Origin of the sequence: Bacillus zhangzhouensis, from assembly GCF_000715205.1 — a bacterium.
Lineage (GTDB): Bacteria > Bacillota > Bacilli > Bacillales > Bacillaceae > Bacillus > Bacillus zhangzhouensis.
Genome location: NZ_JOTP01000016.1, coordinates 1 through 57,113 on the forward strand (window position 1 = coordinate 1; position 57,113 = coordinate 57,113).

Annotated in this window: 61 protein-coding genes and 2 pseudogenes (1 of these 63 running past the window's edge); 21 read left to right on the forward strand and 42 right to left on the reverse strand. The window is 41.2% G+C overall.

Going from position 1 to position 57,113, the window contains the following annotated elements; translation table 11 throughout:
* Nucleotides 1-171: 171 nt before the first annotated feature.
* Nucleotides 172-1,050 carry a nucleotidyltransferase-like protein gene (locus tag BA70_RS13045; RefSeq protein WP_034323005.1) on the reverse strand — a complete coding sequence of 293 codons (879 nt, stop codon included), beginning with the start codon at nt 1,048-1,050 and terminating at the stop codon, nt 172-174.
* A gap of 189 nt (nt 1,051-1,239) precedes the next feature.
* Between BA70_RS13045 and BA70_RS13050 the strand changes: the two genes are divergently transcribed.
* Nucleotides 1,240-1,587 (forward strand): YgzB family protein, encoded by a 348-nt coding sequence (locus tag BA70_RS13050; protein ID WP_034323008.1) that lies wholly within the window; start codon nt 1,240-1,242, stop codon nt 1,585-1,587.
* A gap of 35 nt (nt 1,588-1,622) precedes the next feature.
* Here BA70_RS13050 and perR read toward each other — a convergent pair whose 3' ends face one another.
* Entirely contained in the window at nt 1,623-2,060 is a 438-nt protein-coding gene (gene perR, locus BA70_RS13055) for a peroxide-responsive transcriptional repressor PerR (protein WP_012009347.1), read from the reverse strand.
* A 157-nt stretch (nt 2,061-2,217) separates the two neighbouring features.
* Nucleotides 2,218-2,685 carry a thioredoxin-dependent thiol peroxidase gene (gene bcp, locus BA70_RS13060; RefSeq protein ID WP_034323010.1) on the reverse strand — a complete coding sequence of 156 codons (468 nt, stop codon included), beginning with the start codon at nt 2,683-2,685 and terminating at the stop codon, nt 2,218-2,220.
* A 129-nt stretch (nt 2,686-2,814) separates the two neighbouring features.
* Between bcp and BA70_RS13065 the strand changes: the two genes are divergently transcribed.
* The 3 genes and pseudogenes from BA70_RS13065 to BA70_RS19580 all read left to right on the forward strand — a co-directional run.
* Nucleotides 2,815-4,110 (forward strand): glutamate-1-semialdehyde 2,1-aminomutase, encoded by a 1,296-nt coding sequence (locus BA70_RS13065; RefSeq protein ID WP_034323013.1) that lies wholly within the window; start codon nt 2,815-2,817, stop codon nt 4,108-4,110.
* Nucleotides 4,111-4,357: 247 nt separating this feature from the next.
* A complete protein-coding gene (locus BA70_RS13070) occupies nt 4,358-5,431 on the forward strand; it encodes an FUSC family protein (RefSeq protein WP_034323015.1) in 1,074 nt (357 codons plus the stop codon).
* A 158-nt stretch (nt 5,432-5,589) separates the two neighbouring features.
* Nucleotides 5,590-5,814: pseudogene (locus BA70_RS19580) on the forward strand (aminotransferase class III-fold pyridoxal phosphate-dependent enzyme); the annotation flags it as partial.
* Between the two features lie 20 nt (nt 5,815-5,834).
* On the opposite strand, the gene BA70_RS13075 reads toward BA70_RS19580, so the two are convergent.
* The 10 genes and pseudogenes from BA70_RS13075 to fabL form a co-directional block, all read right to left on the reverse strand.
* On the reverse strand, nt 5,835-6,731 hold the full coding sequence (locus BA70_RS13075; RefSeq protein WP_034323019.1) for an ABC transporter permease: 897 nt from the start codon (nt 6,729-6,731) through the stop codon (nt 5,835-5,837).
* 18 nt (nt 6,732-6,749) lie between these two features.
* The gene (locus BA70_RS13080; RefSeq protein WP_034323021.1) at nt 6,750-7,751 is read right to left on the reverse strand and encodes an ABC transporter permease; all 1,002 of its coding nucleotides are present in this window, start codon (nt 7,749-7,751) and stop codon (nt 6,750-6,752) included.
* Between the two features lie 62 nt (nt 7,752-7,813).
* A complete protein-coding gene (locus BA70_RS13085; RefSeq protein ID WP_034323024.1) occupies nt 7,814-9,400 on the reverse strand; it encodes an ABC transporter substrate-binding protein in 1,587 nt (528 codons plus the stop codon).
* Nucleotides 9,375-10,352, reverse strand: coding sequence for an ABC transporter ATP-binding protein (locus BA70_RS13090; RefSeq protein WP_034323027.1), 978 nt, complete (start codon nt 10,350-10,352; stop codon nt 9,375-9,377). The genes BA70_RS13085 and BA70_RS13090 overlap by 26 nt, the downstream gene beginning before the upstream one ends.
* A complete protein-coding gene (locus BA70_RS13095) occupies nt 10,321-11,343 on the reverse strand; it encodes an ABC transporter ATP-binding protein (protein ID WP_034323029.1) in 1,023 nt (340 codons plus the stop codon). The genes BA70_RS13090 and BA70_RS13095 overlap by 32 nt, the downstream gene beginning before the upstream one ends.
* Nucleotides 11,344-11,455: 112 nt before the next feature.
* Nucleotides 11,456-13,198 (reverse strand): ABC transporter ATP-binding protein, encoded by a 1,743-nt coding sequence (locus tag BA70_RS13100; RefSeq protein ID WP_034323031.1) that lies wholly within the window; start codon nt 13,196-13,198, stop codon nt 11,456-11,458.
* 96 nt (nt 13,199-13,294) lie between these two features.
* Nucleotides 13,295-13,825, reverse strand: coding sequence for a nucleoside tri-diphosphate phosphatase (gene ntdP / locus BA70_RS13105; protein WP_034323033.1), 531 nt, complete (start codon nt 13,823-13,825; stop codon nt 13,295-13,297).
* Nucleotides 13,826-13,972: 147 nt separating this feature from the next.
* On the reverse strand, nt 13,973-14,233 hold the full coding sequence (locus BA70_RS13110) for a YgaB family protein (protein WP_034323036.1): 261 nt from the start codon (nt 14,231-14,233) through the stop codon (nt 13,973-13,975).
* A 174-nt stretch (nt 14,234-14,407) separates the two neighbouring features.
* Nucleotides 14,408-14,554 (reverse strand): annotated as a pseudogene (locus tag BA70_RS13115) (gamma-type small acid-soluble spore protein); the annotation flags it as partial.
* Between the two features lie 74 nt (nt 14,555-14,628).
* A complete protein-coding gene (fabL, locus tag BA70_RS13120; RefSeq protein WP_024425211.1) occupies nt 14,629-15,381 on the reverse strand; it encodes an enoyl-[acyl-carrier-protein] reductase FabL in 753 nt (250 codons plus the stop codon).
* An 81-nt stretch (nt 15,382-15,462) separates the two neighbouring features.
* On the opposite strand from fabL, the gene BA70_RS13125 reads away from it, so the two are divergent.
* A complete protein-coding gene (locus BA70_RS13125; protein ID WP_008341962.1) occupies nt 15,463-15,687 on the forward strand; it encodes a hypothetical protein in 225 nt (74 codons plus the stop codon).
* Here BA70_RS13125 and mutY read toward each other — a convergent pair.
* The gene (gene mutY, locus BA70_RS13130) at nt 15,674-16,774 is read right to left on the reverse strand and encodes an A/G-specific adenine glycosylase (RefSeq protein WP_034323040.1); all 1,101 of its coding nucleotides are present in this window, start codon (nt 16,772-16,774) and stop codon (nt 15,674-15,676) included. The genes BA70_RS13125 and mutY overlap by 14 nt on opposite strands.
* Before the next feature lie 191 nt (nt 16,775-16,965).
* Here mutY and BA70_RS13135 point away from each other — a divergent pair, with 191 nt between their 5' ends.
* Nucleotides 16,966-17,946 (forward strand): metal-dependent hydrolase, encoded by a 981-nt coding sequence (locus BA70_RS13135; protein ID WP_034323042.1) that lies wholly within the window; start codon nt 16,966-16,968, stop codon nt 17,944-17,946.
* Between the two features lie 81 nt (nt 17,947-18,027).
* Here BA70_RS13135 and rsoA read toward each other — a convergent pair whose 3' ends face one another.
* Together rsoA and BA70_RS13145 are read right to left on the reverse strand one after the other, a co-directional pair.
* The gene (gene rsoA / locus BA70_RS13140; protein ID WP_034323045.1) at nt 18,028-18,249 is read right to left on the reverse strand and encodes a sigma-O factor regulator RsoA; all 222 of its coding nucleotides are present in this window, start codon (nt 18,247-18,249) and stop codon (nt 18,028-18,030) included.
* Nucleotides 18,197-18,799 (reverse strand): sigma-70 family RNA polymerase sigma factor, encoded by a 603-nt coding sequence (locus BA70_RS13145; RefSeq protein WP_034323048.1) that lies wholly within the window; start codon nt 18,797-18,799, stop codon nt 18,197-18,199. Before BA70_RS13145 ends, rsoA begins: the two co-directional genes overlap by 53 nt.
* 166 nt (nt 18,800-18,965) lie before the next feature.
* Between BA70_RS13145 and BA70_RS19585 the strand changes: the two genes are divergently transcribed.
* The 3 genes from BA70_RS19585 to BA70_RS13155 all read left to right on the forward strand — a co-directional run bounded on the left by BA70_RS19585 (nt 18,966) and on the right by BA70_RS13155 (nt 20,878).
* Nucleotides 18,966-19,130, forward strand: coding sequence for a YvrJ family protein (locus BA70_RS19585; protein WP_078061724.1), 165 nt, complete (start codon nt 18,966-18,968; stop codon nt 19,128-19,130).
* Nucleotides 19,131-19,224: 94 nt separating this feature from the next.
* Complete coding sequence (locus tag BA70_RS13150) at nt 19,225-20,388, forward strand: oxalate decarboxylase family bicupin (RefSeq protein ID WP_034323051.1); 1,164 nt, start codon at nt 19,225-19,227, stop codon at nt 20,386-20,388.
* Nucleotides 20,389-20,455: 67 nt separating this feature from the next.
* Complete coding sequence (locus BA70_RS13155) at nt 20,456-20,878, forward strand: regulatory YrvL family protein (RefSeq protein ID WP_034323054.1); 423 nt, start codon at nt 20,456-20,458, stop codon at nt 20,876-20,878.
* A 4-nt stretch (nt 20,879-20,882) separates the two neighbouring features.
* Here BA70_RS13155 and BA70_RS13160 read toward each other — a convergent pair whose 3' ends face one another.
* Nucleotides 20,883-21,350, reverse strand: a complete 468-nt coding sequence (locus tag BA70_RS13160) for a DinB family protein (protein ID WP_034323057.1) — start codon at nt 21,348-21,350, stop codon at nt 20,883-20,885.
* A gap of 219 nt (nt 21,351-21,569) precedes the next feature.
* On the opposite strand from BA70_RS13160, the gene BA70_RS13165 reads away from it, so the two are divergent.
* Nucleotides 21,570-22,703 (forward strand): FAD-dependent oxidoreductase, encoded by a 1,134-nt coding sequence (locus tag BA70_RS13165; RefSeq protein ID WP_034323059.1) that lies wholly within the window; start codon nt 21,570-21,572, stop codon nt 22,701-22,703.
* Between the two features lie 38 nt (nt 22,704-22,741).
* On the opposite strand, the gene BA70_RS13170 is transcribed toward BA70_RS13165, so the two are convergent.
* From BA70_RS13170 to BA70_RS13180, 3 genes are all read right to left on the reverse strand, one after another.
* The gene (locus BA70_RS13170; protein ID WP_078061725.1) at nt 22,742-25,336 is read right to left on the reverse strand and encodes a YfhO family protein; all 2,595 of its coding nucleotides are present in this window, start codon (nt 25,334-25,336) and stop codon (nt 22,742-22,744) included.
* 87 nt (nt 25,337-25,423) lie between these two features.
* Entirely contained in the window at nt 25,424-26,407 is a 984-nt protein-coding gene (locus tag BA70_RS13175) for a glycosyltransferase family 2 protein (protein WP_034323061.1), read from the reverse strand.
* 301 nt (nt 26,408-26,708) lie between these two features.
* Nucleotides 26,709-26,981, reverse strand: coding sequence for a YfhJ family protein (locus BA70_RS13180; RefSeq protein ID WP_034323063.1), 273 nt, complete (start codon nt 26,979-26,981; stop codon nt 26,709-26,711).
* Nucleotides 26,982-27,097: 116 nt separating this feature from the next.
* Here BA70_RS13180 and BA70_RS13185 point away from each other — a divergent pair, with 116 nt between their 5' ends.
* Both BA70_RS13185 and BA70_RS19590 read left to right on the forward strand, forming a co-directional pair.
* Nucleotides 27,098-27,247, forward strand: a complete 150-nt coding sequence (locus BA70_RS13185) for a small, acid-soluble spore protein K (RefSeq protein WP_034323065.1) — start codon at nt 27,098-27,100, stop codon at nt 27,245-27,247.
* A gap of 25 nt (nt 27,248-27,272) precedes the next feature.
* A complete protein-coding gene (locus BA70_RS19590) occupies nt 27,273-27,446 on the forward strand; it encodes a YpzG family protein (protein ID WP_078061726.1) in 174 nt (57 codons plus the stop codon).
* Nucleotides 27,447-27,468: 22 nt separating this feature from the next.
* Here BA70_RS19590 and BA70_RS13190 read toward each other — a convergent pair whose 3' ends face one another.
* Together BA70_RS13190 and recX are read right to left on the reverse strand one after the other, a co-directional pair.
* Nucleotides 27,469-27,783: a YfhH family protein gene (locus tag BA70_RS13190; RefSeq protein WP_034323068.1), complete on the reverse strand. Its 315-nt coding sequence runs from the start codon at nt 27,781-27,783 to the stop codon at nt 27,469-27,471.
* A 3-nt stretch (nt 27,784-27,786) separates the two neighbouring features.
* Nucleotides 27,787-28,578 carry a recombination regulator RecX gene (recX, locus tag BA70_RS13195; RefSeq protein WP_034323072.1) on the reverse strand — a complete coding sequence of 264 codons (792 nt, stop codon included), beginning with the start codon at nt 28,576-28,578 and terminating at the stop codon, nt 27,787-27,789.
* A gap of 94 nt (nt 28,579-28,672) precedes the next feature.
* Here recX and BA70_RS13200 point away from each other — a divergent pair, with 94 nt between their 5' ends.
* From BA70_RS13200 to BA70_RS13205, 3 genes are all read left to right on the forward strand, one after another.
* The gene (locus tag BA70_RS13200; RefSeq protein ID WP_034323075.1) at nt 28,673-29,569 is read left to right on the forward strand and encodes a TIGR01777 family oxidoreductase; all 897 of its coding nucleotides are present in this window, start codon (nt 28,673-28,675) and stop codon (nt 29,567-29,569) included.
* 53 nt (nt 29,570-29,622) lie between these two features.
* A complete protein-coding gene (locus tag BA70_RS19595) occupies nt 29,623-29,733 on the forward strand; it encodes a YfhE family protein (RefSeq protein WP_078061727.1) in 111 nt (36 codons plus the stop codon).
* A 61-nt stretch (nt 29,734-29,794) separates the two neighbouring features.
* Nucleotides 29,795-29,950 carry a YfhD family protein gene (locus BA70_RS13205; RefSeq protein ID WP_034323077.1) on the forward strand — a complete coding sequence of 52 codons (156 nt, stop codon included), beginning with the start codon at nt 29,795-29,797 and terminating at the stop codon, nt 29,948-29,950.
* A gap of 38 nt (nt 29,951-29,988) precedes the next feature.
* Here the strand turns inward: BA70_RS13205 and BA70_RS13210 are convergent, their stop codons facing one another.
* Complete coding sequence (locus tag BA70_RS13210) at nt 29,989-30,576, reverse strand: nitroreductase family protein (RefSeq protein ID WP_034323144.1); 588 nt, start codon at nt 30,574-30,576, stop codon at nt 29,989-29,991.
* A gap of 272 nt (nt 30,577-30,848) precedes the next feature.
* Between BA70_RS13210 and BA70_RS13220 the strand changes: the two genes are divergently transcribed.
* Complete coding sequence (locus BA70_RS13220) at nt 30,849-32,105, forward strand: transcriptional regulator (protein ID WP_034323081.1); 1,257 nt, start codon at nt 30,849-30,851, stop codon at nt 32,103-32,105.
* A gap of 36 nt (nt 32,106-32,141) precedes the next feature.
* On the opposite strand, the gene BA70_RS13225 is transcribed toward BA70_RS13220, so the two are convergent.
* The 3 genes from BA70_RS13225 to mprF form a co-directional block, all read right to left on the reverse strand.
* Complete coding sequence (locus BA70_RS13225; protein WP_034323084.1) at nt 32,142-32,609, reverse strand: thiol-disulfide oxidoreductase DCC family protein; 468 nt, start codon at nt 32,607-32,609, stop codon at nt 32,142-32,144.
* Between the two features lie 337 nt (nt 32,610-32,946).
* Nucleotides 32,947-33,495 (reverse strand): thioredoxin family protein, encoded by a 549-nt coding sequence (locus tag BA70_RS13230; protein WP_034323086.1) that lies wholly within the window; start codon nt 33,493-33,495, stop codon nt 32,947-32,949.
* Nucleotides 33,496-33,587: 92 nt separating this feature from the next.
* Nucleotides 33,588-36,158 (reverse strand): bifunctional lysylphosphatidylglycerol flippase/synthetase MprF, encoded by a 2,571-nt coding sequence (gene mprF, locus BA70_RS13235; RefSeq protein WP_034323089.1) that lies wholly within the window; start codon nt 36,156-36,158, stop codon nt 33,588-33,590.
* Nucleotides 36,159-36,325: 167 nt separating this feature from the next.
* On the opposite strand from mprF, the gene BA70_RS13240 reads away from it, so the two are divergent.
* The gene (locus BA70_RS13240; RefSeq protein ID WP_008341672.1) at nt 36,326-36,805 is read left to right on the forward strand and encodes a MarR family transcriptional regulator; all 480 of its coding nucleotides are present in this window, start codon (nt 36,326-36,328) and stop codon (nt 36,803-36,805) included.
* A 22-nt stretch (nt 36,806-36,827) separates the two neighbouring features.
* Here BA70_RS13240 and BA70_RS13245 read toward each other — a convergent pair whose 3' ends face one another.
* The 6 genes from BA70_RS13245 to BA70_RS13270 all read right to left on the reverse strand — a co-directional run bounded on the left by BA70_RS13245 (nt 36,828) and on the right by BA70_RS13270 (nt 40,880).
* On the reverse strand, nt 36,828-37,112 hold the full coding sequence (locus BA70_RS13245; protein ID WP_034323093.1) for a hypothetical protein: 285 nt from the start codon (nt 37,110-37,112) through the stop codon (nt 36,828-36,830).
* A gap of 12 nt (nt 37,113-37,124) precedes the next feature.
* Entirely contained in the window at nt 37,125-37,652 is a 528-nt protein-coding gene (locus tag BA70_RS13250; RefSeq protein WP_034323095.1) for a YfiT family bacillithiol transferase, read from the reverse strand.
* Nucleotides 37,653-37,662: 10 nt separating this feature from the next.
* On the reverse strand, nt 37,663-38,670 hold the full coding sequence (locus BA70_RS13255; protein WP_034323098.1) for a zinc-binding alcohol dehydrogenase family protein: 1,008 nt from the start codon (nt 38,668-38,670) through the stop codon (nt 37,663-37,665).
* A gap of 90 nt (nt 38,671-38,760) precedes the next feature.
* Nucleotides 38,761-39,264 (reverse strand): hypothetical protein, encoded by a 504-nt coding sequence (locus BA70_RS13260; RefSeq protein ID WP_034323100.1) that lies wholly within the window; start codon nt 39,262-39,264, stop codon nt 38,761-38,763.
* A 297-nt stretch (nt 39,265-39,561) separates the two neighbouring features.
* Nucleotides 39,562-40,317: an anti-sigma factor gene (locus tag BA70_RS13265; RefSeq protein WP_034323103.1), complete on the reverse strand. Its 756-nt coding sequence runs from the start codon at nt 40,315-40,317 to the stop codon at nt 39,562-39,564.
* Entirely contained in the window at nt 40,314-40,880 is a 567-nt protein-coding gene (locus BA70_RS13270) for an RNA polymerase sigma factor (RefSeq protein WP_034323105.1), read from the reverse strand. The genes BA70_RS13265 and BA70_RS13270 overlap by 4 nt, the downstream gene beginning before the upstream one ends.
* 357 nt (nt 40,881-41,237) lie before the next feature.
* Between BA70_RS13270 and BA70_RS13275 the strand changes: the two genes are divergently transcribed.
* Nucleotides 41,238-41,564 (forward strand): YnfA family protein, encoded by a 327-nt coding sequence (locus BA70_RS13275; protein ID WP_034323106.1) that lies wholly within the window; start codon nt 41,238-41,240, stop codon nt 41,562-41,564.
* Between the two features lie 78 nt (nt 41,565-41,642).
* Here the strand turns inward: BA70_RS13275 and BA70_RS13280 are convergent, their stop codons facing one another.
* From BA70_RS13280 to BA70_RS13310, 7 genes are all read right to left on the reverse strand, one after another.
* Complete coding sequence (locus BA70_RS13280; protein ID WP_034323109.1) at nt 41,643-43,358, reverse strand: ABC transporter ATP-binding protein; 1,716 nt, start codon at nt 43,356-43,358, stop codon at nt 41,643-41,645.
* A 12-nt stretch (nt 43,359-43,370) separates the two neighbouring features.
* Nucleotides 43,371-44,300, reverse strand: a complete 930-nt coding sequence (locus BA70_RS13285; protein WP_034323111.1) for an ABC transporter substrate-binding protein — start codon at nt 44,298-44,300, stop codon at nt 43,371-43,373.
* 138 nt (nt 44,301-44,438) lie between these two features.
* Entirely contained in the window at nt 44,439-46,022 is a 1,584-nt protein-coding gene (locus BA70_RS13290) for a helix-turn-helix domain-containing protein (RefSeq protein WP_034323113.1), read from the reverse strand.
* Nucleotides 46,023-46,093: 71 nt separating this feature from the next.
* Nucleotides 46,094-47,137, reverse strand: a complete 1,044-nt coding sequence (locus BA70_RS13295; protein WP_034323116.1) for an NAD(P)/FAD-dependent oxidoreductase — start codon at nt 47,135-47,137, stop codon at nt 46,094-46,096.
* Between the two features lie 152 nt (nt 47,138-47,289).
* Nucleotides 47,290-47,919, reverse strand: a complete 630-nt coding sequence (locus BA70_RS13300) for a rhamnogalacturonan acetylesterase (protein WP_034323118.1) — start codon at nt 47,917-47,919, stop codon at nt 47,290-47,292.
* Between the two features lie 147 nt (nt 47,920-48,066).
* Nucleotides 48,067-48,531, reverse strand: coding sequence for a DUF6884 domain-containing protein (locus BA70_RS13305; RefSeq protein ID WP_034323121.1), 465 nt, complete (start codon nt 48,529-48,531; stop codon nt 48,067-48,069).
* On the reverse strand, nt 48,528-49,076 hold the full coding sequence (locus BA70_RS13310) for a VanZ family protein (protein WP_051691153.1): 549 nt from the start codon (nt 49,074-49,076) through the stop codon (nt 48,528-48,530). Before BA70_RS13310 ends, BA70_RS13305 begins: the two co-directional genes overlap by 4 nt.
* A 199-nt stretch (nt 49,077-49,275) precedes the next feature.
* Here BA70_RS13310 and BA70_RS13315 point away from each other — a divergent pair, with 199 nt between their 5' ends.
* From BA70_RS13315 to BA70_RS13325, 3 genes are all read left to right on the forward strand, one after another.
* Nucleotides 49,276-49,854, forward strand: a complete 579-nt coding sequence (locus tag BA70_RS13315; protein WP_034323149.1) for a TetR/AcrR family transcriptional regulator — start codon at nt 49,276-49,278, stop codon at nt 49,852-49,854.
* A 71-nt stretch (nt 49,855-49,925) separates the two neighbouring features.
* Nucleotides 49,926-50,270, forward strand: coding sequence for a DMT family transporter (locus tag BA70_RS13320; protein WP_034323123.1), 345 nt, complete (start codon nt 49,926-49,928; stop codon nt 50,268-50,270).
* 1 nt (nt 50,271) lies between these two features.
* Nucleotides 50,272-50,586, forward strand: coding sequence for a DMT family transporter (locus tag BA70_RS13325; RefSeq protein ID WP_034323125.1), 315 nt, complete (start codon nt 50,272-50,274; stop codon nt 50,584-50,586).
* 56 nt (nt 50,587-50,642) lie between these two features.
* Here BA70_RS13325 and BA70_RS13330 read toward each other — a convergent pair whose 3' ends face one another.
* From BA70_RS13330 to BA70_RS13340, 3 genes are all read right to left on the reverse strand, one after another.
* Nucleotides 50,643-50,978 (reverse strand): hypothetical protein, encoded by a 336-nt coding sequence (locus tag BA70_RS13330; RefSeq protein ID WP_034323128.1) that lies wholly within the window; start codon nt 50,976-50,978, stop codon nt 50,643-50,645.
* A complete protein-coding gene (locus tag BA70_RS13335) occupies nt 50,971-51,525 on the reverse strand; it encodes a class D sortase (protein ID WP_051691154.1) in 555 nt (184 codons plus the stop codon). The genes BA70_RS13330 and BA70_RS13335 overlap by 8 nt, the downstream gene beginning before the upstream one ends.
* 69 nt (nt 51,526-51,594) lie before the next feature.
* On the reverse strand, nt 51,595-57,113 hold the 3' portion of the coding sequence (locus tag BA70_RS13340) for a SpaA isopeptide-forming pilin-related protein (protein WP_034323133.1). Its footprint extends 634 nt past the window's final position; the window shows 5,519 of its 6,153 coding nt (coding positions 635-6,153); its start codon lies beyond the right edge, outside the window — the gene reads right to left on this strand; its stop codon occupies nt 51,595-51,597.

Sequence of the window (57,113 nt, forward strand, 5' to 3'; positions counted from 1 at the left end):
CTTGTTTAGTTTTCAAAGATCATGTTCGTTATCGCTCAGAGGCGACTTTCTTAATATAACATTTGAGCACCTTGTGCGTCAAGTGTTTTTTAGAATTTCTTTTTGTCAGCTTTTCTTTCAAAGCAACTCGGTTGCTCATTAGCGACGTTTAATAATATACCATCATAATATTCATGCGTCAATATCTTTTTTCACAAAATATCCTCGATGATAGATTTTTTGTCCCTTTGTCTCAATTGGCTCCACTTGAACAATTCCTTTTTCCACAAAGAAATCAATCATGACGCTAAGGTCAGGCGTGAAATGCTTAAGGTCAGGATGTGCAAGAAGCTCGCCAAAAAGCCAAATATCCTGCTGCTCCATGACATGACGTAAATGAGCGGCACCAATTTCTGCTTTTGAATGGATCAAAAAATCATTCGCTAAAAATAACAGTTCTAAACGTTTATGCAGACTTTCGTGGCTTTCAATCAGTTCTGAATAAAGTTTATACACTTCAGGCTCCATATGACGCACTTGGTTCCAAACCGTCACTTCTGGGTGGAAGCCTTTATCAATCACTTCAATACGTGCCAGATGATGCAGGGCATGCACAATGGAATTATATGCATCAAGGAATTGATTTGATTCAAAAAATGCTTTTCCTTCTATATATCTACGAATGAGCTTACCATATTCTAAACCGATTTTGAGCTTACGGTGTGAGAACGGGAATGTACTCAGTTCATCAATCAAGTTGAAAATATATTCATTACGATCAAATAGGACTTTTCCATTCAAAATCCAATCAATGATTCGGCGGTTAGTGCCGAGGGTAATCCATTCCTTCAACTGATCATCTGTGACAACATTTAAAGAAGCTGTTTGGTGATCGGATTCATAGTGTTTGATAAATAATGGCTCTTCCGCTTCTTTTACAATGACAAGAAGTGCTGCATCAAAGTTATCCGTCTCAGAAGATACTTTATGTCTTCTTTCTACTATAATCACAGCTAATGTATCTGGATGGCTTGCTCTCTCTTGATAAATAGGACGGAGAAGATTTTCCATAGTGATTCCTCCAATACTCGGGTGTAGGGTTCTTCTCTAATGCTATGTATTTCTCCTCATAGAATCAAAATTCCTTCAATACATGAAAAAAGATCATTGAATCATTATAAGCAATTTATTCACAAAACTCTATAACTAATTCAAACGGAAAGGTAAAATGTGCTATATTGGAGATAAGGGGGGCTAGGGATGGCGAAATACTCCAGTAAGATTAATAAAATCAGAACATTTGCACTTAGCTTGGTTTTTGTCGGCTTTCTGATCATGTATATCGGTGTGTTCTTTAAGGAATCGATCTGGCTGTCGACTTTTTTTATGCTGCTTGGCGTCTTATCAATCGGATTAAGTACAGCCGTTTACTTTTGGATTGGCATGCTTTCTACGAAGGCGGTACGAGTTGTTTGTCCAAGCTGTGAGAAGGAAACAAAGGTGCTCGGACGAGTGGATATGTGCATGCATTGCAGAGAGCCGCTTACTCTCGATCCAGCATTAGAGGGTAAAGAGTTTGATGAATCCTACAATCGAAAAAAGTCATAAAAATAAGCTGACCATTCAAATGGTCAGCTTTTTCATTAATGATTTTCTTTTTTCGCACATTCTTGACAAGTTCCATAGATCTCCAAGCGATGATGACTGACTTTAAAGCCCGTCACATGGGATGCAAGCTGTTCAACTTCATCAAGGCCAGGATAGTGAAAGTCAACGATTTTTCCGCAATTTTCACAAATCGCATGGTAATGGTCAGATGTCGCAAAATCAAATCGGCTTGAGGAATCACCATACGTTAATTCCTTTACTAATCCAGATTCCCTGAAGACTCGTAAATTGTTGTAAACCGTTGCTACACTCATATTTGGAAATTTCCCTTCAAGTGCTTTATATATATCGTCCGCGGTTGGGTGAGTCATAGAATTTACGAGAAACTCCAAGATGGCATGGCGCTGCGGAGTAATTCGAACACCGGTTTCTTTTAGAGCATCTAAAGCGTCTTTTAGTTCGTGAGCAGCCATTTCATCATGCACCTCTCTTCAAAAATATTCTTATATTATAATCTTTATAAATAGTGTACCCCCAGAGCCGAAACTTTGTCAATTACAATCCTCTTTTTTACCTATTCTTCTTTATAAAAAAGATCGGCATGTCTGCCGATCTCATCCTGTGATGTGATTAAGCGTGAGCTTTCAATTCCTCTAACGCTTCTTCTACGTGGTCTTTCACCTTTACTTTTCGCCATTCTTTCACAAGCGTTCCTTCTTTATTAATAAGAAACGTTGATCGTTCGATTCCCATGTATTCTTTGCCAAAGTTCTTTTTCAACTTCCATACCCCGAAGGCTTCAGACAATTTCTGTTCATTGTCTACAAGAAGCAGGAAAGGTAAATCATGTTTTTCTTTAAACTTTTGGTGCTTGTCCTGACTGTCTGGGCTTACGCCAATTATGACGGCATCTAATTCTGCAAAGCTTTGATGACGGTCGCGGAAATCGCATGCTTCTGTTGTACAGCCTGGTGTCATATCTTTTGGATAGAAATAAAGGACAATATGTTTTCCTTTAAAATCAGAAAGCTTTATTTTCTCCCCATTGTCACCGGTTAATTCAATATCAGGTACTTGCTGCCCCACTTCGATTGTCATGACACAATCCCTCCTACCTATTTTTTAATTAGCCTATCCAATTTCGATAAGATATTCAACTAAGGACGCTTGCATCGGCATGTTAAAATAATGATAGACGACGTGATACGTTGAGATAGGAGGCTATTTATGAAATTCACAGAATCAGAAAAATTACATCAAGAGGCGCTGGAACATATTGTAGGAGGGGTTAACAGCCCATCTCGTTCATATAAGGCAGTAGGCGGCGGATCACCCGTTGCAATGGAAAGAGGAGAAGGCGCATATTTTTGGGATGTTGACGGAAATCGATATATCGACTATCTGGCAGCATACGGACCAATTATTACAGGCCATGCTCATCCTCATATTACAAAAGCCATCACGAAAGCGGCTGAAAGTGGTGTCCTTTATGGAACCCCAACGAAGCATGAAGTCACATTTGCGAAAATGCTAAAGGAAGCTATGCCTGCTTTGGATAAAGTTCGTTTTGTCAATTCAGGTACGGAAGCTGTGATGACCACGATTCGTGTAGCTCGCGCTTATACAGGCAGAACAAAGATCATTAAATTTGCCGGGTGCTACCACGGTCACTCTGATCTTGTGCTAGTGGCAGCTGGCTCTGGTCCTTCCACTTTAGGAACGCCTGATTCAGCGGGCGTACCTAAGAGCATCGCCAACGAAGTCATTACCGTTCCATTTAATGATATTGACAGCTACAAAGAAGCATTAGATCGCTGGGGCGATGAAGTAGCGGCTGTCCTTGTTGAGCCGATTGTCGGCAACTTTGGGATTGTGGAGCCTAAGGATGGTTTCTTGCAGCAGGTCAATGACCTCACTCATGAAAAAGGCGCACTGGTGATCTATGATGAAGTGATTACAGCTTTCCGCTTTATGTATGGCGGTGCACAGGACTTGCTTCAAGTAAAACCTGACCTCACTGCATTAGGTAAAATTATTGGCGGCGGTCTTCCCATCGGCGCTTACGGCGGAAAAAAAGAAATTATGGAGCAAGTCGCCCCGCTTGGACCAGCCTATCAAGCTGGCACGATGGCAGGAAATCCTGCGTCCATTCTTTCTGGTATTGCATGCTTGGAATTGTTAAAAGAAGACGGAGTCTACGAGCGTCTTGATCAGCTTGGCGCTATGTTAGAAGAAGGAATTTTAGCCCATGCCAAAAAACATCAAGTAGATATTACAGTGAATCGTTTAAAGGGTGCGCTCACGATTTATTTTACAAAAGAAACAATTGTGAACTACGAGCAGGCTGAAAATACGGATGGCGAGATGTTCGCGCGCTTCTTCAAATTGATGCTCACGCAAGGTATTAACCTCGCCCCTTCTAAATATGAAGCTTGGTTCTTAACCATCTCACATACTGAAAAAGATATTTCTGAGACATTACAAGCGGTAGATCATGCGTTTGAACAGCTGAAAAAATCATAATCGAGTCAAAAACAGACGTAAATCCATGCGTCTGTTTTTTTATTGATCAGCTCTTGATTGTCAAAAGCGAGTGAATCTGTTACATTTTTTCTCAATACCTTCTTTTGATGTTTTCATGAACTTTCAAAAATCACTTGAATATTTCGGAAGACCGCTGTATATTACTTAGTTGTTTCATCAAAATATTTATAATAAATGACAAGTGATCATCTATTATCAAAAAGAAAGGAATGCAGGGACAAAACCAATGAAACTTGGAGCCCGTATTTTAAAAACCGGTATTGCCATTGTACTCGCGCTTTACCTGGCAACATGGCTTGGGTTGCCAACGCCCGTCTTCGCGGGAATTGCAGCTGTATTTGCTATCCAGCCATCTATTTATCGATCATTTTTAACGATTGTTGATCAAGTGCAAGCGAATATTATTGGAGCAGCACTTGCCATTACGTTCGGTCTGCTTTTCGGCACAGGACCCGTCATTATCGGTTTAACCGCCGTCATGGTCATCGCCATTAATTTAAAGCTGAAGATTGAACACACGATTCCGATTGCACTTGTAACCGTCATCGCGATTTTAGAAAGTGCGGGGGATCATTTCCTTTCCTTTGCCTTAATTCGAACAGCTACTGTGGTGCTAGGGGTTCTTTCTTCATTTTTAGTGAATTTAATCTTCCTGCCGCCAAAGTATGAAACAAAGCTGGTTCATCACATTATGGAGAATACGGAGGAGATTTTAAAATGGATCCGTCTGAGCTCCAGACAGTCTACTGATCATTCCACTTTAAAGGATGACATCGATCAAATAAAAGAACGTATGATCAAATTAGATCACATTTACTTGTTATACAAAGAGGAACGAAGCTATTTAAAGAAAACCACGTATGTAAAATCAAGAAAGCTGGTTTTGTTCAGACAGGCGATTATGACGTCGAATCGAGCTCTGTACTTACTGAAAAAGCTTCATAAATTAGAAAATGAAATTCATTTGATGCCAGAGCATTTCAGGGAAAGCTTAACTGATGAAATTGATTATTTACTCTATTGGCACGAGCGCACCTTGATGAAGTTTGTCGGAAAAATGAAGCCGCAGGACGATGACTTTCAAAATGAATGCTCGCTTCGCCTTGAAACATTAACGAAATCATTTATTCAGCATCAGCAAAACCAAGAAAACGACTTGCTCGATTACAATATGCTGAATGTGATGTCCAGCATCATCGAATACCGTGATGAATTGCAGCATTTAGATACATTGATTACAAGCTTCCAAACGTATCACCCAAAGGATAGTGAAATTGAGACGGAAGAAAAAGAAGCATAAACAGAAAAGACCGATTCTTGGAATCGGTCTCAGATTGACAAAGAGCTAAAATGATCTTCATTTTAGCTCTTTGTCTTCTTTTCAGCGTGATATGAAAACCCTTGAAGTCTAGGTAAGACAGCTACTTTTGCGGAGCGAATTTGACATTCGTGAGCACCCTCACTGCATTAGGTAAAATTATTGGCGGCGGTCTTCCCATCGGCGCTTACGGCGGAAAAAAAGAAATTATGGAGCAAGTCGCCCCGCTTGGACCAGCCTATCAAGCTGGCACGATGGCAGGAAATCCTGCGTCCATTCTTTCTGGTATTGCATGCTTGGAATTGTTAAAAGAAGACGGAGTCTACGAGCGTCTTGATCAGCTTGGCGCTATGTTAGAAGAAGGACCGATTCCCGAGAATCGGTCTTATTTTATTTTCTTCATTTTAGGATCAAGTGTGTCTCTTAATCCATCTCCCATCAAATTAAAGCCAAGAACCGTCAGCATGATGGCGATGCCTGGGAAGAATAAAGTCCATGGGGCTTGAACGAGATAAGGCCTTGCATCGGCGAGCATTTTCCCCCACTCGGGACTTGGCGCCTGTGCACCCAATCCTAAAAAGCCTAAAGCTGCCGCTTCGATAATCGCCGTTCCGATCGCAAGCGTCGCCTGTACGATGACCGGCACCATACTATTTGGCAGGATGTGACGCAGCACGATGCGGCGGTGGGACATCCCAACTGCCTTGGCTGCTAGCACATATTCTTCTTGTTTAATGCTTAGCACCTTTGAACGAACCAGCCGCCCAAAGGTCGGGACGTTAATAATCGCTATGGCAATAAGGGCATTTTGTAAGGAAGGGCCTAAGATGGAGACGATAGCAATGGCTAATAGAATGCTAGGAAAGGCGAGTAAAATATCAAATAGTCTCGAGATCACAGCATCCAGAACTCTTCCCCCATAACCTGCCATCAATCCAAGCAATGTGCCTAAAATGACTGATCCGAGCACCGAGAAGAAACCAACCCATAATGAAATCCGTGCTCCATGCACAACTCTTGAAAATATATCTCTGCCGAAATCATCCGTACCAAACCAGTGCGCGGCTGAAGGTGCACTAAACCGCTCACCCAGTGATTGTTCGTTGATTCCATAAGGAGCAATGAGCGGTGCGAAGATCGCTAGGATGAGAAATAAAAAGACAATCACACTGCCAATGACCGCCAGTTTGTGCTGAAAGAACTGCTTCGTCGATTCAAGAATCAGTGATTGAGAGCGTTCTTTTTTTAGCTGAGGTGCATGAAACTCTTTTTGCGCTTCCATGTTGTCACTCTCCCTTCTCTAGTATTTAATTCTTGGATCAATGACCGCATACAATATGTCCACAATGAAATTGATGAGCACAAATATGAGCGCAACAACAAGAATGCCAGTTTGAATGACAGGGTAATCACGATAGCTGATCGCATCGTATATATACCGCCCAATTCCCGGCCAAGCAAAAATGGTTTCGGTTAAAATCGCTCCGCCAAGCAAAAGACCTGTCTGAAGACCAATAATCGTCAAAATTGGAATGAGCGCATTTTTCAGCCCATGCTGATAAATGATGAAAAACGAACGGACACCTTTTGCTTTTGCCGTTCGAATAAAATCGGAATGAAGCACTTCCAGCATACTTGCCCTCGTAATCCTAGCAATGATCGCAGCAGGAATGGTTGCAAGAGCTGTACTTGGTAAAATCAAATGTTTGATGCTGTCAATGAATTGATCAAACCGGCCTTGCAAAAGCGTATCTAGCGTATGAATATACGTAATCGACTCCACTGGATTCCTGACGTTTTCTCGGCCTGTTGTCGGCAAAATACCTAATTCGATCGAGAACAGCCACTGCCCCATTAAACCTAACCAGAAGATAGGCATGGACACCCCAATGAGAGCAATTAACATCGCGATATAATCAAAGAAAGAATGTTTAAACCAAGCACTAATGATTCCAGCATTCACTCCCACGAAAATCGCCAGCACCATTGCAAAAAATGTCAGTTCTAACGTCGCAAATAAGTAAGGCTTCATTTCCTGGGCAATAGCCGCTCCTGTTCGAATGGAAGTCCCTAAATCACCTTTTAAAAGGCCCAGCATGTAATGACCGTATTGAACGTGCCACGGCTGATTCAAACCAAGCTGGATCGTTAATTGCTCTACTGCTTCTTTTGTTGCCCGCTGCCCTAAGATGACCTGCGCTGGATTCCCCGGTATAAACCGAATAATCGAAAACACGACCAATGTCATTCCGATCAGTACTGGGATGAGCATCCCTGCTCGTTTCATACAATAAGCAAACAAACAGCTTTCACCGCCTTTTGATTTGTTTGAATAAGGGGGATAAAATTCTCCCCCTTATTTGCTTATTCGAAATACACGTCAGTCAAAGCTTCTGAACCAGTTGGGTGCGGCTGGTATCCTTTTAAATCACTAGTTGCTGCGAGCATTGGAATTGAATGCACCAATGGAATCCAAGGCGCTTCGTCATGAATGATCTCTTGAGCTTTTTTATACAGTTCATTTCGTTTCTTTTGATCTATGTCTGTTTGCGCTTCAATTAAAATGTCATGCATTTTATCATTTTGAAAGAATGTATAGTTGTTGCCGCCGATGCTGTCTTCGTCCAGTAGTGTGTAGATGAAGTTATCAGGATCGCCATTGTCTCCTGTCCAGCCTAACAAGAACACATCCGCTTCCCCTTTACTTGCTTTATCTAAATAAGTCGCCCAGTCATATGTCACAATTTCTGCTTTGACGCCAACCTTTTCAAAGTTTGACTGAATGACTTCTGCTACCTTCATCCCATCAGGCATATATGGACGCGGCACAGGCATTGCCCAAAGCTTGATGCGAAAGCCGTCAGGGAAGCCTGCTTCTTTCAATAGCTCTTTCGCCTTTTCTGGATCATATGGATATGGCTCTATGTCGTCATTGTAGCCTTCTAAAGAGGGTGGAAGCGGGTTTTTCGCTGATTCAGCTAGTCCGCCATAAAATGACTCAATGATGGATTCTTTATCGACCGCATAATTGAGCGCCTGACGAACCAGCTTGTTATCAAGCGGCTTTCTCGTCACTGTCAGTCCGATATAGCCTACGTTCATCGATGGTCTTTCAATGAGCTGGAGCGCTTTGTCGGTTTTAATGCCATCTAAATCTGACGGATTCACGCCATCCATTAAATCGATTTCTCCTGTTTTCAGCGCATTTAAACGGGCTGAGTTTTCAGGAATGGAGCGGAAGATGATTTGATTAAGTTTTGGTTTATCCTTTTGCCAGTAATTTTCGTTCTTTTCTAAGACAATGCGGTCGTTTTGCTTCCACTCTTTAAACTTGAATGGTCCTGTACCAACTGGATTTTCTCTAAATGAATCGCCACTTTTTTCAACAGCCGCAGGACTTGCGATCCCGAATGGAGACATGGCAATGTTTTTCAGAAACGTTGCCTGCGGGCGCTTTAGTTGAAATTCAATCTCATGCTCACCTTTGACGATGATGTCTTTAATGACATGTCCCTTATCTTTTTTATAGCCGCCAAACATGCCGTAGTAAGGAAATTTCTCTGCATCGCCATTCATCCAGCGGTCAAAGTTGAATTTGACTGCTTCTGCGTTAAAGTTTGTGCCATCGTGAAATTTCACACCTTCTCTTAAGTAGAACGTGTACGATTTTCCGTCCTTTGCAACATCCCATTCTGTAGCTAGGCCAGGATGGATGGTCGTGTCTTTCTCACCGTAATTCAGCAGCTTTTCAAACATATTCTCGGTGACCTTGAAGGTTTCACCTTCTGTCGTTGTAATCGGATCAAGTGAAGTGGAGTCTCCTCCTCTGCCAAATACGAGGGTGTCTTTTGTTGCCTTTTCTTCTGATGTTGGTGCGGACGAACATCCTCCTAAAAATAACGCAAGTGCCAGCACAAAAATGAAACTACTGAATAACCTTGTCTTCTTCATTGTGTTCCTCCTTTTGATATAAATAGCAGGCAGCTGCGTGTCCAGTTTCCTCCTCATACAAAGAAGGAACAGCTTGCAGGCATTGCGCCCATCTTTTCGGACACCTTTTGTAGAAAGGACAGCCGCCTTCTACCGCCATAGTGGACTCTTCAGCTGCCACATCTTGCGACTCTAGCACGTGATCCATATGTGGAATGGATTTCAGAAGCAGCGAGGTATAGGGATGGAGCGGCTTGTGAAACACGTCTTCGGCAGGACCCATCTCGACAATTCGGCCAGCATACATCACGGCAATTCGGTCACTCATATACCTGACAACACCAAGATCGTGAGAAATAAACAAATACGTCAGAGAAAGCGTCTTTTGCAATTCGAGCATCAAATTCAAAATTTGCGCTTGAACGGATACATCTAAAGCCGAGACTGGTTCATCGGCAATCACAAGGCTTGGATGAGTGATGAGTGCTCTGGCAATGCCGATACGCTGCCTTTGGCCGCCGCTGAATTGGTGTGCATAACGGTCTCCATAGGATGGATCAAACCCAACAATGTGCAGCATCTCTTTTACCCGCTTCTGCCTTTCTGCTTTCGTCCCGTGTTTATGAACAAGAAGCGGTTCCTCTAAAATATCTTTGATTTTCATACGTGGATTTAAGGAAGCGTATGGATCTTGAAAGATCATTTGAATGTCTTTTCTTAAGGAACGCATGTCTCGTTCTTTCAGAAGTGTCACTTCTTGCCCTTTCAGTTGAATAGAGCCTGAAGTCGGTTCAGTCAATCTCATTAAGCTTTTGCCAAGCGTTGATTTTCCGCAGCCAGATTCGCCAACAATGCCAAGCGTTTCCCCTTCCTTCAAATGAAAGGACACTTGATTTAACGCCAAGGTCGTGTGTTTATTTTTAGAAAAAAAAGCTGATGTCTCATAACGTTTTGTCAGCTGATTCACTTGCAAGAGTGGGTGACTCAGTGTCTTCTCCTCCTTCCATTAGAAAACATGACACGCGATGATTCTGTTCAATGGATTGTAAGGCTGGGTCTTTTTCTAGACATTGCGGCATTTGATACGGACAGCGTGGTGCAAATTGACAGCCGGACTGGATGGCCCCGGGCTTAGGTACGTGACCCGCTATAGAGATGAGCTTTTCTTTTTTCTCTTTAAATGATGGAACAGAGGCGAAAAGGCCTTTTGTGTAGGGATGCAGTGGTTTTTGAAAAATACGGTCAACGGTTCCTTCTTCTACGATTCGACCGGCATACATAATCATGACACGCTGGCATATTTGCCGTACGACACCTAGATCGTGGGTAATAAATAAAATAGCGGTGTCCATCTCTTCGTTTAACTTTTTGAGCAAACGAAGAATTTGTGCTTGGATGGTGACATCAAGTGCAGTCGTCGGTTCATCTGCAATCATGAGCTTTGGGTGACACAGCATGGCCATTGCAATCATCACACGCTGGCGCATGCCGCCTGATAATTCATGTGGATATTTTTTGAGTAACGATTCTGCTTGTTTCAATCCAACCGTTTGAAGTAGATTGACCGTCTTGACCTTTGCTTCTTTTTGGCCGATTGCTTGATGTGTGAAAAGAGCTTCGGTCATTTGCTTGCCAATGGTCATTAATGGATTCAAAGAGGTCATTGGCTCCTGGAAAATCATCGAAATGTCATTTCCCCTCACCTCTCGCCACTGTTTCTCCGAAAGTGAAAGCAGGTTTTGACCTTCGAATTGAATCTCACCCGTTGTTTCTGTTTGCTGATTCAATCCCATTAATGACATCGACGTGATACTTTTCCCGCAACCAGATTCGCCAACAATGCCTAAGGTTTCTCCTTTTTGAATCGAGAACGATATGTGATGGACGATCGGGACTCTCTGCTTTTTTTGCTGAAACGCAATGGATAGCTGTTTGACATCTAGTAATACGTCTTGTTCTTTCACATATTCACCACCCCGTCATACTTTTTAAAATTGTATTGAGACAAGCTGGGAAATATGTCATGTTTTTGACAAGCATAAAAAAGCCTATCCGCTAGAATCGGATAGGCTTCTACTAATTTAATGTTTGAATGGTAAATAGATGGCGATAGTGACTGTCTCGGTTCATTAATTCTTCGTGTGTTCCTTTTTCCACAATTTCACCTTGTTCCATGACGACAATTTGGTCGGCATGGGTAATGGTCGTTAAGCGGTGCGCGACAATAAAGGTTGTCCGGTCCTTAGCTAGCTTTTGCATCGCTTCTTGAATATAATGCTCACTTTCTAAATCAAGTGCAGACGTCGCTTCGTCTAAAATGAGGAGCGGTGGATTTTTGAGAAAAACCCTTGCAATCGAAATCCTTTGTTTTTGACCGCCTGACAGCTTCACGCCCCGTTCTCCTACCTTTGTGTCATACCCTTCAGGAAGAGACATGATAAATTCATGGGCATTTGCCGCTTTGGCAGCCGATACGATTTTTTCAAAAGACGCTTCCGGGTCTCCAACAGCAATATTTTCTTTAATCGTGTCGCTGAATAAGAACGTATCTTGCAGCACCATTCCGACTTGATTTCGGAGGCTTCTTGCTTTGTATTCTTTAATATCAATGCCGTCAATTTCAAGTGACCCGTTTGTGACATCATAAAATCTTGGAATTAAGCTGACGAGCGTTGACTTCCCTCCACCGCTCATTCCTACAAGCGCAATCGTTTGTCCTTTTTCTACTTTTAAGGAGATATTATGTAAAATCTCTTCCTGTGTATGTTCATAGCGAAACGACACATTTTTAAATTCTACCTCTCCTTTTAAATCGTTGGCTTCTTTTGCATTTGGCCGATCTGTTACCTCATAAGGCTCATCGATAAACTCAAAAATACGATCCATTGACGCAACCGACTGGGTTAAAGTCGTCGATGAGTTAATGAGACGGCGAATCGGATTATACATCCGGTCAATGTAGCCGACAAAGGCAATCATTGTCCCAATCGAAAGCGATCCATTAATTACCGTATAACCTGCAAAAGCAATGATGAGCAGCGGTGCAATGTCTGTGATGGTATTGACGACTGCAAATGTTTTGGCATTCCAATTCGTGTGATTGATTGCTTTGTTTAAAAAATTCTTGTTTTCACCGTGAAAATTCTCTTGTTCATACTCTTCAATCGCAAAGCTGCGAATAACAGGCATTCCTTGTACTCGTTCATGGAGATGTCCTTGCACTTCAGCCAGTGCCTGTGACCGCTCTTTTGTCAGCTTGCGAAGCCGTCCATAAAAATACTTCACAGCTATCGCATAAAGCGGAAAAATAATGACAGATACGATGGTGAGCTTGATATCCAGTGTACACATAATGGCAATGACAATAAGGACTGTCATCAAATCAAGCCAAATGTTCATCAATCCTGTAATGACAAATTCCTTCGTCTGCTCAACATCGTTGATCACTCTTGAAATAATTTCGCCTGTTCTCGTGTTGGCATAATAACGAAGGCTTAGCTTTTGAATATGCGAGAACAGCTTTTCACGAATATCAAACAATACCTTACTGCCAGTCCACTGTGCATAATATTGTCTATAGTATTCGACAGGCGGCCTCATGACTAAAAATATAACGAGCATGATGCCCATAATCATGAGTAGAGATGATGTCTTTTCTTCAGGCGACCCCGAGCCTTGGATGACATCATCAATGACATACTTTAAAAGCAGAGGCAAGGTTAAGGGAATCGAGAACTTGATCATTCCGATGACCATTGTCAATGCAATCTGTTTTTTATACGGTGTAACAAAAGCCATGTAGCGTTTAATGACCCCCATGTAAATCTCCTTCCCAATCTATCAGCGCCTCTTATCCGTACGCAGTCAAAAACCTGTTAGCTTATGTAAAGCCAAACAGGTTTTTGCTGCTCTTGCTTATTTTGTATAATGTAAAAAACGTTCATACCACATATCCACAAATTCAGGAGCAAACGGACCTTTCCGCTGGTGAATCCAATGCAGTAATGTATTCAAATGCTCTCTTAAGATACTATCGATTTCTTTTGGATAATTCATTTGCCTCTTATGGTCTGCATATTCATCCTCATCCAAAATATTGTACGTCATGTCTGGAAAGACTTTGACATCTAAATCGTAATCAATATACTTAATTGCCTCTTCGTCTGTCGCAAAAGGAGAGCTAATGTTGCAGTAATAATATACCCCATCATCTCTAAGCATCCCAATTACATTAAACCAATGTTTTGCATGAAAATAGCAAATAGCCGGTTCTCTCGTCATCCATGTCCGGCCATCGGATTCAGTCACCATTGTACGATCGTTTGCACCAATGATACACAATTCCGTTGCTTTCAGAATGGTGGTTTCATTCCAAATCCTGTGGATCAAGCCATTATGTTTATAGCTTTGAATTTGGATGGTTTCTCCTTCCTTGGGATAGCCCATATTTTCTCCCCTACTTTCTATAACAAACAAACCTAACAGTCCAAAGACCTAATTTCCCAACTAAACATGTCTCTATTATATTATACCGTTACATAGTTAAAAAATGAAATGAAAAAGCCATTCAACCCAATTGAACGGCACACTTCATTACATCAAGGTTGAACTCTGCTCAATCTGTTTATATGACTTAATCACCTGTTCTGTCTGTTTTGTAAATAATGTTTGGACTCTTTTTAGTTCTTCCCGTTTCTGTTTGATTTGATGATGAAGCCTATGCCACTCTTCCTTTTTTTCATCCTGCAGCAATCGTTTCTCTGTCTCTAAGCACATATCGAGCTCCCCTTGGACATCAAGCAGCTGATCCATGAGCTGCATTTGTTCTCTCACAAGCTGATCAAAATCAGACATCTAACTCCTCCCTTTCAATCGAATCCACTTTTTGTATCTATACCATTTCTTGAAAGAATGAAGAAGTCCTTTGACTGTTTATGTAGAGGTTTTACAGGTTTTGTCGGATGGTGGTGACAGGCAAAAAGAAAAGCACTTCATTCGTAGATGAAGTGCCTTCCTCTGTTTCAGTGATTAGCTGTTTTGTTGTTTGTTTTGCTCAGCTTTTTGGTTGTATTTTTTTACTTGCTGTGCGTCAGTCTCGCTAGCAAATTCAGTACCATATTGACCTTGAGCAGAAGCTTGGTTTTGTTTTTTCACTTGTTGTGCGTTTGTTTTGTTTTGTTGTTTATCCATCATTATCACCTCCACGCACATTAATTTGTGCAGAAGGTGTACTTCCTATTCATGATTTTTTAAACAAGCAAAGAACGTCCGCCATCTACAATGATGGTTTGTCCTCTAATCATGTCTGCCTTGCCTGATACAAGGAATTCCACGCTGTCGACCATGTCTTTAATTTCTACCATTCGGCCAGCAGGAGTGTTTTTCTTCGCATCTTCTAAAAGCTCTTCTCGGTTCGGGAAGTGCTTGAGTGCATCGGTATCGATCGCGCCGCCTGATACAGCATTGACGACGATATTTTTTTGTGACAGCTCAACAGAAAGGTAACGCGTTAAAGCTTCTAGTGCCGCTTTTGATACGCCGACCACCGTGTAATTTTCAAGGTAGCGGATAGAGCCTAGTGAGCTAATGCTGACGATATGTCCGCCCCCGTTTTTCTCCATTAGTTTCGCCGCTTCTTGTCCGCAGAATAATAACGCTTTCGCATTGATATTCATGGTCCAGTCCCAATGATTTTCTTCAAGATCCATGATTGGACGCTGAACGCCAGATGCCGCATTGTTCACAAATACGTCTAAACGGCCAAAGGTTTCGTCGATTTGCTGAAACATATCTTTTATTTTCTCTGGCTGACCTACGTTGGCTTTGACGACCAATGTTTTAACACCCATCGCTTCAATTTCTTCCGCTGTTTCAAGTGCGGCTTTTTTGCTTCTCGCATAGTTAATGACAATGTCATATCCTTTTTCAGCTAGACGAAGGGCCACTTCTTTCCCTACACCTCTGCTGCTGCCTGTAATTAATGCACATTTACGTTGACTCATTATGGTTCATCTCCTGATTTGAATAGTTTTCGTCCATTCGCTTCACACTAATAGGAAAATTCCTATTAGGAGGTTACATTCATGTATGTCGGACGCGATTTAAGCCAGCTTGGCATGATGTCCAAGGATCAATGGAAAGATACTGAGCTTGCTTTTTTTCATCATGCTTTCCAACAAATTTTACCTTATTTAAACGAAGAAGGGCAATCTAAGTATCGAGAAATCATTTCTGAAATTGAAAACCGCGGGGGTCTGCACCGAAATGAAGCCGATTATACCCACGGTACAACGGTTAAATACGACTAGGCTCTTCAAGTGTCATCTTCCAAATTTTTTGGTGTGAGACGGGCAAAGCATATGCCTCAAATTCTTCTGTTGTGACTTTCTTCAGCATCGTGTCATCAGATATAGAGGTAACTCGTCCAAAGAAAACAGAAATATTCCAGATGAGGTGGGTAAATACATGCTGAATGGTGCCTTCTAAATCACCAAGCTCGGCTTGTACACCCGCCTCCTCTTTTAAGAAATCCATTAGCTGCTCTTTTTCCGTTTTTCTTCCCTTCATCGTTTCCAAGTTAGGGAATTCCCATAAATTCGCAAGAAGGCCTGTACTTGGCCGCTTATGAATATAGAGGTTGCCTGCGTCATCAAATAACACCGCTGCTGCCATTGATTTGGCAGTCGGCTTTTTCTTTTTGCTTTTCACTGGGAGCTCATGCTGAACCCCTTCCTCGAGTGCCGAGCAATGCATGTTTACAGGGCAAATGAGGCAGGCAGGCGATGTTGGGGTGCAAATGAGCGCACCAAGCTCCATCAGCCCTTGATTGAATTCTGACGGCTTTTCCCGGGAAATGAGCTGATCGACCGCAAATTCGAAAATGTTTCTCGTTTTTGGTTTTGCAATATCGTCCCATATGGACAAGATACGGGAAATGACCCTCATGACGTTGCCGTCTACCGCAGGATAAGGCTTGTTATAGGCGATACTCAGCACTGCGCCGCTCGTATACGGGCCTACACCTTTCAGTTTTGAAAATTGTTCTTTCGTATCAGGGACAACGCCCCCGTAGGATTCATAGACTTCTTTCACAGCTGCCTGTAAATTACGCACTCGTGAGTAGTAGCCAAGACCTTCCCATGCTTTCATGACCTTTTCTTCATCAGCTAAAGCAAGATCTTTCACCGTCGGGAATTGCTCCATAAACCGGTTGAAGTACGGAATCACCGTATCCACTCTCGTTTGCTGAAGCATCACTTCTGATACCCAGACGCGGTATGGATCTTGATTTTCACGCCATGGCAGTGTCCGTTGTTCCTTTTCATACCAATCAATTAAATCATGCTGAAAACCCGCAATATCTTTGCGGTCCAGCTTTTCTTGAATGTCTTTCATCTTTATACTCCTTCTCATTGAACCAAGGGCTAACGTTCTGAAAAGAACCTTATTTGTTGTATACTGTTTGTAGATACGTTAACATGTTACATTAAATCAAGACAAAGCAAAAGTGATTTTGCACATAGTCTTGATTGGAGACGTATACTTTGTATGATTGTTCCTAAGCATGACAACTAGGAGGTAATCAATTGGATACTGGGACTCATGTAGTAATGGGCATTTCTCTTGGGGGACTTGCACTTTTAGATCCAGCCGTCAGCGCAGATCCACACATGGCACATGCCGTGATGATCGCGACCATCGCCGGCTCCCAAGCACCAGACATTGATACTGTGCTAAAACTAAAAAATAATGCGGTTTATATAAGAAATCACCGAGGATTTACTCATTCCATTCCGGCTGTACTGTTCTGGTCATTGCTGATTCCGGCTGTGCTTTTCCCGTTTGTACCGGGGGCGAATTTACTTCATCTTTGGTTATGGACACTGTTAGCCGTCGTGCTTCATGTATTTGTCGATATTTTCAATGCATACGGTACGCAGGCCATTCGTCCATTTTCGAAGAAATGGGTAGCGCTTGGGATCATTAACACCTTTGATCCGTTTATCTTTTTTACACATCTTGTCGCCATTGTCATCTGGGCCATAGGCGGACATCCCGGCTTTACGTTCATTACGCTGTATGCCGTGATTTTCTGTTATTATATCGTCAGGGTCATCATGCAGCTTCAAATTAAACGTGAGCTGCGTGCACGATTTGATGAGATTGAAGACATTATCATCTCGCCTACAATGAAATTTAGACAATGGCGCATTGCGGTCAAATGCAAATCCTCTTTCCATGTAGGACGCAGTATGAATGGAGAGATCGTTATTTTAGACACGTTTAACCGTGTGCCGGTCCCTGATACTGAAATTATGAAAATTGCCAAGCAAGATGAAAACATTTCAGCCTTTCTCTCCTTCTCCCCTGTCTACCGGTGGGAAGTAGATAAATACAAGGATCATTATGAGGTGCGGTTCATTGATTTGCGCTACCGCAGCAAAGGTCACTATCCCTTTGTCGCGATCTGCCATATCGACATGGACCACCAAATCAAAAATTCCTATACCGGCTGGATTTTCAGTGAAGAAAAACTGCAAAAAAAATTAAGACTCGGCTCTGTGTGAGCGAGTCTTTTTTTGCGCGTAAACACTCATCGTGAAATGCACGGCGGCTTCATACCCCTTATTCGCACCTCCAATCTCTCCTTACAACTTCGTCATATATTCCACAATAAACTCCCAAAAGCCAGGTCCCTCTTGGTAAATCAGCCAGTCTACTTTTTCGATGAGTTTGATATAGAGTTCTTGTTCGAGGTCTTCTCTTTCTTGATATGCCGTGTTTTGTAGTTTCTTTTTGATCATGGGTGTGAAGGTTTCAATGAGTTCTTCCATTTCTCCATTGGGCATTTTTTCTTCGTTCACGGACATCTCCCCCTGTTTCTTCTTTTAGTTTGTTGAGTGCTTTTTTGTGAATGTTTGAGATGTTTTGTCTTGTTTCGCCTAACTGATCGGCTATTTCTTTCATCGTTTGGCCATCGACATAGATTTGAGTTAAGACCATTTTTTGTTTGTCTGTGAGCTGCTGGTAGGCCTTGTACAACATTTGATCTTGTAGGTGCTCTCCTAAGTCTTGCTGGTTGAAGAGCACGGCTTCATACGTATCTGTTTGAACAGGGTCTTTCACTTCTTGATGATCAGGATGATCGAGTATGAGCGGAAAACGCTGCTGCTTTTTTTTGACTCGTTTGTCAAAGTCGACTGAAAAGATGCGGATCATTGTGGAAATATACTTGATGATGCGGATTTTTTGATAAAACTGCTTGAACTCGGAATCTAGTTTTTTCGCATTTTCTTCGTTTGGCTCTTCCATGACTTGCCTTAGCAGCTGCTCGTTTTTCGGGTTGCTTAAAAACTGCTGAATGAGCGGGTGATCAATGATTTCCTTCCATTTTGCTTTCAATAACAGCCGATAATCCATGTGCATCCTCCCCTTTGTTCTCTCTACTTGCATTAAGTGGACAAAAGTTAAAAAAAGTAAACTTCGTGAAACGGGTCTAATGGTTCATTTTCTCTCCCTTTGATTTCCTATTTCTTCTTTCATACCACTTATAAAGAAGACGAGCATCCGCTGGGAGGTGAGACACATGGAGAGCTTTTTTTCAGAGGAATGGCTGAAGCAGCTTGGTCAGGCGGGCTTCCCTGCCATTTTAACGGTTTACTTGCTGACACGCTTTGAACGAAAGTTTGATGAATTAAGCAAGCTCATCCAACGATTAGTCGCTGCTCAAAAAAATGATGAATCAGATTGACATCTGCTTGATTCGTTTCACCTTATGAAAACGAGGGCGAAATGAAAGGCCTTTTGTCACCTCACACAATACGATGTTGAAAGGGGATTTTATCATGAGTGAAAAGCAGAATGGGGTACCACAGCCGATCCGAGGAGAAAAAGGAGCAACAGTCAAAATTCCACGTAATCTCGAGCGAGACAGACAAAACCCAGATATGCTCACGCCGCCGGAAACCGATCATGGAACGGTCTCCAACATGAAATATTCTTTCTCTGATACGCACAACCGTTTAGAAAAAGGCGGCTATGCCCGTGAAGTAACGGTTCGCGAATTGCCGATCTCTAAAAGTCTTGCCTCTGTGAACATGCGGCTAAAGCCTGGTGCGATTCGCGAGCTGCACTGGCATAAGGAAGCGGAATGGGCGTACATGATTTATGGGGAAGCACGAATTACATCAGTTGATGCAGAGGGACGTAATTTTACAGAGGATGTGACCGAGGGTGATTTGTGGTACTTCCCTTCTGGCCTGCCGCACTCTATCCAAGCACTCGAACCGGGAGCTGAATTCTTGCTTGTGTTTGATGATGGGTCTTTCTCAGAAAATAGCACCTTCCAAGTAACCGATTGGCTTGCCCATACGCCAGAGGAAGTTGTGCTCCAAAACTTTGGAATGACAAAGGAGCAATTTAACAAGCTGCCAGAGAAAGAGAAGTATATTTTCCAAAAAGGAATTCCTGATTCCCTTGAATGTGACAAGGTGAAAACAGAGCAAGGAGAGGTCCCTAATTCCTTTAAATATGAGCTGTTAAAACAAGAACCGATTACGTCAAGCGGCGGACAAGTGTGGATTGCGGACTCTACCAATTTCAAAGCGTCTAAAACAATTGCCTCTGCTCTAGTGAAAGTCGATCCTGGCGCCATTCGCGAGCTGCACTGGCATCCAAATACGGATGAATGGCAATATTTCATTTCTGGAAAGGCACGAATGACGGTCTTTGCTTCTGATGGACATGCAAGAACCTTCAATTATCAAGCGGGAGACGTTGGATATGTGCCATTTGCGATGGGGCATTATGTAGAAAATACAGGCGACGAACCGCTTTATTTCTTAGAAATCTTTAAGAGTGATCATTATGCAGATATCTCACTCAATCAGTGGCTTGCGGTCACACCGAAACAGCTTGTTCTTGATCATTTAGATCAAGGCGAAGACTTCTTGAAACTGCTTGACACTGAAAAACATCCTGTGATCGCTGCACCTAAAAAAGAGGATTAATTCCACCTTCCTGCAAAAAGGCTGTCCTTTTTGCAGGTATCTTCATGAAAAGGAGTGTTGTTTACCCATGCAGCAATCTGTTCACGCTTTTTGGCAAGGGTTGAAATGGCTGATGGCGCTATCAGCTATCTGTTACATATTTTTGTTGTTTTGTGTGCTGTTCTTTCATTTGACGGGTGCTTTTTATCAATCGATTTTATCGCTGCTACTGTTTATGGGCATCTACGTTGTACTCGGGATCTCTTTTGAACATCTGGAACACGTGCTCATGCGGTTTGTTCGAAAATGCCGGTCCAAAAAACGATCCATCGTTTTCTATGCCATCTTATTTCACCTTTTGTTTATTTGGGGTGCTGTATATGTATCTGACGAATTGGTTGACGGCATTTTGCTGACTACTTCTGAGGAAATTCTCTTTGCGCTTAGTCTTTGGCTATTTCATTTTTTGTTTGATTATGCGACGTTTCCATTTGATAAGGAAGCTTCGTGAGGCGCTATCGTCTTTCTGTAGAGAGCGCTTGTTTGACCTGCTCCATATGATGAAGATCATGCTTAATTAAACCTTGAAAATAACTTGATAACGTCAGCTCGGTTTGACCGATCAAAAAGGATGTATTCCAGCGAGATGCTTCGATTTTCTTCATTTCTTGAAGCAATTCTGTTCTGACAGCAATAAATCGCCCGATCGTCTCGCTTCTCTCTTCGTGTCTTGCCCTTTCGGCTGACTGTCGATTCATTTCATGCACATCAGGTGCCTTACATAACGCCCGATCGTTCCAAAATTCCTTTAGGCGATCATGTAAAATAAATTCATCCCACGGAACAAAATGTGCGATGATCTCAGCAATGCTCCACTTTCCATCAGCAATGGCGTGGCGCCATTCTTTGTCTGTTAATTCCGTTAGCGATTGTACCCATTCAAGGGTGTGTTCATAGTGTTTTATCACGGTGTCTTTGCTCATGTTTTGTTATCCCCTTCATGTTGGTTTTAACTTTATTTAAAAGAAGTTGATCAGAAATTGGTTAGTTTCATTCTTGCGAAATCATTTATAACATATTATCATATACTTTAATTACCAAATGAAAAGGGGGAATTGTGATGCGCTGTCCTATATGAAAAAGCTTATTTTTTTGCACTAAAATAAACCGACCGGTCTGTTTATAAAAGAGGAGGGAAAATGATGAAATCTCAAAATGTGATCATTATCGGCAGTGGTGTAGCAGGATTGGCTACTTCTTTATTTTTAAAAAAGGCTGGAATGGAAAGTACGATTTATGAAAGCAGGTCAGATGAAGAATTAGAAACAGGAGCAGGTTTTTTACTGTCTCCGAATGGGGTAAAGATTTTGGATGAAATTGGGTGTAAAAATGAAGTGATAGCAAATGCAGCAGTAATAAAGAGGATCCATCAAATAAACAGTGAAAATAAACTAGAAGCTATTTTCAACAATTATAGCGAAACATATTATCATGCCCCTTTACTGAATGTCATGAGAGACCAAATCATCAAATCACTTTTAAAGGAAGTTCACCGTCAAGGAATAAAAGTGGAATACAACAAAAAGTTAACTTCGGTCAAACAGACGTCTCATTCCGTTGAAATTCTTTTTGAAGATGAAACTGTGATAACAGGTGATATTTTAATAGGAGCAGATGGGACTTTTTCGAAAACGAGAGAAGCTGTGGCATTTAACGCCAAATTAGACTATAGCGGTTTTTGGGGACTTCAAGGGGTAGCCTATGCGAAGGATTTTGTATTGGATGAGGCAACGAGTTATTTTTACAATGACGGAAACTTTCAATTCATTTTTGGAAAAGCGCACCCGACAAATAAAATGAATATTTTATGGCAAGCTTTCTCTCAGTGTCCTGAGAAGTTACCTACAAAACATTTTGAAAAAGCCAATAAAGAAACCATTCGAACGTTATTATATAAACAAATGGAACATTGGAACATTCCTAAACACCTTTCTGACATCATCGATCATACAGACATGTTCTTTCCAAGAAGTATCTATGAAATAAAGGATCTTCCTGTGTGGTCAAAAGGACGAGTTGTTCTTATAGGTGATGCTGTACATACAGCAAATCCTTTTGTTGGTCAAGGAGCATCGTATAGTCTAGAAGATGCCATGGTCATATCAAAGATGCTGAGAGATCATGATTATCGGGATGCGTTCTATTATTATGAAAAGGATCGAAGAAAGAGGACAGAAGAATTGAATGCGTTATTTCAGCATATGAGTATTCAATACGATATTGATAAAAAGATGAACGAATACACGATTGAATGGGAGGAAGAAACATACGTATGACAATGCTAAGGACATAATGAAAGATAAAAAAACACCACTTATGATGAAAAGTGGTGTTTCTTGTGTTTTCTCCGTGCATATAAAATCGCAGCGATCAAACTGATCAGTGAGATGAACGCTAGTATTCTGATATAAGGCGGATAGTAGGTTAAGACGATCTCATTTTTGCCTTTTTCTATTGAAAAACCGATGAATGCGTAGTTGGCTTGTTCAATATCGGTTTGCTGTCCGTTCACCGTGAGCTCCCAGCCTTTTTCATATGGAACAGGCAGAATCATGTAATCATCGCCGCGCTTGTTATCATATGAAATCGTAAAGCGGTTATTTTTAAGCTTTACTTGCTGGCTGCCATCATCCTGTTTTTCTTTTTCATATGCTTTCTCTAGAACGTGGTAAGGTTCATGATACAGCTTCAGTTGATTGAGCTCATATGTCCCTTTTGGTACTCGAATGGAGAGGATCTTTTCCGCAGGGACCCGAATCGTCACTTCATTTACGCCAGTTTTGTAGATGGATGTATTGCTTTTTCGTGATGTGACATAGTCGTCAACGGATAACTGAAATCCTTCGTTACGGTCGGTCCGCTTCACATAAAAGCTCACATACACATCGCCGGCACGGGCCATATCATCTGGAAGGGTGATATTCAGCCCACCCGTTTCTCCATATACATCAAGCACGCCATTTTCGTATACTGCTTGTTCGGTATGAATGTTTGTATCCTTTACTCGATCTGGCGAGTGCTCGATTTCAGCGTTTTCTTTTTTGTCTAAAATCACGCCTTGCAGCATCGCATGCTCTCTATCAAGTGCTGACGCATGCTCTAGGGACGCTTCTGAATAGACGGTACTCGTTGTTCTTGCAAATGGGAGCGGACGTGTATTTTCATACACCGCATAATGCTCACTTTCCAATATTGGCTTGAAATAGGCTGGCGGTGAGTAAGACATCAATTTGTCTCTCATATAATACTTCCCGTAGGTCAGGCTGTATAAATTCGCCCTGTCCCCCATTGTCGCATAACGGCTGACACTTTCTCGTCCCATATCAATTTGCAGGTCATTCCAGTAGAAATTTAGCAAATGCTGATTCAATATACTCGAATACACACTCATCCCTTGAAAGCCTTCAAATAACGGGGTGTTGTTACGCACACCATTCATCCAATCAATACGAGCAAGGGGGTCTTCTTTTGAGCGGCTTTGAATCTGCTGAATGAGCTTCATTTGCTCATGTCCAGCATATGCCTCACTATTCAGATACGTATCTGATACGCTCTTAATATTGCTTCTTTCAGATAAGTATCCCTGCTGATACACGCCTGCTGTCAGTAGGCTAATGGCAATAAGCACAGCTGAAAAGAGACGAAGGTGCTGGCGTTTTTCGGCATGCATCCATAGGAAGAACAAGCTGATCACAACCAGTCCTATGCCTGTAAACACAACGATATCCATATTTCCCTTTGCTCGTTCTGATAAGATGACTGCGAGAAGGAATACAATCCAAGCACCTAAGACCGCACGCTTTTTCCACTTCCACTCGATTTGTGAGAAATGCTTGATCGTGATGGCAACGACCGCTCCAACTGTAAAGGCAAGAATGTATTCAAATCTGTACTGCGGTGCTGAAAAACCATTAAACACACTCGCCATCTTTGGGCTAAAGTGAAAAACAATGAGCAACATACTGATGGAGGTGAACATGAAAAACCATCTGTTCCGATAAAGTGGAACGAGGAACAAACAAATGAGAAAGATCACCGGTAATAAATACACCCTGCTTGTAAACAGCAGATGATCATGCAATTCAAACCAAGGAATCGACTGTTCATAAGGCGGTCTTATATTATTGAGAAAGCCGTAAACAGATGGGATAAAAAAGGCGGCACTGATCCCAAAGGATAACAGCGTAGAGATCGCAAGCGTCCAGAAAACCTTCCAGCCGCGCTCCTCGCTCCGAAGCTTGATCATATATCTGAAGACGAGATAAATCGCCAAAAAGATAAAGTGAATGTAGGCGAAATAAAAGTTGTTGATCAGCATCAAACTACAACCCGCAATAAACCAAGCCGGTTTGCCTGTTTTGAAAATACGTTCAACCCCAAGCACAAGCAGCGGGAGCCACATCATGCTGTCGGTAAAAAACTCCCAAAACGTTTCGTGTCGAAAATACACAATAGACAGCCCATAGATCCCGGCACCAGTCAGTGCGCCAAGTCTATTTTGAACCAGCGAAAAAAGAACGCGATAGGCAATAAAAAGAATCAACGTCAGCTTGATCACACTAATCCAAATCACGGCATTTGCCCAGAAATGAATGTCTGTTGACTGTATGAGATGAAGCGCATTCAACAGCCAGACGACAGCGACTGTGACCATAAAGACAGTCGACGTTGTAAAATAATAACCTAATTGCGTATATGTACCGCCGCCTAGACCAAATTGGTAGGAATAAAAGAAGTTCCCTTTGACATATTCGTCGTAAAGCAGCTTTTTAAATGGGAGCATTTGTGAGATGCCGTCCCCATCTCCTGTCATGTACCGGCCTTGCGTATATTCATATAAGAAAAAGGAGTGTCCTAATAAAGCGAGAATGAGGCACATTCCTATGATTATCCATCTACGTTTCATCATCTAAATCCTTTCCACAAAAGATCCACTGTTCTTTGAAACAAAACAACCCAGCAAGCGATTCTTGCTTGCCGGTTATTTGACTCCACGTTATTTAAATAACTGCGTTAACACTCGGTTTTGTTCTTTTGAGCTTGTCTCTTGTTGCATGACATTTGATTCTTGGATCAAATAATGCGGCCTCTTTTTCGTTTCATAATAAATGCGGCCAATATATTCTCCAATCACACCTAGACTCAAAAGCTGGACACCTCCGAGGAAAAGCACAGCCGATATTAAAGTGAAATAACCAGGTACCATCACGCCCGTTCTGACGATTTGAATAAAGGTGGCCACGATGTAAATCAAAGAGAGGAATAAGATCAGTATGCCAGTATAAAAACAAATACGCAGCGGGCGGTTGTTAAAGGAAATGACACCATCAATGCCATAGTTAAATAATTTCTTCAGAGACCACTTTGTATCACCATGCTGTCTTTCTACATTTTCATAATAGATGACCTTTTCTTCAAACCCAATCCAGCAAAAAAGTCCTTTCGAAAAACGATTGCCCTCTTTCAGCTCTAGCAATGCGTCGATCGCTTGGCGTGAAATTAAACGGAAGTCTCCTACGCCATCACGCAAGTCCACTTCAACCACCTTATTCATGATTTTATAGTACATCGATGATAGGTAAGAGCGAAGCTTGCTGTCTCCCTTACGGTTCCGTTTGGCAATGACTTGATGATAGCCTTCTTCATACCCTCTGACAAAATCCTGAATCAAATGGGTCGGATGCTGCAGATCGGCGTCCATAATGATCGCAGCTGCTCCCTTTGCATGTTCAAGACCTGCCAAAATAGCGGCTTCCTTTCCGAAGTTACGCGAAAAGGAAATGTATTTGACCTTGGCACTTTTGTGAGAGAGCTCTCTCATGTATTGAAGCGTATTGTCTTTGCTTCCATCATTAATAAAGATGATTTCAAAGTCATAATGAAAATCGCGAAACTCTTCCTCGAGTGCCTCAAAGATTCGTCTGATGTTTTCACCTTCATTGTAAGAAGGAATTATAACAGAGAGCAATTCTCGTTCCATATCGCACCTTCTCTTCACTTTTTTCACATAGTCTGTTATGTTCATTATTCCTTTTTTGTTAGAAAACGAAACCCTTTTTTATTATCCATAAATTACATGCTTCTTTAATCGTTTCATTATATCAAAGTTTTATTTCCAGTGATTTTCAGCAAGATGAATTTAATGTAACTTTAAGTTTATCCATTGTAAAAAGCCTGTAATTTTGATCACAGACTGGGTATTGTTTCATAAAATTGTTTGAACACTTATATATTTTCCTATTTTTTCAAAAAGATGATTAAGAATGAAAAGGGCAATCCCTTTAGTGGAGCAGCCCTTTGTTGTTATTTTGCAGATGCTCGTTTGCCTTTGATTGTTTATTTTGAAATAAATGCAGCTGAGCGCCGTAGCTCTCAATCCATTCTTGGACAATCCGTTCGGTTGTTTCCTGTCCTTTATATTTGCGGCCAGCCTTTGCATAGGTCGTTTCAAAATCACTCCAAAGCAGCTCTACCCATGTACGTGCTTCTTCATAGGTCAGCATATTGTTTTTTTCCATGAGTTGTTCTGTTAATCGCTCAAAGTATTGTTCCATGTCCGTTCCTCCTTCATCTAGCAGAAAGTGCCTTTTTAAAAAAACCTCTTTTTTCATATACTACCCTTACGTCTTCAAAAGACGCAAATGATTTGTATTGTTTGGAGGGAATCGATATGCGCAATAAAGCAAAGGGCTTTCCAAATCAAGTGAATCACAAGTTTGAAGGCGAACCAGGCGCCACAGACGCTTATGCATCTAAATGGCCAAATGGTGAGACGAATACACGTCCACAGGAACGTATGAGGGCATCAGGGAAACGCTAATTTTTCCAAAGGGAGTGCTTGAGATATGAGTTCAAATGGGAAATCGTATATGGATGATTTTGTTCAATTAAGGACAACCGCTTACCCTCAACCATGGGCGAATGCAAAGCATTCTGCCTCTCAGGTCAACGGAGAAACGCAGCAAACGCAGCACGACATCGTACTTCAGAACAACGTCCGTAAACAGCGTTCGAAGTAAAGAAAAGGACTGATCTCTAGGATCAGTCCTTTTGCGTAAGCATTGAAATCGGCAGGGCATCTTCCTTATTTGGAGCCGACACTCTGTACCCCCAAGCAAACACCCCATTTAAATATTCCACGTAAAATTGCTCTTCTGTGTCTTTGATTTGATAGGTCGTCTTGGTCTGAATCAAAGCTGGATCTAATAAATAGGCTTTGGCCATATCAATTTTTCGCTCTAAGACGGCATATTCATTCACAATGCCTAGCTGTTCAGCCTTTCTAGCTTTTTCAGAAAGGGCGGCAATCTCCTGCTTTAATTCGTATTCTGTCATCTCACTATAGCGTTTTTCCATCTGTTATTCCCCTTTGTTTAAAACGTGATCAATTGTATCGAGATCAAAGCCTTTTCGGTATAGAAATTGCTTCACTTTCATCTTCTTTTCAAATGATCCGTCATATCCTACCTTGCGCTTTGCCTTCTCTAGCATATACAGGAGGGCTTCTTCTTCCTTTTCCTCTTCTTGTCCATCATAGGCTTCTTGAAGGGCTTTATCAATGATCGCAAATGAAAATCCCTTTCGCTGAAGCTGAAGCTTGATGCGCTGCTTGATCTCTTTTGCAGAACGATTCTTTTCTTTTCTCACCAGCTTGAGAACCTGATTGACGGCTTCCTCCAGCTGTAAGTCATCAGGATATTGCGATAGCGCTTGTTCAATGGTGTCATCGTCTATGCCTTTTAGCTTTAACTCTTTTTTCAGGACGGAAGGCCCTTTGCTGTTCGTTTTTCGGTGGGTGCTCACATATGCTTCTGCAAATTCAAGATCATTTACATACTTATAATGCTTTAATTTGTGTATAATTTCACTAATAGCAGGTGCTGGTATTTCTTTTTTCGTCAAATAATCGGTGACTTCTTTTACTGATCTCATGCGATAAGATAAATAATCGACAGCCTGCTGAAATCCTTTTTTGACGGAATCGCCGAATTGAATCTCAATGATCTCTGCTTCGTCCAGCTCTTTCCCCTTTTTCAAATCGTGCTGAACGAGCACATCTAGATCAACGCTAAAGGCGTATTTTTCATCAAGGAAGATGTTGACGCGCTCTGTATTGTTTTTCTGAGCAGAAATTTTTGTAATATAAGGCATCCTGTAATCACTCCTTTTCTAAAACAGTCAGGATGTTTCTTCTGATTCAAAATTGTGAAAGATATAGGTATGTATATGAGAGGAGAGATGTCAATTGAATATCGCCATTACCGGAGGAACCGGTTTTATCGGCCAGCATGTCACAAAAGTGCTCGCAGCTGAAGGACATCATCTATATATTTTAACAAGAAACCCAAAGGAATCCGAACAAAATCATTTACATTATGTGCAGTGGCTGACAGAAGGTGCCGCACCGGAGCATGAATTGCCTGCCATCGATGTATGGATTAACCTAGCTGGAAAATCTATTTTCACACGCTGGACAGACAAGGCAAAAGAAGGCATCCTCTCTAGCCGTCTACAATCAACGCAAGAAGTGAGACGCATCATCGAAGCGCAGGAATCGAAACCGTCTGTGCTTATTCAAGCCAGTGCTGTCGGTATTTATGGCACTTCTAAGACCGAGGATTTTACGGAGGAAGCCCCTCCAGCCGATACAGATTTCTTAAGTCATACGTCAAAGCTTTGGGAAGCTGAAGGTCAAAAAATTGAGGCTCTCGGCATTCGAACTGTTTATACACGCTTTGGGGTTGTGTTAGGAGAAAAGGGAACACTGCCTCTCATGACCTTGCCATACAAGCTGTTTGCCGGTGGAACCATTGGCCCCGGGTCACAATGGGTATCATGGGTTCATGTGGAGGATGTGGCACATCTCATTGCCTTTGCCATCCGTCATGACGAGGTATCGGGTCCACTTAATGTCACGTCTCCGAATCCTGTTCAAATGAAGCAGCTCGGACAAGCCATCGCCTCTGCCCTTCACCGCCCCCACTGGTTGAAGGTGCCAGCCTTTGTTATCAAAACGGCACTTGGCGAAATGTCATTACTTGTTTTAGAAGGCCAGCGTGCCCTACCGAAAAAGGCCCTGCTTTCTTCTTATGAATTTTTGCACCCTGAACTAAAAGAAGCCATTTTACATTCAAAGGAATAAAGTTTGTCAAAAACACCCATCCTATGTAGAAACGATATGAGGGGGCCATTTGGATGAAGAAAAAAGAACACCAGCCAACTTCGAAGCTCAAGAAAACCCAGGAAGTTCTGTATCAGCAGGAATTCAAAAAAGCGGAAAGAGCAGCAGAAAAAAGAAGCAAATAAGACGGATATTCCACTCCAACAAGCACATAACTATAGTGATCTTGTAAAGGAGGAGAAGGCTTTGAATAAAGACCAACACAAGAAATCTGTCAAACAAATTGCGGCTCAAGAGACGGATGGCGAATATGTTGAATTTTCCAAAGAACTTGCAGATCCAAATGACGTAAAAGCAATGGCACGTATGAAAGCAGCTGATCAGCGCGCCAAAAAACAATAAGTAAAAAAGCAGACCCTTTTAAACGGTCTGCTTTTCTTTTATTTGATTTCAGTAAGCAGGCTTGATGCCATTTGACGTGATTTTTCCTCAGGTACCTCTTCTGGATATCCGATATGAAGGATGGCAGCAAAACGCTCGTTTTCCTTTAATCCCATGTCCTGTTGAAAGCCCTTGTCGTATAAAATGCGGCCGCTCTTCCATACCATACCGATCCCTTGATCCCAAGCGAGCAGCTGGAAATTTTGAATCAAAGCACTCACCGCGGCAAAATCATCATTTCTCACCACTGGGTTCTCGTCTTCCTTTAATACGACAAATAAAAGCGCTGGAACTTTTGAAAAGTAGTCTCTGTATTGATTGATTTTCTCTTCTTTTGCATCTGGGTTGTTGCGTTTAAAGAAAGCAATGAATCGCTTAACAAATGTCGCTTTTGCTGCATCAGTCGTCGCATATAGAAAGCGCCACGGCTCAGTGATTTTATGATTCGGTGCATAGACCGCATCCTCTAATAATGGCTGAAGCTGCTCAATGGTCACTGCCGTTTCTTTGAATTTTCGAATCGATCGTCTATATCTGACAGCGTCTCGAACCGTTAACGCTTCTGTTTGTTGTTTCATTTCTGGCATATATGTCATCCTTTCAATCAATTTTAATTGAAATTGATTCTCATTCACATTATAAACATCATTTCGTGTTGTTGCAAATAGAGTATCCCTCCCCATCTGCTAAAAAGTTGTTTGACTTTTTCAAGTAATGTTACAATCATATTACGCTTTAAACAAATTTTGAGAAATACGCCAAGATGATGAAATAATATCAGGTATTCCCATTTCATCTGATTCGGCCATTTTTTAAAACAGCTTTCAACCCATGATTGGAAGGGAGGCTTCTGGATGGAATGAAAATCAATATTGGGCAAATCATTAAGCTCTATCGTTATAAACAAAATATGACCCAATCTGAATTGGCAGAAGGGATTTGTTCTGTCTCTCATTTAAGTAAAATTGAAAATGGCTCAAAGGAGGCCAATCAAGATACGATCAATCTGCTGCTTGAAAAGCTTGGCATCAGTCAAGAATCGCTGTCGCAAAAGGCGCGTCACCTGCTGTCATTGCTAGATGAATTTCAAATGAACATGTATTTCTATGCACTCGATCAGGCTGAACAAAATGCAGAAATGATCATTCATCACGAAGAGCAGTTCTTTTCGCTAGATTTAGGGATTCAGTATCATTTGTCCTTATTTCAATTTTATTTATTAACGAAAAAACAGCCGCTTGCCTTAAAGACACACCGCGTGCTCAAAAAGTTTGAAAAAACCTTTATTAAAAGGGAAAAAGAAATTTTCGAATATCTAGATGGCATTCATCAGATTAAAAATGGTCAGCTCGAAGAAGGACTGAAAAAGCTTGAAAGCTGCTTTTCTTATGCTTCTGTTGAACAGAGCGACCTGTATTATCACTATGCAAAAGCGCTTGGCAACATGGGACATCTTGGTGATGCGCTTGAAGCCACACATCAAGCAATGGATTTATATAGACAAAAGAACAATTTCAAGCGGATTATTCATTGTACACTCATTCATGGCGTGATCTCACTGGAACTAAAAGCCTTTCAAACCGCTAAAAAATATTTAAAAGAAGTGATTTTGCACACTTCTCTTCACCCTGATGCCTATATTAAAATGACGGCTTATTTTTATTACGGGGTGCTCTTAAAACGTGAAGGTGATTTCTCTTCTGCTGTGCCTTATTTACTAGATTCACTCAATTACTTTAATCAAGAACAGATAGAAGATCGTTACTGTGAAACGCTATATGAAATTGCAACATTATATGCTGAATATGACCGCAAAAAGGCCCTTCCCTACATACACGAGCTGTTAAAACAGCCTCGTATTCAGCCAAACTGTTTATATATGATCAAAATCTATAAATTGATGATTGAGGAGAATCCTCATGATTTGAAAACCTATTTAGTCGAAGCAGCCATTCCCTACTTTGAACAAAATCAGCTGCACAGTGAGTACTTGTTTGCTCTTAGAACCTTGCTTTCCTATGCAGCTTCTCAGCTTGACGAACGTGCGTATATGTCCTACACGGGGAAGCTGCTTGATCACCTAGCGTCATATATTCCCTATTACAAAAAAGCATGACCTTCTGCCGATCAAAGGTCATGCTTTTTCTTTTCATTAAATGGTTTTTTGTTGATCTGTATCTGGACGGGTGACTTGTTCGACAGAATGAATATACCGTTTTCTCGCAAAATAATCATACGCATGCTGTCCAAATCCTAGCCAAATGCTGAGCACAATGAATGGGACCGTTCCCCATAATGCTGGGATGTTATAAGCAATACGTAGCAAAGTATAGATCCCTGAATTTTTCTGATTTTTGGCTAAGGAAATAGACACGATTCGTTTTTCTGCCTTCTCTTCACTTATTTTATTGAGCCTAAGCAGCTGTGAATGTCTAAATGATTCAAAGTGAATACGGTTCTTCCAATCGAGTGATTTTAGCAGGTCAATCGCTTTTGCACATGTAGGACTTTGTCCATCATAAAACACAAGCAGCCTGAGTGATTTGATGGAACGCTGTTCTCTTTTTTTTGATTCAGCAAGCTTCTTCTTTTCTTGGTCGAGATAAATGATTTTTTTCATAGATTGATCGCCAGCCCTTTTCCGTCATTTGTTTTTTTAGTTCGTTCAAAGGAGATTACAATTAGATTACTATAGTTGCTGGGCCTCTTGTATTGGGAAAAAGCAAACCAACGTGCGTTATATGAGCCTTTAGATAAGGGCAAAATTGATGATTTTATGGCATATATGAGGTTATTCAACTAAAAGTGGTTGGGAAAATCGTGGTGCTTTGCGGTTTTCTGCGGTATTTGATAGAAATCTGCGGTTTTTCTACAACTTTATGCGGTGTTTTGTAGGTAAAACGCAAAAACAAGATAAAAAAAGACTACTTCCCATTGCGGTGAAGTAGTCTTTTGGTTTATATTTTTTCCAGAACTTCTACTATTTCTTTCTCAATATCTTTCCATAAGAAACGATCTGTCGTATAGTGATGTGCGGCTTCTTTCGCAAATACCTTAAAAGCTTCTTCAAAATCAGGTGCATCTTTGTCTGGTTTTTTCTCGTCGACAAAGCGCTGTGCTTCTGCTGAGCGAGGTCCCCATTTCCCCACTTCATTCCCGTCCTGATCAATGATGACGATAATCGGAATCGATCTTGCGGTCCCGTTCGTTAAATACTGATCCATCAGGTCTAGATGCTCGTCCCGAATGAAATAGCGCGCATCAATGAGTGCTTCACTCGCAATACGCATGAAAATCGGTACATTGACCATCGCATCCCCGCACCAATCCGCTGTGATGACAAGCGCTCTGAGCTTTTTCTTTTGCAGCCGTTGAAACAGCTCTTTTTCTTTTTGATGAATTGCGTACTGATTGTACACCGTAAGTAGATTTTCACGGTTTTTCTCCATGTTGTGTACATATGTACGTTCAGCTAATCCCTTTGTAAACCATTCATTCAATGTCATTTTAACATCCCCTTTACCCTTCAACTTTACCACTTTTTCTGTTCTTTTGTCTAAAAAAACCTTCACCTAGTGAAAGGTAAAGGCTTTATGACTTATTGACGCCGTTTCCGATTTGGATCCATTCCGATCAGCTTGGTGACAAGCACCATGGTAACAGCTAGTGACGTATTCTTTTTATACGCTAAATATTTTCCGTGCCATTCGGGTTTATATTTCTGTTTAAACGAACGTAATCCGCTGAAACTATACATATATCTGACGTTATTGAAGATGACACTCGCCAAACGTTCTGTGAGGAACGACTGATGGAATGTGCCTACATTTGATAAAGGTGCCATTCCCATGTTAAAGGATTTGTATCCTTTTTCTTTCCCCCATTGAAAAAGGTGGATAAACAGCGCATCCATCATTCCATTCGGAGCATCATGCATATGGCGCATCAAGTCGATGGATATCTCTCCTTTTTGGTACATCGGCATTAATGACACAAAGGAAATGATCTGTCCTTGTTCATCTTTTAAGAGCGCAATCGGTGCTTTTTGAAGGTAGTCTTCATGAAAGTAGCCGAGAGAAAATCCTTTTTCTTTTTTCTTTCCAAGCCAGCTGTCAGAGATCTGTTTTAAGGTAGAGATCAATTCATCTGAAAAGGGTGGTTCCACCATCTCAAAGGTATAGCCTTCTCGTTCAAACTTATTAGCGACAGCTCGTAAATTCGATTTTTTCTTACCTGATAGAGAAAACGTTTCTAAGTCGACCATGGCTTCTTCCCCAAGCTTAAAAAAGTGAAAGCCTAAGTCATGATAGAGAGCCATCCCTTCTCGTTCTACTTGGTAAAAAGCGACTCGATAGCCTGCTTTTTCGGTCTGCTGCAAAAACTCTTCAAGTACAAGCGGATAAGACGCTTTACGTCCAGAAGGATCTCCGAGCACAATGACGCAGCGGCCAATTCGGCCAAACTGTAGCATCGCCTCTCCATCACTTGAGAAAAACAGCTTTTTGTCTCCTAAAAAGCCAAGATGACTGAGGGCATTTCCTCCCTTTTCTTCTAAAAACGCTTTTAATTTTTCTTCATCTGCTTCTTCCCCAATTGGAAATGCTTTTTTATTAAAAATCAGTTTGCTAATGAAGAAGAAAAGCGGTACACCAATTAAAGCAATCATACTTGTCATCGTGATGTGCCGTTCATTATGCACCAAGTAGTCCTTACTCAGAAAATGCCCGATTTTCGTCCAAATAAAGTTGCCAATGACATTATAGTTAAACAAAACGAGTAAATATCCCGCGGCAGCCGCCACAAACTGATATAAGGAATACGGCGCCTGCTGCTTCACAAATTGATTTCGAAGAGAGAAAAACACCGCCATGATGACTGGCAAAATAAAGATTAGACTCAGGTTAAACCCTTTTAACAAAGTAAACACAAAACCGCCAGCCAAGGCAATCATCGTCAGCACGTAAGATCTTTTTGTTCTTTTATACACTTCAATGGACAAAATCATTAAAATGATTCCGAACATTAAAGAAAGACCATTAAACCCCGATAACAGAAAGCGTGGAATGCTGGTAATTACGCCTAAACGATCAACAGGAAGCACAACAGAAGCCATAATGAGCAGGCCACTTCCAAACGTTAAAATGGATATAGACCCGTACAATAAACGGATTAATAGGGCGCGGTGTAAGATAATTAAGACGTTCGTTGTTTCAATGGCAGGTGCCATCCTTGGGTTGCCTTCAAGACGTCTAAGCGTCGTTCCGGTTAAATCATATGCAGCAAGACAAAGTCCAAGAATAAACGGGAAGATCGAGTATACGAAGCGGTACAATACTAGCGCCGTCAGCACCATCTCTTTGTCAAAACCAATGTATTGCATGCTGAGTAAAAAGATCAAATCAAATGAACCAAACCCGCCTGGAACCATACTGATTAAACCGCCGATTGATGCAATGGCAAACACACCTAATACAATACGGACATCGACGTTCATCCCCATTGAGACGACAGCCATGTACATGACAAGACCTGCTGCCAGCCATTCTAAAAACGATGCGCCAATATAAGCGTAGATCGGGTGCTTCAGTCCATTTTCGCCGCTCTCAATCGAACTTTTTCGAACCGAGGCCATGATGATGTAAATTGGTACAATACAGGCAAAGATAATGACAAATGCCCATAGCCACGGCTCCTGACTAATAATACTTTCAACAGGCAGAACCCTGACCAAGATCAAATCACTGAAAATAGATAGACCCAAAAGGACAGAGGATGTCAAAAGGGCAATGCCTTTCAGCAGTTTTTTCGTATCTGTTATGTACTCCTTGTATAGAAGTGTTCTGAGCCCTGCTCCCGATAAGCCGCCGAAACCAAGTACACTATTAAAGGAGTTCGCAATCCAAGAAATACGAATCGTTTTCCAGCCGCTGATTGGCATATTAAGGCTTTTTCTTAAAATAAAATCATATAAGGACATCGATAAAACCGCGACAAGTCCAAGAAAGACAAGAATAAACAAGTCCATTCGATTCAAGCTGTCAATAATATAAAAAGTCTTTTTAATGGAAAGGCCGCTGAGCTCCTGCTTGGCGACAAAAATTAAGACAAGGATAATCACGATCGGAAAAAGCATTTTCAAGACCGTCATACCCGTTTTTTTGTTCCACATGTTTTCCCAACTTTCTAGGTTGCTTCATTTATTTCAACTGATGATTATTATACAACAAATACCACTTGATTCATGCAGTTTAACATTCAAAAGCTTGATGATACTTTCAATTAGAAGTAAAAATCAGTAATATAAAGAAAAGAGCCGCTTAAAGGAAGTGAACAAGCGTGGAATATAATATTCATGACACCACCGTATTAAAAGAAGAAATTCTATCTCCAGAGGAAAAAAAGACATGGGTGCTTTATATGAAAGTGCTCACTGCTGCAGGTCTTGGAGATGTTTCTGAATGGATGAAGCTTGATATGAGTATGCCTCAAATGAAGGTACTCATGCTGCTCAATAACCATGGCTCTCTTAAGGTATCCGAAATTGCTGAAAAAATGGGGGCTTCTTTGTCCAATATGACAGGCTTGCTTGACCGTTTAGAACAGTCTAACTTTGTCGAGCGAAAGCATTCTGAGCGTGACCGGCGAATCATTGTCGTAGAACTGACAGAGGAAGCCAAAAATATTTTCAGAAGTATTTATCAAAAAGGACACGAAAAAATTAAAAATTCCCTGCAACGGCTCAATGATGAGGAAAAAGAAAAAGTCAATGAAGGGCTAGCCATCTTAGAAAAAGCACTGCGCCCTGAACGTGGCTAAAAATGAAAAGGGAAAAAGACGGTCACTTGAGGTCCGTCTTTTTTATTTCTTCTTGTACTTGTCGATCTGGAGTGAAGAGAAATTTACGAATGACTTCCCTGTCATCCCATAAGAGATAACCTACACCGATGATGAGAAAAATGATGCTGATCCACGTCCCGCCAGGCAGCAGATGTTCAAGTTCCTCAATCGTTCTTTCTGAGCCTAAGCTGTTACTATAGCGTATCTCAAACAGAACGTATTTTGCTATATAAAACAAGGCCGCCATACAGATAAACATGGCGCCGACAATTTTTCTACCAGACATGTGTCTACTCCTTTAATTCCACTGATTTCTTTTGATTAATTCCGTCACATGGGCAAGGTGGTGCTGTGAATGCCAGACATACTTGCCTGTTGCATCATATAAGGACACCGTTTGTTGATCGGCTGAGTGATAATATGCAGCGCTAAAGTCTTCCTCTGACATCCCGCGAAGCAAGGTGCACCACCTGCGATGCAGATTGTTGATCAAGGGCAGTGATAGACTGATGGGTGCCTTGCTATCTGGAAGGGAGGCAAATGCCTCCTGATCATATGGACGTATGTGTGGTGTATCTTCTGTGAGAGCGAGTTTGAATCGCAAGTAAGCATTCAGGTGGCTGTCCGCTACGTGATGAATGAGCTGACGGACAGTCCACCCTCCCGGCCGATACGGTGTATCCAGCTGAGCATCTGTCAACTGTGCAGTCACTTCTTCATACCGTTGAGGGATCGCTGCTAACTGATCAATCCATGCCTCAAGCTGTTCTTTCGTTTGTGTTTCAACTGGTTTATATAAGCCAATCGGATATTGTAATGACGTCATATACTTCCCCCTAAAACCCTTCTAGCACAAATTTACCAATCATCTTCCCTTGCTCAAGCGTTTGATGTGCCTGCTTCAAATGGACAGCATTGATCGGGCTGAGAACCCTTGTTAAGGTATGTGTTAATTTTCCCTGTTCAAATAACTCACTCGCTTCAGTTAAAAGCTCGTGCTGCTTGATCATATCTGCTGTTTCGTACATAGGCCTTGTGAACATGAATTCCCATACAAATGCAGCACTTTTATTTTTGAGCAATTGAATGTCTAAATGATGTTGATTTTCAACAATCGTACAGATCGTACCTTGGGGTTTAATCGCTTCTGCCATTCCTTTAAAATGCCCATCTGTATCATTTAAGCATAAAATGAAATCCACTTCGCCAATCCCTTTTTCCTGAAGCTGCGTGAAGAGCGGCTGATGATGGTCAATGATATGATCGGCACCTAATGACAGACACCACTTTTTTGTTTCTGGTCTTGATGCGGTGGCAATCACAGTTGCCTTCGCTAATTTGGCCAGTTGAATGGCAATCGAACCCACCCCGCCTGCACCACCGATGATCAGCAGTGTCGAGCCTTCTGCATTCTGCTTCATATGCATCCGGTCAAATAACGCTTCATATGCCGTAATGGTCGTAAGAGGCATCGCAGCTGCTTCTGCAAAAGAAAGATTTGCAGGCTTTTTCGCGACAATTCTCTCATCCACAAGCTGGTATTCACTATTTGAGCCCTGACGCGTAATATCTCCTGCATAGTACACGTGGTCTCCAGGCTGAAACAACGTACAATCTTCGCCTACTTCAACAACCGTGCCGCTTGCATCGTAGCCAAGAATTTTCAATTCTTCCTCCTTCTGATCCTTCGGTGACCTCACCTTTGTATCCACTGGATTCACCGACACAGCCTCTACCTTCACCAGTATATCTCTGCCAGCTGCTTTAGGCTTTTTTACCTCTTGATCCATCAGGCTTTGCTCATTATCAATCGGCAAGTACTCAAATAGTCCAACTGCCTTCACTCGCTCGCACTCCCTTTCTCCATGCTTCTTTTCCACATTTTATCATAATTTTCTGATGTTGATAGGTGGATCAACGGAGCGATGTCACATTTATGACCGCTTCAAAGCCTTTCGCTCCCTCGCAATGTAAGAAGGACGAGCCTTTTTCAAAGAAGGAACATAAGTGAACCAGCTCTTTGATTTAAAGAATAGCTGAACGTAATAAAACTGAACGTGCTGCAGGAAAACGATGATCAATAGAAAAATAGTGAATGAGAGGGTAAAGTTATCTGCCCCTCCCTGTATCCATTCGCTGATAAAGAAAGCCACAAAAACGATCATGATGAGCTGTTCGAGCCTTTGCACAAGCTGAACAAAGACATACCCCCGTTTGGATATGTCGCCGGACTGGCGCTTCCTGATCTTTCTCGATTTGTAAAACCAAATGATACTTTCTGCTAAGTTATGAGTCATAAAAAGAGCGATGATGGCTATCAATAAAGGAGATGGGGTGTAAAGGACTTGGATGACAAACGGAAACACTAAAAAATATAATGCGGTAAATGCGTGTCTAACAAATAAGAGAAATAGTTCTTTTTCTATGTATGTTTTCATGTGTTTCACCTCCCTAAGTACTACGTCTCATTTTTTTAAAAGTTTCCTCTACCTATCAAAAAAGGATGCCTTGAAAAAGGCATCCTCAGCGTGTAGACAAACCCTCGCATTCGTTGTCAGTCCTGCGTGCCGGTGCTCACGAATATTTCATTCGCTCCGCTCCGGTACTCGTCCTTCCTAGACTTCAAGGGCTTTCTATCACGCTGAAAAGAAACAAAGTGCTAAAATAAAGATCATTTTAGCGCTTTGTCAACAATCTGAGGATGCCTTGAAAAAGGCATCCTTCATGAATAAAACTTAAAATGCAGCACTTAGTACGACAGGACCTTGCGGAAGCTGGTTATCCTTTTTTGGTTCAAGGGTGACAGCCACGGTATCCCATGATTCGCTTGCTTCTTTTTCAGATAACGCATAGGTGACGGTGCCTTCCCCTTTGCTATCTGTTTTAAAGGCACCGGCTGGAATCGGCTGATCTCCTTTAATGAGCCATACTTGATAAACAGCAGATGAATCAAGCTGATCCTTTAACCCGTCTGCACTCACAACAAGCTCTTTTTTGCCGTTATGCTCGATCACTGAAAAAGCACCCGTTGTTTTAGGTGATGCGGCAGATGCCAGTGACTTTGTCGCAACAACTCTTACAGGTTCTTCCGCCTGTTCTTTTCCATTCGTCAGGAAATACACGTTTCCAGCTGCAGATATGAGAAACAGTGCCGCAACGAGTGGCAATAGCCACTCGTTTCGCTTCTTTTGTGGCAGTTTGATCTCGTTTCGTTCAGGTACGACCTTGATCTCTTTTTTCTGGTTGGTCTTTTCTGTGACTGTCTCTGACGTCTCATCTTCAAACACTTGGGATAAAATGCGATCTTTCATCCCCGCCGGAGGTGTTTGGTCACCTGCTAAAAACGGAATGTCAGACATGAGTGATGTCAATTCTTCAAGCTCTTCTTTGCAAGCCGAGCAGTGCTTGATGTGCTCTTCAAATTGCGCCTTTTCTTCTCCTTGTAAATGCCCGTTGAAATAATCAATCACTTGATGTTTACACTGAGTCATGCCTCTTCCTCCTTTCCTCCGCGAGACAGTCTCGTTCGTAAATGCTTCAATGACAATCGAACCCTTCCCTTCACCGTTCCAATGGGGATGCCTAGCTTTTCTGCAATGCTCTTTTGTGTCATTCCATTAAAATAGACATCTTCTATAATGGTTTGCTGTTCTTTTGACAATGTAGATACTGCTTCACGTATGATTTGTTTTTCCTCGTTCCATTCCACTTCTTTTGACACATCTTCTTGATGATCTGCCAAGTATTCAATATGCTCATCTTCTAGTGCTGTTTCGTTCCGGTGTTTTCTTAGGAGATCAATGGCTGTGTTGCGTGAGATCATGAATAACCACGAGGAGAATTTCCCTTTATCCGTATTGTATTCTCCTATGCCGCGCCAAAGCTTGATAAAGACTTCTTGAAGCACTTCCTCCGCGAGCTCACGGTTTCCAGTCATTTTATAAATAAACGAATATAACACCCGTTCATAGCGATCGTACAACATTTCAAGCGAAGGCTTGTGACGATCATATTTGATCTTGTGATACAGCTCAAAATCCTTCAGTGTGTCCATAGTCATCTCCTTCCTTTTTCATGAGAAAGAGCATGCTGCATTCATCATGAAATCCTTCACGTATTGCTTATATTACGAGATTACAGTGATAAGCCTACTTTGTACTTTACTCTTTTTTTAAGGAGAAAAAAAGAGCGCTGAAAAAGGAAGTGTGCTCCTCATGAGAATGTACTTACTTTACGAATTGACAGACCGTTTGGATCACTTATGCTAACAAAGTCAAGAATCCATGTGTTACCATTCACTATTCAGTTGATTTTAGCAAACTCACGAGAGTCTCTCGATTCAAATCGGGTGGAACGCATTCTTTCATGGTGTCATAATAGAACGTAAATAGGAGAACTGGAGTGTACGTCAATGATTGGAACGATTGTCCTTTTTTTATTAGCTGGTTTAGCTGAGATTGGCGGCGGCTATCTTGTCTGGCTTTGGCTGCGTGAAGCAAAACCCGTCAGCTACGGGATCGCCGGAAGCCTCATTTTGGTCGCTTATGGCGTCATCCCCACCTTCCAACAGTTCCCAACCTTTGGACGGGTTTATGCTGCCTATGGCGGGGTTTTTGTCATTCTCGCTGTGTTTTGGGGATGGTGGGTGGATCGAAAAACACCTGATTTGTACGATTGGGTAGGCGCTCTTATTTGTTTAATAGGTGTGAGTATAATGCTCTTTGCCCCTAGAAACTAGGGCAAAAGATTGCGATACTTGTCATGAGAAAAAAGCCGGCGCTCTTTTGCCGGCTTTCACATTTCTCCTAATGGATTTTTATGCCCCGAATTGTGTTTCATAAAGGCGCTTATATAAGCCATTTTGCGTTAGTAATGTTTTGTGATTTCCTTGCTCTGCAATGCCACCTTTTGTCACAACAACAATTCGATCTGCATGTTGAATAGTTGCAAGGCGATGCGCAATGACTAGCGTCGTTCTACCTTCTGAAAGCTCTTCTAGTGATCGCTGGATCGAAGCCTCTGTTTCAGTATCTAGTGATGAGGTCGCTTCATCCAGTATTAAAATAGGTGGATTTTTCAGGAAAATACGTGCGATTGATACACGCTGCTTTTGTCCACCTGACAGCTTGACGCCTCTTTCACCAATCATTGTATCAAGACCTTCGGGCAGAGATTCGACGAGTTCTTTTAGCTCTGCTTTTGACACCGCCTGCCATATTTCATCCTCAGTTGCATCAAGCTTGCCATAAAGAATGTTCTCTCGAATGCTCCCATTAAATAAATAGACGTCTTGTTGGACTATTCCAATTTGTTGACGCAGTGAAGACAGCTTCATCTGTCTACTATCAATGCCGTCTATCGTAATGGTTCCAGATTGCCATTCATAAAACCTTGGTAATAAACTGCATAGCGTTGATTTACCAGCACCGGAAGGACCTACAATGGCAACCGTTTCCCCTTGTTTGATCTCCAGATTAATATGCTCAAGGATCAAACTGTCCTTCTCATAACCAAAGCTGACATCATGAAATGTAATTTCACCTTTTAGCCCATCGACATGAATCGCATCAGGGACGTCCTTTTCGTCTGGGGCTTGATCTAAGAGCGAAACAAATCTCTTAAAGCCTGCGACTCCCTTTGGATACGTCTCAATCACTGAATTAATTTGTTGAATGGGTCCTAAAAAGATTCCAGATAGCAGGACGAATGAAATGAATTCACCATAGGTCATATTCTTTTGCATCACAAACCATGTCCCGCATACAAGTCCAAAGATGGTGACGCCCTTCATAAGCAGGTGACTAATTGAAGCGTGTAATGCCATCATTTTGTATGTGGTTAATTTCGTTTGTTTAAACTGTTCATTGTGTTCAATAAAGCGATCAATTTCATGCGTTTCATTCCCAAATGCCTTCACTACTCGAATTCCGCTCACATTATTCTCAACCCTAGCATTGAATCGACCAATGCTTGAAAACATGTGATCAAAGGCAATCGACATTTTCTTCGTAAAATAAACCGAGAGCCATATTAAGAATGGAACAATGAGAAACGTGAGGACGGCAAGCTGCCAATTAATTGATAGCATCAGGGCAAATGCACCTGTAAGAGTCATCATTGCAATAAATAAATCTTCAGGCCCGTGGTGAGCAATTTCACCAATATCCATTAAATCGTTTGTCATGCGTGAAACAAGCTTTCCTGTTTTCTTTTGATCAAAGAATCGAAAGGACATTTTTTGTACATGGGTGAATAGCTGACTTCTCATATCTGTTTCAATATTGATACCTAGCTTATGTCCGAAATATGTCACCACATAATTCATCGCTGAGCTGACGACATAGACTGCCAGTAAAATTCCACTCCAGATGAGAATCATTTCCCAGTTTCTGTTTGGGAGAAGGTCATCTACAACCATACTGATCGCGAGTGGAAATGATAATTCAAGTAGTGCCGCTATAACGGCACAGGAAAAATCTAATATAAACAGCCCCATATATGGCTTATAATAGGAGAAAAATCGTTTTAACAAAAAGCAGCCCCCTTACTTCTGAGATAAGTCAGTCAATATCTCAACGTATTTTTCTGCTTGATTGGCGATAGCTATTGGATCAAATGGCCAGAAATACGCAATATCCAAGTCATGTACTTGATTCTTTTTCACTGCTTTTAAGCTTTTCCATATTGAATTGCTCTTATCGAACGTACCTCCGTTGGCTTCATCAACAAATATATAATCACCTGCATATTTTGGTAGCACTTCATATGAAATATGTTCAAATCCTGACTTTCCATTTAAAACAGTGTCTGCAACATCTTTTGGCGGCTGAAGCTGCAATTGTTCGTAAAGTGCTTGTCCACCTCGATAGATACCATTCCCATACACATAGACATCATTTTTAAATGCACCCAAGATTGATACTGTTTCGCCATCTTTGATGACTGTTTTCACTTTCTTTCTAGCAGCTTCTATACGTTGATCAAATTTTTTCAAAAACGCTTTTCCTTCTTCTTCTTTATTCAAGATGCTGGCTAATGTAGTGATCTCTTCTTGTGAATTTTTAAATACACCGAACGGATAAACAATCGTTGGGGCAATCTTTTTGTAGACGTCAAGTACCTTTTCATCGTCTACAGCTGAAATGATGAGGTCTGGTTTTAAGCTTGCCACCTTTTCGGCGGAGCGTTCATCACTAATGTCTGCCACACCATCCACTTTGCCTTTAAGATGTATGTTTTTTAAATCTTGTGTTGTGGCACCAACCGGTTTTACCCCTAGTGCAACAGCACTACCCAAATAGCCATCTACGAGAATACGCTTTGGATTTGCTGGAATCTCGACCTTGCCTTTCACTGTGTCGACCGTTTTTGTTTTTTCTTCGGCTTTTTTACTTTCTTCCTTTTGACCGCAGGCTGCTAGTGCGAATAACAATACTAAAGCCATTAAACTAAGAAATATGCCTTGTTTTTTCATAACTGCTTTTCTCCTCCATATCATGATGAATCACTGAGAATCATTATCATTTATTTGTCTCTCGTATTCTATCAACCGCTTGTCTATCGGTCTATGGATAATCGTCATAACTTGTTTATGGACAATTGTTAGATACTCTTATTCTTTTATTAAAAATTGAGAGAATCGTTTCATGATTTCTATCGCCCGTTCCCCTTCACCAAATCTAAATTCTTCTAGTTTTAACAGGTAGAATGTATTATTTTGCACTGCGGGTAAATTACGCAGGACATCACTTTCCTTCATACGTTTGTCCATATGTCTGTACCATCCATTCCGAACAGCCACAATAAAAAACATATGATCTGCTGCATAATCTGCTAAACGCTCAAGCGGAATCACAACATGTTTATCAGGTTTCAGCACCTCCTCTTGAATGGCTTCAGGGGGCATCACCCCCAACGTTTTATATAGGTTGATTGCTCCTCTCGCATGAAAAGACCACATATACACCTTGTCATGTCCCCTTATCTCATATAAAGCAACCGTTTCCTTTTTTTTCAAAAACGGCGTCAAGCGAGCTCTTTCTTTCTGCGCTTGCTTCTCATAACGCTCCACCCATTGCTTAGCTTCTTCGCTCCTTCCGATGAGGCTACCTAAACAAAGTACCTCCTCTACAGGACTCAGGCGACTATATGGAAAAACAAGCACAGGAGCGATTTTCTCCATGCGTTTCATCCATTCTCTATTTGTATAGAAATAATCAGGCATTAAAATGAGGTCTAAGTTCATGTCCTTCAAAACGTCGTCAGGTGTATGCTCATGAATGACGAAGACATCACTGAGTTGACCTTGAAGCACATCTGAATAAAGAGCAATATCTTCTTCCATGCAAATTGGTTTCACTCCAAGCGCAAGCAAAGAGCCTACAAACTGAAAAGCAGCAATTCGTTTTGGTTGGCGACTCAGTCGATACTGACTAGGCGATCTGCCCGTTTTTTGACGAAATTTTCTGCTGAAATAGAGGCTATCAGTATAGCCTACTCTTTGTGCAATCGCCTGAACCTGTTCATCGGTTTTGAACAATAGCTTTTTTGCTTCATCTATTCGAATTTGTGCAATATAATCTGTGACACTCATTCCAACGCTTTTCTTAAAAAAAGTAGAGAAATAGCTTTCATTAAAGCCCATTTTATGTGCTAAGTCCTTACGGGTCAGTTCTTGTTGGTAATGCTCTGCAATGTATTGAAGAATCATTTGAATTGAATAATGATCCGCATCAGTTGTTTTTTCATTTTGTTGCTGGAATATTTGCAGTACTAGCTTTAGTAGCTTCACTTGGCTACTTTCTGAATAAGAGAGGTCACTTAAACGTTTAATATGATGAAATAATACCGGTGAGCCCATCACCACTTGCCCGTTATCAGGCAGGGTATCATAATTGATTTTATAAATTAATTCATCATCAGCATCATTTGTGAGCATGTAATGTTCAAATGAAACAGCAAAGACTGTGACTTGCTGATGAGATAAAGAACGGATGACAACGGGGATGTGAGATCGTATAAACAGGCTATCCCCACCGTCAAGCTCGTACTCCATTCCTTCTAGCTGAATGACAACGGTACCATCAGCTGTTAAAACGCTTGGTGATTTTGTCTGCCATCTGTTCGTTTGTTTTGCTTTCAGACACATCTGAATTTTCTTTTTCACATGTAGCATCGTTTCCATTTGTGCGTTCATCCTCAGATACCTCCTTTCAGCCATAAAAAAGGTGATGCCGTTGCGGCACCACCCTTCTTGTTTTGTTTTTTTTAGCGATCTGCACCGGCTGCCAGCAATTCTTTGTTTTTTTCCTTAAAACGTTCATTATGAGAAGATACATACGCCACTTTCTCCGCATCTGGTTCGATATATAATTTCGCACTATTTAGTGCGTTCACACCATCTACAAACGTTCCTGCAATCAAGCGGACCTTGCTTTTATGTGTACATAAATCACCTACTGCATACACACCTGGTAAATTGGTCTCCATCTGCTCATTCACTTCAATGAGTCCCCATTCACCTTGCTTTAATCCCCATTCTGCAAGAACACTTAAATCGCCTTTCATGCCGTGGTTGACAATGACTGCGTCTGTTTCAATACGTTCTTTTTCACCTGTTTCTAAATGCTGAACAGTGACAGCTTCGATTTCTTTTCCGTTTCCATGTAGGTCCGTTAATTCATGTGGGGTTAAAATACGTGCACTTGATGCTTTCATATTCGCCACGTTTTTTTCATGTCCACCAAACATATCTCTGCGGTGTATAACAGTGACACTTTTCGCAATTGGCACAAGGGCATTTGCCCAATCCACCGCAGAATCGCCGCCCCCAGAGATAACGACTCTTTTTCCAGCGAAGGTTTTGAGCTCCTGAACCGTATAATAAAGGTTTGTTACTTCGTAGCGATCTGCATTTTCAACCTCCAGCTTTCTTTGAACTGGAATACCATGCCCCATTGCCAAAATCAAGGTTTTGGTTAAATGACGATCACCATTTTCGGACGTAATCAATATATTTCCATCTTCTAAGCGATGAAAGTCTGTTATTTTTTGATTTAATGCAATGACAGGTTCAAATGTTTTGGCTTGCTGTTCAAGCTGTTTAATTAATTGCTCTCCTCTTGTCGGCACTAATCCGCCTACATCCCAAATGACTTTTTCTGGGTAAAGGAGCACTTTTCCTCCAAGGGTTTCATTGTATTCAAGGACCTTCGTTTTTAAATCACGCATTCCGCTATAAAAGGCGGTATACATGCCAGCAGGCCCACCACCGATAATTGTCACGTCAAACAATTCAAGTTGCTCTGTCATTCGTGTCCCTCCTGTTTTGTAGCTATCTATGCCAAATAAGTGATATTGATTCTCATTATCATACATATTCATTGTAGTCTACAGGAGTAAGTGGTGGCAATAACTTTCTACAAAATAAAAAGACGAGTCCTAAAACTCGTCCTAAACGTAGCTTAAACAAATGACAATCCAAGATCTTTTAGTTCAAGTGAAACGAGTCTTGCGATGGCATCTGCACCTGTTTTTGTAAAATGTGTACGATCATCAATACCAGTTGAAAGCATAAAATATGATGCTGTCTTTTCATGACCTGATGCCTGATAAAAGTCAAGACTTGCTTTCATTAAATCAACGATCAGCACTTGTTCTTCATCAGCCAGCTCCTTCATCGCCTCACAATATGCAGGAAAATCATTGACATATACCCCATTCTCTTCATGAAAGCGGCCGACAGGTGTCAGGAGTAAAGGGTTTGCCCCTTTTTCTCTAGCCCCTTGAATGTATTGTGATAAGTAGGCCTTATACGTAGTAAAAGGGTCAGTATGTCGCTCCGGTTTTTTGGTGGATGCATCGTTATGCCCCATTTGGATAAAAAGCCAGTCGCCTGGTTGAATCTTGGCTAATATGTCGTCGAGCCGCCCTTCTTCAATAAACGTCTTTGAGCTTCTGCCTCCAATTGCCTTATTGATCACCGACACATCATTTGCAGTATAGAGGTGGAGAAATTCCCCCCAACCTCCTTGAACAGGACGATCTGGGTAAGAACAAACGGTCGAGTCACCAGCTAAATAGATGGTTGTCATGAGTACTGCCCCCTTTTAATATAGGATCCATTTTCATTCATTCGTCGATAGAAAAGGTGAGCTGATCTTTTTAGTATTGCTTACAAATAATTCGCTTTTCATTCTTTAAAACCCTGCATAGAGAGACATTAAGGAATCATTTTTCCTTCAATCATGTGCTGTTAGTTCTGTGCCTGATTCTGTTGCTTCTTTTATTGCTTTTAACATATATCCAATTCCTTTATATGGTGCGAGTGGGTAATTCGCATGCTGATGGTCTAGCAGAAGTGGATCAATGACTTTTCTAAATTTTTTCCCGCCAAGCACCACCAACTCATCAAAGGCTGTTAGCTGTTTTTCATAAAATTGCCGTCGGAGCTGTTCTTCTGTAATGAGCTCTATATGATTTGTACCGAACGTCACATCATAATTTGCAGGAATAATGTCGTCTTTATGTAAGAATCCGTACTTTCCTGATAGAATCACCCAATCATCAAAAAACGTTTGTGCATAGGTTTTTGTTCGTTGATGTAGTGGGCTTAAATACACAAGATGTGCTGGCTGGCTACCGGCCTCTTTTGACACATCCCATATTTTCTTTGCTCCACACGGAATGATACAAATTCGTTTCACCTTAACACCCCCTTTTTGCTTCGATATAAGATGTAGACCATGCAACCAATCGCTGTACCAAGCGTGTTTAAGATCAAATCATCAACATCACTACTTCTTGTAATGATGCCATATGTAGAAAACAACCATTGCAACATTTCAATACTTGTTGATAAAAGAAAACCTGTCAAGATCGCTTTCTGCCATGTCATTTTTTTAAAACCGCAAAAAAGCAAAAAGCCAATCGGTACAAATAGCAAAATGTTCCCTATGATATTTAAGTAAACGAGTGCAGGGTAACCATGATGCAGTGCATGAAAATTTTGATAGATCGAATGAAGTGGAATGAAATTGACACTCACTTGATCTTTTGCTGCGGAAAATTGATTGGGTAATACCGTTAAATATAGCAATGTGCTCGTATAAAAAAACAGAAATGCAAGGGCAGTTTCTGTGAACAAATACATGGATTGATTGCGCTTCTTTGTATACCTGAATCGCATGTAAACAAACAATATAACAAGTAGCAATAAGGAGCCGATTGGAAGTGATGATAATAATTTCATAGATGTGTAGCTCCTTTCTATTTGTTTATTAGATTGCTTGGACATATTACAGCCTATTCATACAGTCCATCATCTATTCATAGGTTATCCCTGATTGTACTACAGTCTATATGAGGTTAGCACTTCAAAAGGGCTATTGACAAATCGTCAGTTTCCCGCTAAACTGACTGACATTCAGTCATTTAAGGTCGGTGATGATATGTCAAAACGAGAAAAGATTATGCTTGCTGCCATTGACGCGTTTAAAGAAAAAGGAATTGAAAAGACAACCATTTCGGATATTGTGAAAGCAGCAGGGGTAGCGCAAGGAACGTATTATTTATATTTTCCTTCAAAGCTGTCTGTCATGCCTGCTATCGCAGAGCATCTGATCTCGGAGATGGTGCCTGCAATTGAAAAGGAATTAACTCAGCATGCAGATGTCCTCGATCAAGCAGATGCGCTTGTTGAATTCATATTCTCTTTTACAAGAAAATACCATGATGTCCTTGCCCTGACCTATTCAGGTTTAGCTGCCACCGAGCATTTAAAGGAATGGGAAGATATTTATGAGCCGATTTACAAATGGATCGCCACTTTTCTAGAAAAAGCAAAGCAGGACAAAAGAGTCCGCGCGAACTTGAATTGTCATTACGCGGCGAAATTCATTATCGGTTTACTTGAATCGTCAGCTGAGCAAATGTATTTATTTACAGAAACAGATACAGAAGAGGTCCTTATTCAAAAACGAGAGGTCAAGCAATTTCTCGTTTACGCACTTGGCATAGAGACACCTTAAAAAGTACAGCACATGCTGTACGTTCTTTTTTGGTCTCGAAATGACGAATCGTCAGTTTTAGGAGGAATAACATGAGGAAAAGCTGGATGTATGTCGCACTCACTTGTTTATTCGAGTTACTTTGGGTGTTTGGTTTAAATAAAGCAGATGCTGTGTGGGAGTGGGCGATCATTATCTGCCTCATCCCGATTGATTTTTATTTTTTAATGAAAGCTTGTGAGAAGCTGCCGACAGGAACGGTATACGCCGTATTTGCCGGAGTTGGAACAATCGGTACGTCTATGATGGATTATGCGCTGTTCGGCGGTTCGTTTTCATTCAAAAAGCTCTTATTTATGGGGATATTGGTCCTCGGCATTATTGGATTAAAAGTGTCTGATGGAGATGCACATGAGCAGAAAGGAGAAGCGGTATAATATGGGCTGGTTTTTTGTGTTGTTAGCCTCTGTCTGCGAAATCGGCGGAACCATTGGCTTGAGTATGTTTAGTAAGAAAAAGCAAATCACTACAGGCCTACTATTTGTCGGCGGTTTTGCCTTATCCTTTTTGTTTTTATACGCTTCGTTCTCTTCCGTTCAAGTATCCGTCGCTTATACGGTCTGGATTGGACTTGGAACTGCGGGCTCTGTCTTGTTCAATATGATTCTCTTTAAAGAACCGAAAAACATGATTCGGATGCTCAGCCTGCTACTGATTGTCATTGGTGTGGTTGGACTGAAGTTATTTGCGTGATTCAATCATGACAAAAAAGGAAGGGAGTAAAAAACCCCTTCCTTTTTTAAATTCGTTTAATGTGCGCAGTTCTGCTCAAGCAAGAGATCCATTGCGTAAAACGACTCGCCTTTCTCATCCAATAAAAAGTACACAATCAAAGGGTCTCCAAAAGATGCTGTCTGTTGAGTGAACAAAACACAGGTAAATTTCTCGACACCAATCGGAAGCTTTCTTTTTAATAAAGGATGAAGAATGGGTGAAGCCCGAATGGTATCCACATCAACATCCCAATGTTCGTCTTTTAAGGTGGGATAATGCTCCGATAACAATTGGTGCAACATGTCTATCGTCAACGTCTTCTTTACTTCTTTTCCACCGTACTCAGCATCTATTATTTTGTTCTTATGCATCCGAAATACGCTCACCCTTTTGATCATTTGTACGTATACCTTTTAAGACAAAGCGTTTCTTGCCATCGAGTGTGCAAGTGATCAATGTCAGTTCATTTTTTTCACGATCTTTTAATACATCAACATCCGTCGGCTCAATCGTAGCAGAGCTGACAATTTGATATTCGTATGTTTCCCCTTGATGATGTAAGATGACTTTTTCTCCTTTAGGCACCTCTGGCAGCTGTCTAAAAAGCCGATCACCTCTATAGCCTCTATGGCCTGCAATTGTAAAGTTCCCTTCACCTGGTAATTGGTGAGGCTTGATTTGAGTCAGTGCAATGCCTAAATTTTCTTCTGATGTGACAGGAAGCACTTTTTCGTTTAAATCAATTGACGGGATCTCTAGTTCCATGACATCACGCAGGTCTTCCTCTGACACAGTTAAATGTGGAATGGAAGAAAGGTTGTCACTGTCATTCTCTTTAATCATCTTTAATGCCCGTTCCATTGCCGCAGCCTCTTGAGTTGTTCGCCATTCATATATAAGAGGTACGGAGATGAGCATCAGACCAATGAACACCAAAAAGCAGCCTAGTAAGGTTCTTGTTTTCGTCAATAGACTCGTTCCTTCCTTTTACTGAGTGGCTCTTCTTCTGACAACAAGTAGAACAGTGCCTGAAGCGACTAATAAAATACCTGCATACATCAAATAGCGCAGCCATTCTTCCCCAGTCTTTGGAAGCTCATCGTTTGTATGATGAGGCGGGTTTTGATCACCTTTATGAGAGCTTGGAGGATTGGAATGATCCTGTTCATTCTTCACTGGTGAATTTTTCACAATCATTGTCTTGATCTCCACTTGGCCCATTTCAATTGTAAACTCGATTGGCTTCTTTAAAGGAACGTAACCATTTGGTGCTCTCGTCTCTGTGAGTATATAATCACCAGGTTTAAGCCCTTTTACTATGGTTTCTCCGTCTTTTCCGGTTGTCACAGATTGTATGGTTTTTCCTGCTTTTTCACGAATGTCAAAGGCTGCTCCTTTTAAGGTTCTATCTGTTTGCTGGTCTACCTTTATGATACGCAGACTTCCTAAGATCAATTGATTCTTCGCTGTTAATTGAAGTGGCTGCTGCTGATTTTTCTCAATGGTAAATAGGATCGGTTTGTCATCTAATTGATAGCCATGCGGCGCTTTCGTTTCAATGAATTGATAATCCCCTGGTTTTAGGTCATTGATGTTGATTTTACCCGCTTGATCAGTTACAAGTGATTTCTGCAACGTTTTTCCTTCTCCATTAAGAAGAGAAAACTCTGCATTTTCTAGCTTATGTCCTTTATCATCGACTTTGGTCAGTTCTACTGCTCCCGGTGTAAGCTGATTGATCATTTCTACTTTTGCCGGTTTGTCTTGACCTAGATGAATTGTAAATGGGATAGGTGTCTGATCCAATTCATAGCCAGCAATGCTTGCTGTTTCGACAAAGCGATAGGTTCCTGGCTTCAGTTGATCAACAGTCAATTGACCGTTTTGGTCTGTTTTCAATCCTTTCTTGATTCGCTTATCATGCTCATCGATTAGATCGAAGGTCACTCCAGTGAGTAACTGACCATCCTCTCCTTTTTTCTGAAGCTTCACAGCGCTTGTCATCAGGATATTTTCTTTTGTGACTTTGACCATTTTACTCGGGTTGAAATCGATCTTAAAGTCTACTGGCTCTGAATCCAGTTCATGTCCGAATGGTGCCTTCGTTTCAACCAATTGGTAGGCACCTGGTCTTAAATCGTTCACAGTGATGATGCCTTTCTCGTTGGTTTTCAACCCCGACATTAATTCTTTACCATTGTCATTTAAGAGTGTAAATTCTGCGCCTTTGAGCCTTTCTTTTTCTTCCCCTATTTTTGTCAGTTCAACTGAACCTTTCTTCAGCTGATTGATTGCCTCAACATGAATCAGCTCTTTTTGGCCTAGTTTCACCTCAAATACAAGTGGTGTTTCGCTCAATTCATAGCCTTCAATACTCTTTCTTTCAACAAATTGGTAGGTTCCTGGTTTTAGACCTGAGAACACGATCTTTCCATCTTGATTGGTAGCGATCCCTTCTCCTCCTGCCACTATTTTTCCGTTGGCATCAGATAGATCAAAGACAACACCTTCTAATGATTTCCCATCTTCCCCTTTTTTGTGTAACAAGACCCCGCCTGTTGTTCGGCTATTTTCTTTTGTGACGCTTACCATCTTCTGAGGATTAAATGGAATAGCAAAGGTGACAGGTGTTTCATCAAGTTCATGACCAAATGGAGCTTTCGTTTCAACAAACTGATAGGTTCCTGGTTTAAGATCGTTGATTGTGATCTTCCCATCCCGATCTGTGACGAGACCAGCTTCAATCTCTTTTCCATTTGCATCTAAGAGCTTAAATTCTGCTCCTTCAAGCACATCATTCTTTTCGCCGAGCTTCGTGAGCTGGACAGCTCCCGTTTTTAAATCATTGATTACTTTCATCTCTGTCGGGGTTTTTTGTGCAACTTCGATGGTAAAAGGATAAGGTGTACTCTTCTTTTGATAGCCCTCGACACTCTCTGTCTCCACTAGCTGATATTTACCTGGTTTGAGGTTGTTGATGAATAGCTTTCCATCCTGATCTGTTTTCAATTCTTTACGAACGACTTCGCCATTCTGATCAATCACTTCAAAACGAACACCTTGAAGCTTCTTGCCATCTTCCCCTTCTTTCATCACTTCTAATGCACTTGTTTGATAAAGATTCTTTTTCGAAATGATGACCGGCTCTTTTGGATCAAGCGGAACTTCAAATTTGAGCGGCGTATCATCTAACTCATAACCTTCAGGTGCTTTTGTTTCGATCAACTGATACGCACCTGGTCTTAGTTCGTTCATTGTGATCTTGCCGTCTTTTCCTGTCACAAGCGTTCCATCCAATTCATGCCCATCTTTATCTAAAAGCTTGAATTGTGCGCCTGCTAGTCTTTCCCCGCCTTCACCCATTTTGCTCAGTTCTACAGAGCCTTTGACAATGTCATTCACTGCGGTTACTGTGGTTGTTTCTGTTTGATTCTCTTTGATTGTGAACGGCCATTTCTGAGTATTTAGTTGATAGCCTTTCGGTGCTTTTGTCTCAACAAAATAATAGGAGCCTGGCTCAAGGTCTTTGAAAAGGATTTCTCCATTTTCATCTGTTTTCAAATTGGTTTGAATTGTATCTCCAGCTTCATTCTTGAGTTCAAATTCCGCATTCTCTAATGCCGCACCTGTATCTTTGTCTTTTTTCGTCAATTTGACATGCTGCTTAATTTCTTGGTTCTGCACGGTCATGACGTTTCCTGTTTTCGCTTGATCTCCTGATTCGTAAGGCTGATCAATTGATACATGGATCGGTTCATTGCTCTTGATATAACCATCAGGTGCTTTCACTTCTGTTACTGTATAGTCACCATACAATAGACGATCAAATATGAGAGATCCTTCTTCATCTGTCGTCTTTGTTCCAATGACGATTCCACTCGCAGTATCTAACAAGGAGAAGCTCGCTCCTTTTAGCGCTTTTCCACTACTCGCATCTACCTTTTTAATGGTTAAAGCACCAACAGCTCCCGTTCCATCTCCCATACCAGCGGTGCGTTTTACAACAATTGAGGCTTCAGATTCTTTTTTTATTTCTTGAACATTTTCACCTCTAAACGTCACTTCGTTTTGAAGTGTACTTCCCACCTTATCTAAAATAAGAGATTGGTATTCTAGGATATACGGTCTGGTGATTTCTTCTTTAAATTGGATTTGAAAAGAATCTGGATTGAGTTCGAGGTTTAACTCAAAATCCTTTCCTTTTTCCAGTTCATCCTTTTTTGTCACTTGCCCCTTTTCATCTATTGTCGTCGTATAGAGATGAAAAGAATTTTCTATTAATGCTTGGTTCGCACTTGGATGATCTATGATCGTTGCATCTTGCACTGTTGATTGACCAAAGTTGATATTCAGTCTCCAATCAATCACTTTCCCTTGTTGATTTCCGGATTTGCTCGTGTATTTCCCGCCATTTGGAATAGAAACCGTGGCATTCACATCAGATTCTTTTGTGTTTCCTTCATAAAGAGTCGCTGTATTCTCATACGTTTTCTCTACTAAATTCATCCCTTCAAGACTCGTCTTATATGTGATCTTGTATGGTGAATCGATTGCTTTTTTGAAGATAACTTCGAATCCTGTTTCTCCTTTTGCATTTTCAAGGAATTTGATTTCATAATCTTCTTTCGCTAAAACCTCTTTTTCTTCAGTGCCATTTTCTCCACCTTGTAGATCAAGCGAATAAATTGTAATTGAATCTTTTATCAAGCGCTGATTCCCTTGGATGAAATCTTCAATTCTCGCCTCATCTAAATGTTTCAGGTTATAGTTCACACCAATATTCCATGTGATCTCTTTCGTTTTCGCATTGTAGGACCCATTTTTAAAGCCATTTGATTGTGTATATGTGTCAGGCGTGAAAACAGAATCGTTTTCCTTCGTCAGGTCCTTCCCATCTTCATTGGTCCATTCAAGCTTCACATGATTACGCAGATTTTTTTGATCTTTATCCGCTCTTTTTTCATAATCAAATGAAGTTGTATACGTGATGGTATGCTCAGTCTTAATTTCTTTTGCAAATTGAATATCAAACCCATTTTCATGCTCGACGATTTGATAATCAGTGCCCTCTTCAAGCACTGTATTCCCTGTCATGACCTTCAAACTATCCTTTTGCAGCGTCAACCCTTCATTTGTGAAAGTATCTTTTATTGTCAGATTGTTCATGGTTTGTTGATCTTTGTTGAAGGTGATACTCCAAGGAATCGTTTTGTTCTTGTAGTTCGGTGTTCCATGATGTTTCGTCAAGATCTGTTGATCAATTCTTTGATTGGCTTGTTTGCTCTGATCGCCAGTCGTCACGGTATTTACAATTTGTTCAGCCTCGAAAATGCGCTCAGTGGCTTTTGTTTGATACGTGATGAGATAGGCTGATTGAATATCATGATTGAATTGAAAAGCAAATCCGTTTTGATCTCCCTTTTTTTGATCTTGAATGGTGTAACCTTCATAATCCTTTGTTCCTGATTCAGCGCCATTCTGATCAATTGTTACTTCCTTCACTTGAAATGAACCGGAAATGAGCTCCTGTGTGCCATTAAAAAAGTCCTCTAAAAAAGCATCCTTTTTGGCAATCGTCTTTTCGTTGTAGTTATAACGAATTTCCCATGTAATGGTCTGGGTCACTGGATCGTAGTGAGCGGCCCTTTTTTCTAAAGGACTGCCTCTTGTTACATTTACTGTTCCTTCTGCAGCACTAATTACCTTATCAGCGGAGACTAGTGATGCTTTATTACGAAACGTAGACTGATCCTGATCTGTGATGTCAGTCTCATATACTAAACGATAAGCAAGGTGCACTTCATCTTTGAATTCAATCGTGAAATCTTGACCATCTGCTGTTTGACCTATTGTGTAGTGGCTTTCATCAACCAGTTGGCCAATCGATGTTTCACCATTTAGCTTTGTATCAACGCGATAAAGCTTCATTGAATCTTTTTTCAAAGATTGACCGTTTTGAATCGGATCCACTAGCTTGGCTTGCTTGACATCATCTAAGTCCATATTAAAATCTACTGTCCATTGAATGGTTTCAGCATTGTACGATCGATTTGGCTCTCCCTTTTTTGAAACGTTTGGACCACTTGGAAGGTAATTGATGGGAATAGAGACGGTATCCTTGCCTTCAATCGGGGTAATAATGATTTCTTTGTCTTCAGTGATGACTGTTTGTTGATCTAATTTCGTCCAAATTTGGAGCGTTCCATGGATGTTTGAATATTGCTTAATAAAATCAGTGAACTCTATGGAGGCATTTCCACTTTCATCTACAGAAAAATAACCAATGGTCGCCTGATTAAATTTCATCTCAAGACGATTGATTTTTTCGTAAATGACTAATTCATCTGGAACCTTGAAATGGAATTCATCTCCGCCAGTGTAGCTATGCCCATTCGGAAGTGCCCACTCATAGTTCATCGAAATAAGCGAGTTAATATCAGGCCTATCGACTGGATTCCCTTGCTGATCTTCATACATTAAATGAGCATCAGTGAGAATATTTTCTT

Bases quoted from the DNA above. Each gene is read 5' to 3' on its own strand.
- BA70_RS13045 (WP_034323005.1), bottom strand. From the start codon at position 1,050: ATGGAAAATCTTCTCCGTCCTATTTATCAAGAGAGAGCAAGCCATCCA.
- BA70_RS13050 (WP_034323008.1), top strand. From the start codon at position 1,240: ATGGCGAAATACTCCAGTAAGATTAATAAAATCAGAACATTTGCACTT.
- perR (WP_012009347.1), bottom strand. From the start codon at position 2,060: ATGGCTGCTCACGAACTAAAAGACGCTTTAGATGCTCTAAAAGAAACC.
- bcp (WP_034323010.1), bottom strand. From the start codon at position 2,685: ATGACAATCGAAGTGGGGCAGCAAGTACCTGATATTGAATTAACCGGT.
- BA70_RS13065 (WP_034323013.1), top strand. From the start codon at position 2,815: ATGAAATTCACAGAATCAGAAAAATTACATCAAGAGGCGCTGGAACAT.
- BA70_RS13070 (WP_034323015.1), top strand. From the start codon at position 4,358: ATGAAACTTGGAGCCCGTATTTTAAAAACCGGTATTGCCATTGTACTC.
- BA70_RS13075 (WP_034323019.1), bottom strand. From the start codon at position 6,731: ATGGAAGCGCAAAAAGAGTTTCATGCACCTCAGCTAAAAAAAGAACGC.
- BA70_RS13085 (WP_034323024.1), bottom strand. From the start codon at position 9,400: ATGAAGAAGACAAGGTTATTCAGTAGTTTCATTTTTGTGCTGGCACTT.
- BA70_RS13100 (WP_034323031.1), bottom strand. From the start codon at position 13,198: ATGGGGGTCATTAAACGCTACATGGCTTTTGTTACACCGTATAAAAAA.
- ntdP (WP_034323033.1), bottom strand. From the start codon at position 13,825: ATGGGCTATCCCAAGGAAGGAGAAACCATCCAAATTCAAAGCTATAAA.
- BA70_RS13110 (WP_034323036.1), bottom strand. From the start codon at position 14,233: ATGTCTGATTTTGATCAGCTTGTGAGAGAACAAATGCAGCTCATGGAT.
- fabL (WP_024425211.1), bottom strand. From the start codon at position 15,381: ATGAGTCAACGTAAATGTGCATTAATTACAGGCAGCAGCAGAGGTGTA.
- BA70_RS13125 (WP_008341962.1), top strand. From the start codon at position 15,463: ATGTATGTCGGACGCGATTTAAGCCAGCTTGGCATGATGTCCAAGGAT.
- mutY (WP_034323040.1), bottom strand. From the start codon at position 16,774: ATGAAAGACATTCAAGAAAAGCTGGACCGCAAAGATATTGCGGGTTTT.
- rsoA (WP_034323045.1), bottom strand. From the start codon at position 18,249: ATGTCCGTGAACGAAGAAAAAATGCCCAATGGAGAAATGGAAGAACTC.
- BA70_RS13145 (WP_034323048.1), bottom strand. From the start codon at position 18,799: ATGGATTATCGGCTGTTATTGAAAGCAAAATGGAAGGAAATCATTGAT.
- BA70_RS19585 (WP_078061724.1), top strand. From the start codon at position 18,966: ATGGAGAGCTTTTTTTCAGAGGAATGGCTGAAGCAGCTTGGTCAGGCG.
- BA70_RS13150 (WP_034323051.1), top strand. From the start codon at position 19,225: ATGAGTGAAAAGCAGAATGGGGTACCACAGCCGATCCGAGGAGAAAAA.
- BA70_RS13155 (WP_034323054.1), top strand. From the start codon at position 20,456: ATGCAGCAATCTGTTCACGCTTTTTGGCAAGGGTTGAAATGGCTGATG.
- BA70_RS13160 (WP_034323057.1), bottom strand. From the start codon at position 21,350: ATGAGCAAAGACACCGTGATAAAACACTATGAACACACCCTTGAATGG.
- BA70_RS13165 (WP_034323059.1), top strand. From the start codon at position 21,570: ATGAAATCTCAAAATGTGATCATTATCGGCAGTGGTGTAGCAGGATTG.
- BA70_RS13170 (WP_078061725.1), bottom strand. From the start codon at position 25,336: ATGATGAAACGTAGATGGATAATCATAGGAATGTGCCTCATTCTCGCT.
- BA70_RS13175 (WP_034323061.1), bottom strand. From the start codon at position 26,407: ATGGAACGAGAATTGCTCTCTGTTATAATTCCTTCTTACAATGAAGGT.
- BA70_RS13180 (WP_034323063.1), bottom strand. From the start codon at position 26,981: ATGGAACAATACTTTGAGCGATTAACAGAACAACTCATGGAAAAAAAC.
- BA70_RS13185 (WP_034323065.1), top strand. From the start codon at position 27,098: ATGCGCAATAAAGCAAAGGGCTTTCCAAATCAAGTGAATCACAAGTTT.
- BA70_RS19590 (WP_078061726.1), top strand. From the start codon at position 27,273: ATGAGTTCAAATGGGAAATCGTATATGGATGATTTTGTTCAATTAAGG.
- BA70_RS13190 (WP_034323068.1), bottom strand. From the start codon at position 27,783: ATGGAAAAACGCTATAGTGAGATGACAGAATACGAATTAAAGCAGGAG.
- recX (WP_034323072.1), bottom strand. From the start codon at position 28,578: ATGCCTTATATTACAAAAATTTCTGCTCAGAAAAACAATACAGAGCGC.
- BA70_RS19595 (WP_078061727.1), top strand. From the start codon at position 29,623: ATGAAGAAAAAAGAACACCAGCCAACTTCGAAGCTCAAGAAAACCCAG.
- BA70_RS13210 (WP_034323144.1), bottom strand. From the start codon at position 30,576: ATGCCAGAAATGAAACAACAAACAGAAGCGTTAACGGTTCGAGACGCT.
- BA70_RS13220 (WP_034323081.1), top strand. From the start codon at position 30,849: ATGAAAATCAATATTGGGCAAATCATTAAGCTCTATCGTTATAAACAA.
- BA70_RS13225 (WP_034323084.1), bottom strand. From the start codon at position 32,609: ATGAAAAAAATCATTTATCTCGACCAAGAAAAGAAGAAGCTTGCTGAA.
- BA70_RS13230 (WP_034323086.1), bottom strand. From the start codon at position 33,495: ATGACATTGAATGAATGGTTTACAAAGGGATTAGCTGAACGTACATAT.
- mprF (WP_034323089.1), bottom strand. From the start codon at position 36,158: ATGTGGAACAAAAAAACGGGTATGACGGTCTTGAAAATGCTTTTTCCG.
- BA70_RS13245 (WP_034323093.1), bottom strand. From the start codon at position 37,112: ATGTCTGGTAGAAAAATTGTCGGCGCCATGTTTATCTGTATGGCGGCC.
- BA70_RS13250 (WP_034323095.1), bottom strand. From the start codon at position 37,652: ATGACGTCATTACAATATCCGATTGGCTTATATAAACCAGTTGAAACA.
- BA70_RS13260 (WP_034323100.1), bottom strand. From the start codon at position 39,264: ATGAAAACATACATAGAAAAAGAACTATTTCTCTTATTTGTTAGACAC.
- BA70_RS13265 (WP_034323103.1), bottom strand. From the start codon at position 40,317: ATGACTCAGTGTAAACATCAAGTGATTGATTATTTCAACGGGCATTTA.
- BA70_RS13270 (WP_034323105.1), bottom strand. From the start codon at position 40,880: ATGGACACACTGAAGGATTTTGAGCTGTATCACAAGATCAAATATGAT.
- BA70_RS13275 (WP_034323106.1), top strand. From the start codon at position 41,238: ATGATTGGAACGATTGTCCTTTTTTTATTAGCTGGTTTAGCTGAGATT.
- BA70_RS13285 (WP_034323111.1), bottom strand. From the start codon at position 44,300: ATGAAAAAACAAGGCATATTTCTTAGTTTAATGGCTTTAGTATTGTTA.
- BA70_RS13290 (WP_034323113.1), bottom strand. From the start codon at position 46,022: ATGAACGCACAAATGGAAACGATGCTACATGTGAAAAAGAAAATTCAG.
- BA70_RS13295 (WP_034323116.1), bottom strand. From the start codon at position 47,137: ATGACAGAGCAACTTGAATTGTTTGACGTGACAATTATCGGTGGTGGG.
- BA70_RS13300 (WP_034323118.1), bottom strand. From the start codon at position 47,919: ATGACAACCATCTATTTAGCTGGTGACTCGACCGTTTGTTCTTACCCA.
- BA70_RS13310 (WP_051691153.1), bottom strand. From the start codon at position 49,076: ATGAAATTATTATCATCACTTCCAATCGGCTCCTTATTGCTACTTGTT.
- BA70_RS13315 (WP_034323149.1), top strand. From the start codon at position 49,276: ATGTCAAAACGAGAAAAGATTATGCTTGCTGCCATTGACGCGTTTAAA.
- BA70_RS13320 (WP_034323123.1), top strand. From the start codon at position 49,926: ATGAGGAAAAGCTGGATGTATGTCGCACTCACTTGTTTATTCGAGTTA.
- BA70_RS13325 (WP_034323125.1), top strand. From the start codon at position 50,272: ATGGGCTGGTTTTTTGTGTTGTTAGCCTCTGTCTGCGAAATCGGCGGA.
- BA70_RS13330 (WP_034323128.1), bottom strand. From the start codon at position 50,978: ATGCATAAGAACAAAATAATAGATGCTGAGTACGGTGGAAAAGAAGTA.
- BA70_RS13335 (WP_051691154.1), bottom strand. From the start codon at position 51,525: ATGCTCATCTCCGTACCTCTTATATATGAATGGCGAACAACTCAAGAG.